The organism is Tardiphaga sp. 813_E8_N1_3 (assembly GCF_051811025.1).
Classification (GTDB): Bacteria; Pseudomonadota; Alphaproteobacteria; order Rhizobiales; family Xanthobacteraceae; genus Tardiphaga.
Genome location: NZ_JBPWQE010000001.1, coordinates 390001 through 445863 on the forward strand (window position 1 = coordinate 390001; position 55863 = coordinate 445863).

57 protein-coding genes and 1 tRNA gene (1 of these 58 only partly in view) are annotated in these 55863 nt (G+C 61.4%); 28 read left to right on the forward strand and 30 right to left on the reverse strand.

Features of this window, described 5'->3' with window-relative positions; all coding sequences use genetic code 11:
* Window positions 1–224 carry the 3' portion of a methylated-DNA--[protein]-cysteine S-methyltransferase gene (locus AB8A33_RS01835; protein WP_439091187.1) on the forward strand. Its footprint begins 319 nt before the window's first position, so 224 of the gene's 543 nt are visible here — the last part of the coding sequence; its start codon lies beyond the left edge, outside the window; the stop codon is at window positions 222–224.
* Between the two features lie 99 nt (window positions 225–323).
* On the opposite strand, the gene AB8A33_RS01840 is transcribed toward AB8A33_RS01835, so the two are convergent.
* The 5 genes from AB8A33_RS01840 to AB8A33_RS01860 all read right to left on the reverse strand — a co-directional run bounded on the left by AB8A33_RS01840 (window position 324) and on the right by AB8A33_RS01860 (window position 4319).
* Window positions 324–941: a glutathione S-transferase family protein gene (locus AB8A33_RS01840; RefSeq protein WP_439091188.1), complete on the reverse strand. Its 618-nt coding sequence runs from the start codon at window positions 939–941 to the stop codon at window positions 324–326.
* A 68-nt stretch (window positions 942–1009) separates the two neighbouring features.
* Window positions 1010–1852 (reverse strand): fumarylacetoacetate hydrolase family protein, encoded by an 843-nt coding sequence (locus AB8A33_RS01845; RefSeq protein WP_439091189.1) that lies wholly within the window; start codon window positions 1850–1852, stop codon window positions 1010–1012.
* Window positions 1853–1940: 88 nt separating this feature from the next.
* A complete protein-coding gene (locus AB8A33_RS01850; RefSeq protein ID WP_439091190.1) occupies window positions 1941–2792 on the reverse strand; it encodes an MBL fold metallo-hydrolase in 852 nt (283 codons plus the stop codon).
* Window positions 2793–2937: 145 nt separating this feature from the next.
* Window positions 2938–3720, reverse strand: coding sequence for an SDR family oxidoreductase (locus tag AB8A33_RS01855; RefSeq protein WP_439091191.1), 783 nt, complete (start codon window positions 3718–3720; stop codon window positions 2938–2940).
* A gap of 83 nt (window positions 3721–3803) precedes the next feature.
* Window positions 3804–4319, reverse strand: a complete 516-nt coding sequence (locus AB8A33_RS01860) for a CvpA family protein (RefSeq protein ID WP_439091192.1) — start codon at window positions 4317–4319, stop codon at window positions 3804–3806.
* Window positions 4320–4429: 110 nt separating this feature from the next.
* Between AB8A33_RS01860 and AB8A33_RS01865 the strand changes: the two genes are divergently transcribed.
* On the forward strand, window positions 4430–5206 hold the full coding sequence (locus tag AB8A33_RS01865; protein ID WP_439091193.1) for an SDR family NAD(P)-dependent oxidoreductase: 777 nt from the start codon (window positions 4430–4432) through the stop codon (window positions 5204–5206).
* Window positions 5207–5491: 285 nt separating this feature from the next.
* Window positions 5492–5568 (forward strand) — tRNA-Met (locus AB8A33_RS01870).
* Between the two features lie 209 nt (window positions 5569–5777).
* Here AB8A33_RS01870 and AB8A33_RS01875 read toward each other — a convergent pair.
* The 4 genes from AB8A33_RS01875 to AB8A33_RS01890 all read right to left on the reverse strand — a co-directional run bounded on the left by AB8A33_RS01875 (window position 5778) and on the right by AB8A33_RS01890 (window position 9965).
* Complete coding sequence (locus tag AB8A33_RS01875) at window positions 5778–6965, reverse strand: MFS transporter (RefSeq protein WP_439095829.1); 1188 nt, start codon at window positions 6963–6965, stop codon at window positions 5778–5780.
* 20 nt (window positions 6966–6985) lie between these two features.
* Window positions 6986–8161 carry an MFS transporter gene (locus tag AB8A33_RS01880; protein WP_439091194.1) on the reverse strand — a complete coding sequence of 392 codons (1176 nt, stop codon included), beginning with the start codon at window positions 8159–8161 and terminating at the stop codon, window positions 6986–6988.
* Window positions 8162–8249: 88 nt separating this feature from the next.
* On the reverse strand, window positions 8250–9596 hold the full coding sequence (locus AB8A33_RS01885) for an NAD(P)-binding domain-containing protein (protein ID WP_439091195.1): 1347 nt from the start codon (window positions 9594–9596) through the stop codon (window positions 8250–8252).
* A 48-nt stretch (window positions 9597–9644) separates the two neighbouring features.
* The gene (locus AB8A33_RS01890) at window positions 9645–9965 is read right to left on the reverse strand and encodes an ArsR/SmtB family transcription factor (protein ID WP_439091196.1); all 321 of its coding nucleotides are present in this window, start codon (window positions 9963–9965) and stop codon (window positions 9645–9647) included.
* Window positions 9966–10078: 113 nt separating this feature from the next.
* Between AB8A33_RS01890 and AB8A33_RS01895 the strand changes: the two genes are divergently transcribed.
* From AB8A33_RS01895 to arsH, 5 genes are read left to right on the forward strand one after another with little or no spacing between them, the layout of a single operon-like run.
* A complete protein-coding gene (locus AB8A33_RS01895) occupies window positions 10079–10459 on the forward strand; it encodes an ArsR/SmtB family transcription factor (protein ID WP_439091197.1) in 381 nt (126 codons plus the stop codon).
* An 11-nt stretch (window positions 10460–10470) separates the two neighbouring features.
* Window positions 10471–10998, forward strand: coding sequence for an arsenate reductase ArsC (locus tag AB8A33_RS01900; RefSeq protein ID WP_439091198.1), 528 nt, complete (start codon window positions 10471–10473; stop codon window positions 10996–10998).
* A gap of 1 nt (window position 10999) precedes the next feature.
* Complete coding sequence (arsB, locus tag AB8A33_RS01905; protein ID WP_439091199.1) at window positions 11000–12055, forward strand: ACR3 family arsenite efflux transporter; 1056 nt, start codon at window positions 11000–11002, stop codon at window positions 12053–12055.
* Window positions 12052–12465, forward strand: a complete 414-nt coding sequence (arsC, locus tag AB8A33_RS01910) for an arsenate reductase (glutaredoxin) (RefSeq protein WP_439091200.1) — start codon at window positions 12052–12054, stop codon at window positions 12463–12465. The genes arsB and arsC overlap by 4 nt, the downstream gene beginning before the upstream one ends.
* A gap of 16 nt (window positions 12466–12481) precedes the next feature.
* Entirely contained in the window at window positions 12482–13174 is a 693-nt protein-coding gene (gene arsH / locus AB8A33_RS01915) for an arsenical resistance protein ArsH (RefSeq protein WP_439095830.1), read from the forward strand.
* Window positions 13175–13300: 126 nt separating this feature from the next.
* Here arsH and mmsB read toward each other — a convergent pair whose 3' ends face one another.
* The 16 genes from mmsB to AB8A33_RS01995 all read right to left on the reverse strand — a co-directional run bounded on the left by mmsB (window position 13301) and on the right by AB8A33_RS01995 (window position 33767).
* A complete protein-coding gene (mmsB, locus tag AB8A33_RS01920; RefSeq protein WP_439091201.1) occupies window positions 13301–14491 on the reverse strand; it encodes a multiple monosaccharide ABC transporter permease in 1191 nt (396 codons plus the stop codon).
* A complete protein-coding gene (gene mmsA, locus AB8A33_RS01925) occupies window positions 14488–16023 on the reverse strand; it encodes a multiple monosaccharide ABC transporter ATP-binding protein (RefSeq protein ID WP_439091202.1) in 1536 nt (511 codons plus the stop codon). Before mmsA ends, mmsB begins: the two co-directional genes overlap by 4 nt.
* Before the next feature lie 71 nt (window positions 16024–16094).
* Window positions 16095–17159 (reverse strand): multiple monosaccharide ABC transporter substrate-binding protein, encoded by a 1065-nt coding sequence (chvE, locus tag AB8A33_RS01930; RefSeq protein WP_439091203.1) that lies wholly within the window; start codon window positions 17157–17159, stop codon window positions 16095–16097.
* 167 nt (window positions 17160–17326) lie between these two features.
* The gene (locus tag AB8A33_RS01935; RefSeq protein WP_439091204.1) at window positions 17327–18247 is read right to left on the reverse strand and encodes an SMP-30/gluconolactonase/LRE family protein; all 921 of its coding nucleotides are present in this window, start codon (window positions 18245–18247) and stop codon (window positions 17327–17329) included.
* 10 nt (window positions 18248–18257) lie between these two features.
* Complete coding sequence (locus AB8A33_RS01940; RefSeq protein ID WP_439091205.1) at window positions 18258–19328, reverse strand: aldose epimerase family protein; 1071 nt, start codon at window positions 19326–19328, stop codon at window positions 18258–18260.
* Window positions 19328–20254: a Gfo/Idh/MocA family protein gene (locus AB8A33_RS01945; protein ID WP_439095831.1), complete on the reverse strand. Its 927-nt coding sequence runs from the start codon at window positions 20252–20254 to the stop codon at window positions 19328–19330. Before AB8A33_RS01945 ends, AB8A33_RS01940 begins: the two co-directional genes overlap by 1 nt.
* Window positions 20255–20279: 25 nt before the next feature.
* The gene (locus tag AB8A33_RS01950; RefSeq protein WP_439091206.1) at window positions 20280–21002 is read right to left on the reverse strand and encodes a FadR/GntR family transcriptional regulator; all 723 of its coding nucleotides are present in this window, start codon (window positions 21000–21002) and stop codon (window positions 20280–20282) included.
* On the reverse strand, window positions 20999–21982 hold the full coding sequence (gene yjfF, locus AB8A33_RS01955; RefSeq protein ID WP_439091207.1) for a galactofuranose ABC transporter, permease protein YjfF: 984 nt from the start codon (window positions 21980–21982) through the stop codon (window positions 20999–21001). Before yjfF ends, AB8A33_RS01950 begins: the two co-directional genes overlap by 4 nt.
* Window positions 21979–22962 (reverse strand): ABC transporter permease, encoded by a 984-nt coding sequence (locus AB8A33_RS01960; protein ID WP_439091208.1) that lies wholly within the window; start codon window positions 22960–22962, stop codon window positions 21979–21981. Before AB8A33_RS01960 ends, yjfF begins: the two co-directional genes overlap by 4 nt.
* A gap of 14 nt (window positions 22963–22976) precedes the next feature.
* Window positions 22977–24509: a sugar ABC transporter ATP-binding protein gene (locus AB8A33_RS01965; protein WP_439091209.1), complete on the reverse strand. Its 1533-nt coding sequence runs from the start codon at window positions 24507–24509 to the stop codon at window positions 22977–22979.
* Between the two features lie 113 nt (window positions 24510–24622).
* Window positions 24623–25588, reverse strand: a complete 966-nt coding sequence (gene ytfQ, locus AB8A33_RS01970) for a galactofuranose ABC transporter, galactofuranose-binding protein YtfQ (protein WP_439091210.1) — start codon at window positions 25586–25588, stop codon at window positions 24623–24625.
* Window positions 25589–26287: 699 nt separating this feature from the next.
* A complete protein-coding gene (locus AB8A33_RS01975) occupies window positions 26288–28006 on the reverse strand; it encodes a protein kinase domain-containing protein (RefSeq protein WP_439091211.1) in 1719 nt (572 codons plus the stop codon).
* Between the two features lie 70 nt (window positions 28007–28076).
* Window positions 28077–28898 carry a formate/nitrite transporter family protein gene (locus AB8A33_RS01980; protein ID WP_439091212.1) on the reverse strand — a complete coding sequence of 274 codons (822 nt, stop codon included), beginning with the start codon at window positions 28896–28898 and terminating at the stop codon, window positions 28077–28079.
* 48 nt (window positions 28899–28946) lie between these two features.
* Entirely contained in the window at window positions 28947–29291 is a 345-nt protein-coding gene (nirD, locus tag AB8A33_RS01985) for a nitrite reductase small subunit NirD (RefSeq protein WP_439091213.1), read from the reverse strand.
* 2 nt (window positions 29292–29293) lie between these two features.
* Window positions 29294–31771, reverse strand: coding sequence for a nitrite reductase large subunit NirB (nirB, locus tag AB8A33_RS01990; RefSeq protein WP_439091214.1), 2478 nt, complete (start codon window positions 31769–31771; stop codon window positions 29294–29296).
* Window positions 31772–32210: 439 nt separating this feature from the next.
* Window positions 32211–33767 (reverse strand): methyltransferase domain-containing protein, encoded by a 1557-nt coding sequence (locus AB8A33_RS01995; protein WP_439095832.1) that lies wholly within the window; start codon window positions 33765–33767, stop codon window positions 32211–32213.
* A gap of 194 nt (window positions 33768–33961) precedes the next feature.
* Here AB8A33_RS01995 and AB8A33_RS02000 point away from each other — a divergent pair, with 194 nt between their 5' ends.
* From AB8A33_RS02000 to AB8A33_RS02010, 3 genes are all read left to right on the forward strand, one after another.
* Complete coding sequence (locus tag AB8A33_RS02000) at window positions 33962–34198, forward strand: ribbon-helix-helix domain-containing protein (protein ID WP_439091215.1); 237 nt, start codon at window positions 33962–33964, stop codon at window positions 34196–34198.
* Between the two features lie 94 nt (window positions 34199–34292).
* Window positions 34293–35549, forward strand: coding sequence for an aminopeptidase (locus AB8A33_RS02005; RefSeq protein ID WP_439091216.1), 1257 nt, complete (start codon window positions 34293–34295; stop codon window positions 35547–35549).
* 48 nt (window positions 35550–35597) lie between these two features.
* Complete coding sequence (locus AB8A33_RS02010; protein ID WP_439091217.1) at window positions 35598–36560, forward strand: GlxA family transcriptional regulator; 963 nt, start codon at window positions 35598–35600, stop codon at window positions 36558–36560.
* 3 nt (window positions 36561–36563) lie between these two features.
* Here the strand turns inward: AB8A33_RS02010 and AB8A33_RS02015 are convergent, their stop codons facing one another.
* Window positions 36564–37226: a helix-turn-helix domain-containing protein gene (locus tag AB8A33_RS02015; protein ID WP_439091218.1), complete on the reverse strand. Its 663-nt coding sequence runs from the start codon at window positions 37224–37226 to the stop codon at window positions 36564–36566.
* A 135-nt stretch (window positions 37227–37361) separates the two neighbouring features.
* Here AB8A33_RS02015 and AB8A33_RS02020 point away from each other — a divergent pair, with 135 nt between their 5' ends.
* The 5 genes from AB8A33_RS02020 to AB8A33_RS02040 all read left to right on the forward strand — a co-directional run bounded on the left by AB8A33_RS02020 (window position 37362) and on the right by AB8A33_RS02040 (window position 42859).
* A complete protein-coding gene (locus AB8A33_RS02020; protein ID WP_439091219.1) occupies window positions 37362–38255 on the forward strand; it encodes a class II glutamine amidotransferase in 894 nt (297 codons plus the stop codon).
* Window positions 38255–38941, forward strand: coding sequence for a protein glxC (locus tag AB8A33_RS02025; protein WP_439091220.1), 687 nt, complete (start codon window positions 38255–38257; stop codon window positions 38939–38941). The genes AB8A33_RS02020 and AB8A33_RS02025 overlap by 1 nt, the downstream gene beginning before the upstream one ends.
* Window positions 38941–40272, forward strand: coding sequence for an FMN-binding glutamate synthase family protein (locus AB8A33_RS02030; RefSeq protein WP_439091221.1), 1332 nt, complete (start codon window positions 38941–38943; stop codon window positions 40270–40272). The genes AB8A33_RS02025 and AB8A33_RS02030 overlap by 1 nt, the downstream gene beginning before the upstream one ends.
* Before the next feature lie 39 nt (window positions 40273–40311).
* On the forward strand, window positions 40312–41616 hold the full coding sequence (gene glnT / locus AB8A33_RS02035) for a type III glutamate--ammonia ligase (RefSeq protein ID WP_439091222.1): 1305 nt from the start codon (window positions 40312–40314) through the stop codon (window positions 41614–41616).
* A 91-nt stretch (window positions 41617–41707) separates the two neighbouring features.
* Window positions 41708–42859 carry a DUF3095 domain-containing protein gene (locus AB8A33_RS02040; RefSeq protein WP_439091223.1) on the forward strand — a complete coding sequence of 384 codons (1152 nt, stop codon included), beginning with the start codon at window positions 41708–41710 and terminating at the stop codon, window positions 42857–42859.
* 15 nt (window positions 42860–42874) lie between these two features.
* On the opposite strand, the gene AB8A33_RS02045 is transcribed toward AB8A33_RS02040, so the two are convergent.
* The gene (locus tag AB8A33_RS02045) at window positions 42875–43318 is read right to left on the reverse strand and encodes a DUF2147 domain-containing protein (protein WP_439091224.1); all 444 of its coding nucleotides are present in this window, start codon (window positions 43316–43318) and stop codon (window positions 42875–42877) included.
* Window positions 43319–43462: 144 nt separating this feature from the next.
* Entirely contained in the window at window positions 43463–43987 is a 525-nt protein-coding gene (locus AB8A33_RS02050) for a GNAT family N-acetyltransferase (RefSeq protein WP_439091225.1), read from the reverse strand.
* Between the two features lie 116 nt (window positions 43988–44103).
* Here AB8A33_RS02050 and AB8A33_RS02055 point away from each other — a divergent pair, with 116 nt between their 5' ends.
* The 12 genes from AB8A33_RS02055 (at window position 44104) to AB8A33_RS02110 (ending at window position 53639) form a co-directional block, all read left to right on the forward strand.
* Window positions 44104–45345, forward strand: a complete 1242-nt coding sequence (locus AB8A33_RS02055; RefSeq protein WP_439091226.1) for an MFS transporter — start codon at window positions 44104–44106, stop codon at window positions 45343–45345.
* A gap of 128 nt (window positions 45346–45473) precedes the next feature.
* Window positions 45474–46073 carry a superoxide dismutase gene (locus AB8A33_RS02060; RefSeq protein WP_093757222.1) on the forward strand — a complete coding sequence of 200 codons (600 nt, stop codon included), beginning with the start codon at window positions 45474–45476 and terminating at the stop codon, window positions 46071–46073.
* A 170-nt stretch (window positions 46074–46243) separates the two neighbouring features.
* Entirely contained in the window at window positions 46244–46618 is a 375-nt protein-coding gene (gene crcB / locus AB8A33_RS02065; protein ID WP_439091227.1) for a fluoride efflux transporter CrcB, read from the forward strand.
* A gap of 90 nt (window positions 46619–46708) precedes the next feature.
* A complete protein-coding gene (locus AB8A33_RS02070; protein WP_439091228.1) occupies window positions 46709–46921 on the forward strand; it encodes a hypothetical protein in 213 nt (70 codons plus the stop codon).
* A complete protein-coding gene (locus AB8A33_RS02075; RefSeq protein ID WP_439091229.1) occupies window positions 46918–47676 on the forward strand; it encodes a metal ABC transporter ATP-binding protein in 759 nt (252 codons plus the stop codon). Before AB8A33_RS02070 ends, AB8A33_RS02075 begins: the two co-directional genes overlap by 4 nt.
* Before the next feature lie 5 nt (window positions 47677–47681).
* Window positions 47682–48551 carry a metal ABC transporter permease gene (locus AB8A33_RS02080; RefSeq protein ID WP_439091230.1) on the forward strand — a complete coding sequence of 290 codons (870 nt, stop codon included), beginning with the start codon at window positions 47682–47684 and terminating at the stop codon, window positions 48549–48551.
* 11 nt (window positions 48552–48562) lie between these two features.
* Window positions 48563–49444 (forward strand): metal ABC transporter substrate-binding protein, encoded by an 882-nt coding sequence (locus tag AB8A33_RS02085; protein ID WP_439091231.1) that lies wholly within the window; start codon window positions 48563–48565, stop codon window positions 49442–49444.
* 55 nt (window positions 49445–49499) lie between these two features.
* Entirely contained in the window at window positions 49500–50540 is a 1041-nt protein-coding gene (locus AB8A33_RS02090) for a CobW family GTP-binding protein (protein ID WP_439091232.1), read from the forward strand.
* Window positions 50540–51559 (forward strand): WD40 repeat domain-containing protein, encoded by a 1020-nt coding sequence (locus AB8A33_RS02095; RefSeq protein WP_439091233.1) that lies wholly within the window; start codon window positions 50540–50542, stop codon window positions 51557–51559. Before AB8A33_RS02090 ends, AB8A33_RS02095 begins: the two co-directional genes overlap by 1 nt.
* A gap of 97 nt (window positions 51560–51656) precedes the next feature.
* Entirely contained in the window at window positions 51657–52373 is a 717-nt protein-coding gene (locus AB8A33_RS02100) for an MgtC/SapB family protein (protein ID WP_315843938.1), read from the forward strand.
* Between the two features lie 106 nt (window positions 52374–52479).
* Window positions 52480–52818 (forward strand): hypothetical protein, encoded by a 339-nt coding sequence (locus tag AB8A33_RS02105; protein WP_439091234.1) that lies wholly within the window; start codon window positions 52480–52482, stop codon window positions 52816–52818.
* A gap of 80 nt (window positions 52819–52898) precedes the next feature.
* A complete protein-coding gene (locus AB8A33_RS02110; protein WP_439091235.1) occupies window positions 52899–53639 on the forward strand; it encodes an acetoacetate decarboxylase in 741 nt (246 codons plus the stop codon).
* Between the two features lie 81 nt (window positions 53640–53720).
* On the opposite strand, the gene AB8A33_RS02115 is transcribed toward AB8A33_RS02110, so the two are convergent.
* Window positions 53721–55166, reverse strand: a complete 1446-nt coding sequence (locus AB8A33_RS02115) for a homospermidine synthase (RefSeq protein WP_439091236.1) — start codon at window positions 55164–55166, stop codon at window positions 53721–53723.
* A 128-nt stretch (window positions 55167–55294) separates the two neighbouring features.
* Complete coding sequence (rnk, locus tag AB8A33_RS02120; RefSeq protein WP_116663126.1) at window positions 55295–55699, reverse strand: nucleoside diphosphate kinase regulator; 405 nt, start codon at window positions 55697–55699, stop codon at window positions 55295–55297.
* Between the last annotated feature and the right edge of the window lie 164 nt (window positions 55700–55863).

The window sequence follows — 55863 nt, forward strand, 5'->3', positions numbered from 1 at the left end:
CTTATGGCGATATCGCCAAGAAGCTTGGCGGTGTCGAACTGTCACGCAATGTCGGGCAAGCGATGGGGCAGAATCCGTGTCCGGTGATCGTGCCGTGTCACCGGGTGCTGGCGGCCGGCGGCAAGCCGGGCGGATTTTCGGCCAATGGCGGCGTCGAGACCAAGCTCAAGATGCTCGCCATCGAGGGCGCGTATGTGAATCACACGCCCTCGCTGTTCGATTAGATCTGCCGCACGATTGCCGCAGCCGCTGCAGGATCGTTGCAAGTCTGCCGCAGGATTTTCGCAAGCTGACGACAGATTGCGTCAGGCAGCTTTTCGACCTTAACCCTTTGGTGGAACGGAGATCTTGACAGATTCTCGCTGCAGCATCTTGTTGTGGAAGGCGTCGAGTTTCGGAAACGCCTTGCGCCATCCGCAATCCGGGAAGCGGAAGTCGGCATAGCCGAGCACACAGACGAGCGCGATCTGCGCCGCATCCAGCGGGCGCGTCAGGATGTCCGGATGATTTTCGAAGCGCGTGAGGCCCTGCCATGCGCGATCCCACTGATCGTCATACCAGGCCTGCCACAGCAGCTCCTTCGGACGCACACCGACTTCGTAGCGGCACAGCAGCATCGCATCCGTCATGCCCTGCAGCATCGAATGCTCGCTCTTCACTTTCCAGCGCGCCGGACCTGAGGCCGGGATCAGCTTATTGCCGCCGGCGAGCTCGTCGAGATATTCGGTGATGACGTAGGAGTCGACGATGACATTGCCGTCGTCGAGGATCAGCGCGGGCAGCTTTCTGACCGGGCTGATGTCATGCGAATAGGCTTCGTTTTTCTGGGTCGGTGCGACAGAGGCGGGCGTGAGTTCGATCTTGTCGATCAGGCCGAGTTCGATCGCGGCAATGCGAACCTTGCGTGCGAAGGGCGACCCCGGAGAAAACGTCAGCTTCATGTTCGATGTCTTTCATGAATGGAAAAAGCGCGGACACGCCCGGCATGTCCGCGCAAAATGAAGGGCACTTAAGCCGCAACCACTTTCTGCTTCTGCTCGCCAAGCTTCTCGATGCCGAGCGTCATGACGTCGCCGACTTCGAGGAATTTCGGCGGCTTCATGCCGAGGCCGACGCCGGGCGGCGTGCCCGTGGTAATGATATCGCCAGGCAGCAGCGTCATCATGCCGGACAGATACGAGACGATCTGCGGCACATTGAAGATCATGGTCGCGGTCGAGCCGGTCTGGCAGCGCTTGCCGTTGACGTCGAGATACATGCTGAGCTTGTGCACGTCGCCGACTTCATCCGGAGTCACGAGCCACGGGCCGAGCGGGCCGAACGTGTCGTGCGACTTGCCCTTGGTCCACTGACCGCCGCGCTCGATCTGGAAGAAGCGCTCGGAAACGTCGTTGCAGACGCTGTAGCCGGCGACGTGCTTCAGCGCATCGGCTTCGGTCACATACTTGGCTTTGGTGCCGATGACGATGGCAAGTTCGACTTCCCAGTCGAGCTTGGTCGAGCCGCGGGGCTTCTCGACGTCGTCATTCGGGCCGCACAGGCTGTTCAGCGCCTTCATGAAGACGATAGGTTCCGACGGAATCGGCATGTTCGATTCAGCGGCGTGGTCGGCATAGTTCAGGCCGATGGCGATGAATTTCGGCTTGCCGCCAACGGGCGAGCCGATGCGCGGCGAGCCGCTTACGGCAGGCAGTGATGCTGGGTCGAGGGCTGCGAGCTTGGCAAGATTTGCGGGCGCGAATGCATCGTCGGCCAGATCCTTGATCTGTCCGGAGAGGTCGCGCAGCTTGCCGTCCTTGTCGATCAGTCCCGGCTTTTCGCTGCCGAACGCGCCGTATCTTACGAGCTTCATTGTCGTCTCCCTTGGGCTTGTCTGAAAGGTTGTGGAACAGGGCGCTGGGAAATTCAACCGCGATACGGAAAGGTCAGAGCCGCAAAAACTAGTGCTGCAGCGCGGCAAATTTGAAGGCGTCTCCCGCGCGTGAAATGCGGCCGGCGCCGAAGTGGCCGCCGATCACCAGCGTTGGCGTATCCGCAAAGCGCGAGAAAAGTGCACGCCGTGATACGGCAGATTGCAGCGGATCGGAATCCGCCGTCGATGACCAGCCCAGATGCGCCATCTGTACCGGGTGATGCGCGGCATCGCCGGTCAGCAGCGCTTCCTCGCCTGCGGATTTGATATGCACGCTCATGTGGCCGGGGCTGTGGCCCGGCGTCGGGATCAGCGTGATCTCGTCCGACAGTTGTGCGTCACTGGCAACGAGATCCATCAGCCCGGCATCGGCGACCGGCTTCACGGAATCGTTGAACACGGCGAGATGCGACGCCGTATCGCTATGGGCCTTCCAGTAATCATATTCGTCCCGGCCGAACACATAGCGTGCGTTCGGGAATGTCGGCACCCATTGGCCGGCGACCAGTTCTGTATTCCAGCCGACATGATCGACATGCAGATGCGTGCACAGCACCGTGTCGATACTGTCTGGCAGAAAGCCGGCTGCCGTCATGTTCTCGAGGAACGGCGTGTGCAGGTTATTCCAGGTCGGGACCGAACGACCCTGCTTGTCGTTGCCCAAACATGTATCGACGATGATCTTTTGCGTCGGGGTTTCCACCACCAGCGCATGGATCGACATTTTCAGCCGGCCTTCGGGGGACGCAAATTCCGGCATTAGCCATGGCAGCGCATGGACTTCGTCGGGGCCGACCTGCGGGAGAATGAAGCGTGTGCTGCCTATTGTCTCGCCTTCGATGATCTGCGTGATCCTGACCTTGCCGACCGTCCATTGCATCAGGCATTCACCCCATTGTTCTTTTTAGGGCTGGAAAGATGCGGGTTTCCGGCGCGGCGCGCAATGCCGGTCGGTAGATATGATCATAAGAAAAGGCGACCGGCGTGACTGCCGATCGCCTTTTCGTGTCTTGAGATATCGCCGCTTACATCGTACCGGGGAAGGCGCCGCCGTCGAGCACGATGTTCTGGCCGGTGATGAAGCCGGATTTCGAGCTGCACAGCCAGGCACATGCCTGACCGAATTCATCGGCTTCACCGAAGCGACCCGACGGATTTTCGGCCGCGCGCTTGGTCAGGATCTCGTCGACAGAGAGGCCAGTCGCCTTGACCTGGCCGGCGGCAACGCCCTTCAGGCGATCGGTGTTGAACGGGCCGGGCAGCAGGCCGTTGATGGTGACGTTGTTGCGCACGGTCTTGCGCGACAGGCCGGCGATGAAGCCGGTGAGGCCGCTGCGTGCGCCGTTCGACAGACCGAGCACATCGATCGGCGCCTTCACGGCGGCCGAGGTGATGTTGACGATACGGCCGAACTTGCGCTCCATCATGCCGTCCACCGTCGCCTTGATCAGCTCGATCGGCGTCAGCATGTTGGCGTCGATGGCCTTGATCCAGTCGTCGCGGGTCCAGTTGCGGAAATCGCCGGGCGGCGGGCCGCCGGCATTGTTGATGAGGATGTCGATCTGGCCGGCTGCCTTCAGCGCAGCTTCGCGGCCTTCGACCGTCGTGATATCGCCGACGACTTCGGTGACCTCGACGCCCGGATACGCCTTGCGGATATCGGCAGCGGCTGCCGCCAGCACGTCGCCGCCGCGTGCAGTCATCGTGACATGCACGCCTTCCGCCGCCAGCGCTTCGGCGCAGCCACGGCCGAGGCCCTTGCTGGATGCGCAGACAAGCGCGCGGCGGCCTTTGATTCCAAGATCCACGATGTCACTCCTGAAGTTGTCGAGGCGAAGAAAAGAGGCGGCCAGTCTAGCCGCTCACAAGCGGCCTGATAAGAGCGCCGATGTCAGAGCCGATGCGCGCGTTTCCATTGCTCGATCGTGGCCGTCACGTCCGGCGGCAGCGATTTGACGCCCTTCTGCCCGGCCAGCGACAACAGGGGTCGCAGATGTGAGCCGGTCATATAGGCCGGCTGCCTGTCGGCCGGTACCAGTTGGTCGAAGATCAGCACCAGCGTCACCGCGATCAGGCCGACGCGGATAGCCCCGAGCAAAGCGCCGCCGAACCGGTCACCGATGCCGATCTCGTGGCCGATCATGTCGTTGATCGCCATGCGCAGCAGTGAGCCCAGCACGATGCCTGACGCGAGAAAGATCGCGAAGAACAGCAGCGAATTTTGCGTGGTCGAAACGCCGGCGCTGCCGGACAGCTGCGGCGCGATCAGCCCGGTGATCCAGACGGCGATCGGCATCGCCAGCAGGTAGCCCAGGATGGTCACGGCGCTGCGCAGGAGGCCGGCGCGAAAGCCAATGGCCATGGCGACGATCAGGCCGACATAAACGACGACATCGAAACTGTTCATCGCGGCTTCGTCCCATGCGGCAATTCCGCGTCAAAGAAATCGGCGGAGCGCGGCGGTTTGCGATCACGGCAAGGCCGGGTATCACTAGGGCAAAACCAAAGGGAAATGCCATGTCTGCAAATGTGACGCCCGGGATATTCGACGTCAGTAAAGAAACCATCCTCATCACCGGGGCCTCGCAGGGCCTCGGCCAACAATTTGCGCGCGTGCTGTCCGCGCATGGCGCAGCTGTGGTGCTCGCAGCGCGGCAGATGGGCAAGCTGGAGAGCTTGCAGAAGGAGATCACGGACAAGGGGGGGCGCGCTGTCGCGGTGTCGATGGACGTCACCGACAATGCCTCGATCGCAAAGGCGTTCGATGCCGCTGAAGCTGCGCTCGGGCCGGTCAGCGTGCTGATCAACAACGCCGGCATCGCGGTCGAGAAGATGGCCATCGATCAGACTGAGGCGGATTGGGACGCGGTCATCGGGGCCAATCTCAAGGGTGCCTATTTCGCGGCGACCGAAGCCGCGCGCCGCATGATCGCGCATAAAGTGGAGGGCAATATCGTCAATATCGCTTCGGTCCTTGGATTCGGGCTGACCAAGGCGGTGTCGCCTTATGCGATCTCCAAGGCCGGCATCGTGCAGGCGACCAAGGCACTGGCGCTGGAACTCGCCGCGCACCGCATTCGCGTCAATGCGCTGGCGCCGGGCTATATCGATACCGACATCAACCACGCCGCGTGGGACACGCCCGTGGGCGAGAAGCTGGTCAAGCGCATCGCGCAGCGCCGGGTCGGTCATGAGAGCGATCTCGACGGTGCCATTCTGCTGTTGGCTTCGCAGGCCTCGCGTTACATGACCGGCAGTACCGTGACCGTGGATGGCGGCTTTTTGCTGAATTAGGCCGCCAAAGGGCGTCCAGTGGGCCTGAAAAGCGAGTTTCGGCGGTTGCAATTCGTGCCGCGCCGGGTTGTGCCGAAACAGGGCAGATCGGCGTTTTCCCGGACCGTCATAAAAGCGCAAAAAGATCGCCGCTGCCCCTTTCCAAAGCAGGCCGGCATTGGTACATACCCCTCGCACCGAGGGCTTTGCCCCGGTTGCCTTCTCAGGAAGCCTCCGGACTGGGATCGATCGACGCCTTGGCGTTGGCCGACTTCGTTTCGTTCTCTGGTTTTCCGAAAGGTTTGGCGCGGGGTGGAGCAGCCCGGTAGCTCGTCAGGCTCATAACCTGAAGGTCATAGGTTCAAATCCTATCCCCGCAACCAAACATCTATCTGACTTATCAAAACCAAACTGAAGCAACCGCCCCTCGGGGCGGTTTTTTCATTCATGGAATCGCCGCCGGCGACCAAAATGGTGAAGTTCGACCGCTGGCCAAAGCTGCCTCCGACCCGGCGCATGGAAGCACTTACTCGGATCTAGCAAGGTGAGGAAATTGAGTCTGTGGCGAGCTCATTCAACGTCGATGAGAGAACTATTGCGCGGCTGAGGAAATTGATTCCTTGAGGGCCGGGCTTGCCTGACGGTTGACGAAGCTGAGAGACACAAGCGCGAGGACGCTTAGTGCAGAAGATACCAGCAGTACCTGACCGCCGAGCCTGTCGATGAGCAGGCTGAACCCGACTGGCGCCAGCGCTTGCGAAATACGAGCAGGGGCGCCGAGTATCCCGAGGCGATAACCATAATTCTGTGGTCCGAATATCGCCAAGGGCAGGGTCCCGCGTGCGATGGTGAGAATGCCGTTGCCGGTGCCGTGGAAGATCGCAAAGACGCTGGCCGCGCCGCCGCCAAAGATTGCGATGATAATTGCGCCTAGCGGATGTGTAATGCAGGCAAGGCGAGTGGTGACCAAGGGGTGGAGGCGGCCGAGCACACTGGCCTCCATCACGCGCGCGAAAACCTGCGCGGGACCGATGAAAGCTCCTGCGGCAATTGCCTGCACGGTGGTTGCGCCGGTAGCTTCAAGGATGCGGGGAAGGTGCGCTGCCATGGCTCCGGTGACAGCCCAGGCCGCAGCAAAGGCGACTGCCAGCAACACCATGGTGCGATCAATCGGGATATGAGGCTTGATTGTCTCAGTGGTCGCGGCGACGGCGCGTTTTACTTGCGGAATGAACCACAGGTTTAACGGGAGGCCGATCATCAAATGAGAGGCCGCCCATGCATAGCATGTGTTGCGCCAGCCGATGGTCTCCAGTCCCCAAGCCGTCAGGGGCCAGCCGATGGTGCTGGCAAAGCCAGCGAGCAATGTAATTCCCGTAATCGCACGGCGCGCCTTGTCGCCATAGATTCGGCCGAGCGCGCCAAAGGCCGCATCGTAAAGACCGAGTCCCATACCGATGCCCAAAAGCAGCCAAGCTGCGACGAGCATCCATATTTCATGGGCCGAGCCAAGAAGAGCGAGGCCAAGGGCAAAAGTGACGTTTGAAACCGAGAGGACCTGACGGCCCCCGACGGCATCAATCTGTCTGCCGACGCGCGGGCCAAGCAGTCCGGATATGACCAGTGCCGCCGAGAACGCCGCGAAAAACCAGTTACTGGAAATGCCGAGATCGCGCGCGATAGGATCGGCGAGGATGGCGGGCAGATAATAGCTGGACGCCCATGCCAATGTTTGTGTGGTGCCGAGCGCCAGGATGACTGGGAGCTGTCGGTCGCGGATTGGGGATTCCATAAAACGTCCTAGGTAGGCTGGTTTGCAGCTCGTGTTCGAGACCACGCGAGGGCGAGAGGGCCGAGCAGAATGCCTGCAGCCAGGACGCAAAAGGCAAACAGCCACGCCGAAGCGACCTGCGGGCCACCGGCCAGATCGAGGGCTGATCCAACGCACCATGCCCCGAGTGCCGAAAAGCCGAATCCAACGGTTGAATGCACGGCCATCGTTGCCCCGCGATTATCGGGGTTGGCCGCCATGGTCATGCCAGCCGTCAACGCGCCGGAGTCAGCCGGGACGGTGATCGCGTAAATCAGGATGAGGGGGAGAAGGAGCCAGGGTGATTGGCCTGCCAGTGCGCCGATGAGAACCGCGACCGAGGCCGACATCACCATGATGATGGTGACAGCACGGTGCCGTCCGAGCCGGAGGGCGATCTCATTGCCAAGGATGCTGGACGGCATCGCCAGTATGGAGAAAGCGAAGCTGATGGCGATAGGCGTGAGATAAGAAGGACCGCCGTTATTGCTGGCGACAAAGGTCCAGAACGCCACCAGCCAGGTCCGGATACCGTAGAGCTCAAAACAGTGAGCGCCATATCCCAGGACGAAACCCATTGCAGGCTTGTTACGGAATACCGGACCGAAGTTGAGAAGGCGTCCGTTACTGGATTTAGGGCTGAGCGGCTTCAGAAGAAGGCAAGCCGCTATCATTAAGAGAGGCCCCAATGACGTGAGGTAGAATGCCGCGCGCCAGTCGATGTTCTCCGCGACCAGTTGGGAGATCAGAAAAGAAAGCCCGACGCCCAATGAAAAGCTCGACGTGTAGAAAGTTACAGCACGGGACGAGTCGCCGGGGTCTAGTCGGTCGGTCAAGGCCTTGAGGCCGGGCATATAGGCTCCGGCGAAACCAACCCCGGCTAGTGCCCACAAGGCCGCTCCCGACCATAGGCCTTGGGCAAAGAGGCCAAACAGCAGGGTCGCCAGAGCGCTCAAGGCGGAGCCTGCTATCAGAACGAAGCGTGCATCAATCCTGTCGGTAAGCGTTGCGAGGAAAGGGACAGCGACCATGTAGCCTGCGGCATAGCTGCCAGCCAGCAGACCTGCGTTAGCGCCAGTCAACTGCCATTCGGGTATCAGGAACTGAGCAAGGATCGAGGGGACCACCACATGCGGCAGCAGGCTTCCCAGCTGACCGATGCACATCGCAACGATTGCAGGGCGGCCTTGCCAAGTCCCAAAAGAAGTCACTGAACGCTATCCTGTCGTGTGACGTGTTGGCGATGATGGTCATTCATGCGCAAGCCGACTTTTGCGCCTGTTTTGCCGGGCCGCAACAGCTACTGTTGAGAGCCGGTTCGGGTCCGCCGCAGCAGCTCGTCGTCTCAACAGAGGTGCGTGAGCAGGCCCCCGTTTCAGGGAGAACGAGTTCAACGCGTTCGGCGGCCTCATGGTCGCCTGCGATGTCTGCTGCGATCGAGCGTACCTGTTCATAGCCCGTCAGCATCAGGAAGGTTGGTGCGCGTCCGTAGCTCTTCATGCCCGCAAAATAGAAACCGGGCTCATCTTGCGCCAATTCCCGAGCACCATGGGGGCGAACGGTCCCGCAGCTATGTTCGTTTGGATCGATCAAAGGGGCCAGGGCCACCGGGCATTCGACGGTGGAATCGAGTCTGATACGCAGTTCGCGCACGAAGTCGAAGTTCGGGCGGAAGCCGGTCGCGACAATGAGCTCATCGGCAATGATGTGGCGACCGCAGCATGTCGATCCGGAGGCGATATGGAGCCGTTCGTTTTCAAGGCTCAGGCGTGTTGTCCGGAATCCCGGCTCGACTTGAATAAGACCTGCCGCGACCAAGGATGCGAATGCTGAACCAAGTTCGCCCCGTGCGGCGAGCTTATCGTTGGCGCCGCCGCCAAATGCCTTGGCGGGATCTTCGCCGCGAAGAAGCCAAATGACGGTGGTCTCCGGAACTTCACGCTTGAGATGCGCAAGGCTGGTGAGGGTACCAATGGCGGAATGGCCTGCACCGAGTACGGCAACTGCTTTACCAGCATACTTGGCTCGATCCGCACCAAGGACGTCCGGCATGGCGTATGCGACCCTGTCGGCGACATCCTGTTCGCCAATGGCATAGAGGCCGTTTGCGCCAGCGGGGTTTGGCGTGGTCCACGTTCCTGAAGCATCGATTACGGCCTCGGCGCGGGCGACCTGTGTCGTGCCGCTTGAGGTTTCATAACGAACTTCAAATGGTGTCGAAGCGCGGCCCTTGCTCTTGAGCTTGTCAAAGCCTTGGCGGCTGATGTCTGTGACCCTGCTTGATGTGAGAATGTGTTGCTGCAGTTTCGTCCTGCTAGCTAAAGGCACCAGATACTGTTCGACCAGTTGAGAGCCTGTCGGATAGTCTCCGGGCGCTGGGGAATTCCATCCCGTGGGCTCAAGCAGACGCTTGGCGGCTGGGTCGACGTTGTACTCCCAAGGAGAGAACAACTGTACATGCCCCCATTGCCGGACTGCATGGCCGACTTCAGGGCCTGCCTCCAGCACAATCGGCGTCATGCCTCGTTCCAAAATATGGGCTGCAGCAGCAAGGCCGACTGGACCTGCTCCGATAATAGCAACTGTCTCGGCGCTGCCCATATCATTATCCCTTTCTGCTAGAATTATAGAAATAAACACCGGAAAAAATCATGCCGCGGAGCTCTTGGCCGGGGCGCATTCCTCTGCATCAGCGCAGCATTCGGCGACAAGGAAATCCACGAGTCCTTGCATGACGTCATAGTTCGCGTGGCAGACAAGCGTAGTGGATTCCCGGATCTGACTGATGAGCCCGGCCGTTACGAGCGTCTTGATGTGATGGGAGAGTGTGGACGGAGCCACCTTCAGCTTGTCCTGAAGGCGGCCGACCGGCATCCCGGCTTCACCGGCGCGAACAAGCGCACGATAGACCTTGAGGCGGGTCGGGTTGCCCAGAGCTTCCAGGCGAACGGCTGCATCATCTAGCTTCATAGCGGCATCAAGGTCTCAAAAATGGGGAGAGTCAACCATATTTCTAGATTGATGGAAATAATGGCTCGTCTCTCCTCTTGACGTGGGGCTTATAAATCCATAAATCTGGATGTATGGAAACAGAAAATGCAATACTGGCATTTGCCGCCCTCGCACAGAACACCCGGCTTGATACGTTCAAGTTGCTAGTAAAGAGCGAGCCGGAGGGCGTCCCGGCTGGAGAACTGGCTCGCTTGGCCGGTATTCCGCAGAACACCATGTCCGCCCACCTGGCGGTCTTGTCGCGCGCCGGGCTCGTGGTAGGCGAGCGCCAAAGCCGCTCCATCATCTATCGCGCCAACCTCAAGACGTTTCAGGCACTGACCTTGTTCATGGTCGAGGACTGTTGCGGTGGCGATGCCGCGCAATGTGAGCCGCTGATAGCCAGCCTGATCCCCTGTTGCCCCCCAAAGGCGGCGAGCAAGCGGAAGACTAAAGCTAGCATCAAAGCCTAATGGAGGCACTCATGACTGACCGCGTTTACAACGTGCTGTTCCTCTGCACCGGCAACTCCGCACGATCGGTGCTTGCCGAGGCCGTTCTGCGAAAAGATGGCGGCGGGCGCTTTCAGGCGTTCTCCGCAGGCAGTCAGCCAAAAGGCGATACCCATCCCATCGCTGTGAAGGTCCTCAAGAGCTTTGATTATCCGACCGAGGGTTTGCGATCCAAGAGCTGGCTGGAATACGCCGCCGTCGATGCGCCGAAGATGGATTTCGTCTTTACCGTTTGCGACAGCGCGGCTGGCGAGTCGTGTCCGGTCTGGCCGGGGCAGCCGATGACAGCACACTGGGGCATCGAAGATCCCGCCGCAGTGACTGGATCTGATTTTGAGAAGGAAGCCGCCTTCGTTGCTGCCTTCCGCTACATGAAAAGCCGCATCGCTTTGTTCTCGGCGCTGCCGTTGTCATCTATCGACCAGATGTCCTTGCGCGCGACACTGAAGGACATTGGTGTAGGCGAGGGGGCCAGCACCACCCGGCCGCAGGTCGCATAGCATGAGTGTCTTCGAACGATACCTGACACTATGGGTCGCCTTGTGCATCGCCGTCGGCGTGGCTTTGGGTCATCTGATGCCGGGCGTCTTTGGCGTTATCGCCAGCGCCGAGGTGGCGAAGGTGAACATACCCGTAGCGGTGCTCATCTGGCTGATGATCATACCGATGTTGCTGAAGATCGACTTCGGGGCGCTCGGCAAGGTCGCGGAGCATTGGCGCGGCGTGGGCGTGACCCTGTTCATCAACTGGGCGGTCAAACCCTTCTCCATGGCGCTGCTCGGCACCTTCTTCATTGGGCATCTCTTCGCGCCGATGCTTCCTGTAGGGCAGACTTCCTCCTACATCGCGGGCCTCATCCTGCTGGCCGCGGCGCCGTGTACGGCCATGGTTTTCGTCTGGTCCAATCTTGTCGAGGGTGAACCGCATTACACGCTGAGTCAGGTTGCACTCAATGACGTGCTGATGGTGTTCCTGTTTGCGCCGCTGGTGGGCTTGCTGCTTGGCGTCGCTTCGATCTCGGTGCCTTGGGACACCTTGCTGCTCTCGGTCCTGCTCTACATCGTGGTGCCGGTGGTGATTGCGCAGATATGGCGGCGAGTCCTGCTGCAGTCGGGGCAGGGGGCGTTCGATCGCACGGTCGGGCGTCTGGGTTCAGTGTCGTTGGTTGCCCTGCTTGCGACACTGGTTTTGCTGTTCGGTTTCCAGGGTGAGCAGATCATCGCCCAGCCTACGGTTATCGCCATTCTCGCGGTGCCGATCCTTATCCAGGTCTACTTCAATGCAGGGTTGGCGTACTGGCTCAGCCGTCAGTTCGGCGTTGCCTGGTGTGTCGCCGCTCCCGCCGCTCTCATTGGCGCGAGCAATTTCTTCGAGTTGGCGGTGGCCGCGGCCATCAGCCTGTTTGGACTGAACTCAGGGGCTGCGCTGGCCACCGTGGTTGGCGTGCTTGTCGAAGTGCCGGTGATGTTGTCGGTGGTCAAAATCGTCAAGGCAACCCGCGGCTGGTACGAGGATGGCGCCGGATCAAAAGCAAATAACGTGGAGGTGCGGCCGTGACCGTGACCATTTATCATAACCCGGCATGTGGCACGTCCCGCAACACCCTGGCGATGATCCGCCAGAGCGGAGTAGAGCCTGAGGTCGTAGAGTATCTGAAGACACCGCCTTCGCGTGATCGATTGGTTGAACTGCTTGCTGCCATGAATATGCCAGCCCGCGCGTTGCTCCGTGAGAAGGGGACTCCATATGCAGAGTTGGGGCTAAGCGATCCTAAGTGGAGCGAGGACGAGCTGCTCGATTTCATGATGGCGCATCCTATCCTTATCAACCGGCCCATCGTGGTCACGCCTCATGGGGTGAAACTATGCCGCCCGTCAGAGGCCGTGCTGGAAATCCTGCCAAACCCGCATATCGGCCGGTTTGTGAAGGAAGATGGAGATGTGATCGAGGTGGGTCGTGCCGACTGACCTCACTTTGCCCAATCTGAATCCTGCTTGCGTAAAACTTCCAGATCTCAAGAAGCTTGTAAGTGAGCAGCCAGCGCATAAGCCGCGCATCCTGTTGCTTTACGGGTCGCTACGCGAACGATCTTTCAGCCGGTTTGCCACCGAGGAAGCAGCGAGGCTCCTGGAAGCTTTTGGAGCTGAAGCCCGAATCTTCAATCCCACGGGTCTCCCATTGCCGGACGGAGCGCCAGCCAACCACTCCAAGGTGGCGGAGCTGCGGGAGTTGTCGGCATGGTCGGAAGGCCAAGTCTGGTGCAGTCCGGAGCGACACGGTGCAATGACCGGCATCATGAAGGCGCAGATCGACTGGATTCCGTTATCGATCGGTGCAGTTCGACCCACCCAAGGCAAGACGTTGGCGATCATGCAGGTGAGCGGCGGCTCGCAGTCGTTCAATGCGGTCAATCAGCTTCGTGTGCTTGGCCGATGGATGCGGATGGTGACCATTCCTAACCAGTCTTCCGTGGCGAAGGCTTATGAACAGTTTGATGAAGCTGGTCGTATGAAACCCTCACCGTACTACGACCGCATCGTGGACGTCATGGAAGAGCTCATGAAATTTACACTGCTGACGCGCGGCGTGTCCCGTTATCTGACCGACCGCTATAGCGAACGGCGCGAGGAAGCTATCAAGCTTTCTCAACGCATGGATCTCGATAAAGCGCTTTAGAACTGCAGCGTCGAGCTTGCAGCTGAGCCACAGGGGGGCGGTCGCGTGAGCTTCTTAATTGGAGCCGGACGGGAGCGTTTCGCGCAGTAGAGGCTGACACGGCCGGTGCTCTCGGCTTCGTTCGCGTCAGCGCTTCTGATTGTAAACGTCCAGGCAGACTGCGCCGAGCAGCACGAGTCCCTTGATCACCTGCTGATAGTCGATGCCGATGCCGAGGATGGACATGCCATTGTTCATCACGCCCATGATCAGTGCGCCGATCACCGCGCCGCCGACCCGGCCGACGCCGCCATAGGCTGAGGCGCCGCCGATGAAGCAGGCGGCGATCACGTCGAGTTCGAAGCCCAGCCCCGCCTTCGGAGTCGCCGTGTTCAGCCGCGCGGCGAACACCAGGCCAGCCAGCGCTGCCAGCACGCCCATATTGACGAAGGTCAGGAAGGTCAGCCGTTCGGTCTTGATGCCCGACAAGCTGGCAGCCTTGGCGTTGCCGCCGACGGCGTAGATCTGCCGTCCGATCGTGGTGCGCGAGGTGACGAAAGCGTAAATCGCAATCAACGCGATCATGATCACCAGAACATTGGGCAGGCCCCGATGCGACGCGATCAGATAGGTGAAATAGACGATCACGGCGAACAACACAGCATTCTTGAAGGCAAAAAAGCCCGTCGGTTCGGTCTCGACACCATGGCTTTGCAGGCGAGCACGGGTTTTCAGGTTCATCATCACCAGCGCGGCCGCCAGCGCCGTGCCAATCAGCAGCGAGGTCGGATAGAGCGCGCCGGCCCCCGGCACCAGTTCCGGGATGAAGCCGGAGGATAGTTTCTGGAAGGTCGTCGGGAACGGGCCGACCGACTGGCCCTGCAGGACAGCAAGGGCGAGCCCCTTGAACACCAGCATGCCCGCCAGCGTGACTATGAAGGACGGGATCTTGAAGTAGGCCACCCAGTAGCCCTGCGCCGCGCCGATCAACCCGCCGAGCGCGAGACAGATGATGGTCGCCGGGATGAAATGCACGCCGTAACGCACCATCAGTACGGCTGCGACCGCACCGATGAAACCTGCGACCGAACCAACCGACAGATCGATATGGCCAGTGACGATCACCAGCAGCATGCCCAGTGCCATGATCACGATATAGCTGTTCTGCAACACCAGGTTGGTGAGGTTGAGCGGACGCAGCAGCGTGCCTTCGGTGACCACCTGGAAGAACAGCATGATGGCAAGCAGTGACAGCAGCATGCCGTATTCGCGCAGATTGTTCTTGAGGAAGCCGGCATGCTTCGACGGCTCCGGCGCTGCCATGGTCTTGTCGCTCATGGACGATGGCCCCCGTTACGCATGATAGCTCGCATGATTTTCTCCTGCGTTGCTTCGTGGCCTGCGAATTCGCCGACGAAGGCGCCGTCATTCATGACGCAGATGCGGTCGCAGATTCCGAGCAGTTCGGGCATTTCCGACGAGATCACGACGACGCTTTTGCCTGCATCGGCGAGTTCATTGATGATGCAATAGATTTCGTATTTGGCGCCAACATCGATGCCGCGGGTCGGCTCGTCGAGGATCAGCACCTGCGGATCGGTGAACAGCCATTTCGACAGCATCACCTTCTGCTGGTTGCCGCCGGACAGCTTGCCGGCTTCCTGATAGACATCCTTGCAGCGGATCCGTATGCGGTTGCGGTAGTCGCTGGCGATGCGAAATTCCTGCACGTCGTCGATGACATTGTGTTTGGCGACGCCGTCGAGATTAGCCAGCGTCACATTCTTGCGGACGTCGGATTCCAGCAGCAGCCCGAAATGCTTGCGGTCTTCGGTTACATAGGCAAGTCCGGCGTCGATTGCCCTGCCGACAGTAGATACGTTGATTTCACGGCCATGCAGAGTGGCGCGGCCACTGATCTTGCGGCCCCATGATCCGCCAAAAATGCTCATCGCGAATTCGGTACGGCCGGCGCCCATCAACCCGGCGATGCCCACGATCTCGCCGCGCCGGACATGGAAATCGACATTCTTGATGACTTGCCGGTCGGCATGCTCGGGATGGTACACTGACCAGTCCTTCACGGCGAACACAGGTTCGCCGATGTTTGGTTCGCGCTGCGGATAGCGGTGCTCGAGATCGCGATCGACCATCTTGCGGATGATGAGATCTTCCTCAATCGGGCCAATGCGACAGTCCAGCGTATCGACGGTACGGCCATCGCGCAGCACAGTGATCCGGTCTGCGACACGCGCCACTTCGTTCAGTTTGTGCGAGATCAGGATTGCCGATATGCCCTGAGCGCGGAATTCGACCAGCAGGTCGAGCAGCGCGGTGCTGTCGGTCTCGTTGAGGCTGGCGGTCGGCTCGTCGAGAATGAGCAGCCGAACCTTCTTCGACAGTGCCTTGGCAATTTCCACCAGTTGTTGCTTGCCGATCCCGATGTTGGTGACCAACGTGTCTGGCGTCTCCTGCAGTCCTACCTTTGCCAGCAACTCTCGCGACCGCCGATCGACCGCATCCCTGTCGATCACGCCGAAGCGGGACGGGGGATTGGCGATGAAGATGTTTTCGGCGATCGACAGCAGCGGGATCAGCGCCAGTTCCTGATGGATGATGATGATGCCCAGCGCCTCGGAATCCGTGATGTCGCGAAAGCGGCGTTCCTCGCCGCCATAGATAATGGCGCCCTCGTAACTGCCGTTGGGATAGACGCCGCTCAGCACCTTCATCAGGGTCGATTTGCCTGCGCCGTTTTCGCCGACCAGCGCGTGGATCTCGCCCGGCTCAACCGTGAAACTGACGTCGCTCAACGCCTTCACCCCGGCGAAGGATTTGCTGATCCCGCGCATTTCCAGAATGGCGTTCATCACCGGATTCTCCCAGGCATCCGGCGCAGGCCATGCCAATTCTTGCTTGGCCTGCGCCGGTCACGGCCGCATCAGTTGAATTGCGACTTCTTGTAGTAGCCGCTGTCGAGCAGCAGGCTTTCCCAGTTGCTCTTGTCGACGGCCACCGGCTTCAGCAGGAACGACGGCACCACCTTGACGCCGTTGTTGTAGGTCTTGGTATCGTTGACCTGGACCTGTTTGCCGCTCAGCGCAGAGTCCACCATGTCGGCGGTGACTTTGGCGAGATCGCGGGTATCCTTGAAGATGGTGGAGTACTGCTCGCTGCGCAGCATCGATTTGATCGACGGCACTTCCGCGTCCTGCCCTGTGACGATCGGCATTGGCATGTCGCCACTGCCATAGCCGACTCCCTTGAGCGACGACAGGATTCCGATCGACAACCCGTCATAGGGCGACAGCACCGCGGACAGCTTCTTGTTTGTGTAGAAGGCGCTCAGCAGGTTATCCATTCGGGCTTGAGCGGTGGCACCGTCCCAGCGCAAGGTCGACACCTTGTTCATGCCGGTCTGGCCGCTGGCGACGACCAGCTTGCTGCTGTCGATATATGGCTTCAGCACCGACATCGCGCCATCGTAGAAGAAATAGGCGTTGTTGTCGTCGGGCGATCCGCCAAACAGTTCGATGTTGAACGGGCCTTTGGCGTCCTTGAGCTTCAACGCGCTCTCGATCGACTGCGCCTGCAGCACACCGACCTGGAAATTGTCGAAGGTCGCATAGTAATCGACATTCGGGGTGTCCCGGATCAGCCGGTCATAGGCGATGATGGTGATGCCCTTGGCCTTGGCCTGGTTGAGCACGTCAGACAATGTGGTGCCGTCGATCGAGGCGATCACCAATACCTTGGCGCCCTTGGTCACCATGTTCTCGATCTGCGATAGCTGGTTCGGAATATCGTCTTCGGCATATTGCAGATCGGTATTGTAGCCGCGTTCCTTGAGCACTTTCACGATATTGTCGCCGTCGGCGATCCAGCGTGCTGAGGCCTTGGTCGGCATCGCGACACCGACAGTGGGTTTGGTTTGCGCTAGCGCCGGCGCGGCGACGCCGATCGCTGCAAGGGCAATAACAGACAGTGTTGTTTTGATCCAATTCATGTTTCACTCCCACTCTGTTGGACGCTTCCTGAACGTCAGTCCGTGCCTGCCGCGATTGTTTTGCTGCGGCTTCGTCGTGCGCGTGTTTGCATTCCTGCATGATTGTCCGAAGCGTAGCGGATCATCCGCGGCATGTCGCTTGAGATGAATCCGGACATGCCCTTGCATTACATGGTTCCGATCCTGACGCGCGGTTCCGGGCGGCCGCGTGCCGCCACATCAAGCAGAAACGTCCGGCCGTGTTCCGGGTCGGTCGCTCGCGCCGCTGGATCCATTCCTTGGGAGGCGGACGTAACCAGCAGCCGATCGAATGTGGCGCCGACGAACACCGGGCAGCTTGGCTGACGTGCCGGCACATGCACGGTTCGGACCCGGCGGCCATCTGGCGCATAGGCATCGATACAGCCGCCGCCCCAGCGCGCGCACCAGATCAGCCCTTCGGCATCCACCACCGCGCCATCAAGATCACCCTCGCCGCGGTGCAGATGGAGCGCCGACGGCGTGCTGGTCGGCAGCCCGGTGACCGAGTCGAGTGCGACGCGGCAAAGCACGTTCTCGCGGGAGTCGGTGAAATAGCCGGTGGCGCCGTCCGGTGAAAAGCAGATCGCGTTGGGAATGCTGATGCCGGCAAATAGCCGCGATAGCTGTCCCTGATGCAGCGCGTAGATCGCGCCCGCGCCTTGTTCCGCCCGGCATCCCATGGTGCTGGTCCAGAACGTCCCGGATGGATGTGCCCGCGCATCGTTGGACCGGTTGCCAGGTTGATCAGCCTCGACCGCGATGAGAAGGCGCAAAGCCCCGCTGGCGATCTCACGGACGTAGAGTCCATCATCCGCCGCCAGCAGCTGCCGTCGATCGTCGATCATGGCGAGCGCGCTCGCCATCCAGGGCAGCGTATGGATCTGGATTGCTCCGCTGCCGAGATCGGCCTGGAATAGCCGGCGCTCCAGGATATCGAACCACCAGGCGGTATTGCTCGCGGCATCGTAGTTTGCGCCTTCACCAAGGTGACAGCGCGTCGTGCCGAGGATCGTGGTCGGCACCTTCTCGATGCGGGGCTCGGTTGTCGTCTCGCGAGGGGCGCGCATGATGCCGCTCTCAATTCGTCAAAAAGCGATAGAGCGTGTGGTTGCGATAGGTCTCGCCGGGATCAATACGGGCTGACGGGAAATCCGGGCGGTTCGGCGCATTCGGCCAGTTCTGCGGTTCGAGACACAAGGCAGCCGACTGGCGATACAGTCGGCCGTGTTTTCCTGCGACGGTGCCGTCGAGGTAATTGCCGGAGTAGAATTGCAGGCCGGGCTGATTGGTATGCAGCTCCAAGCGACGGCCGGATTGTGGTGACTCGATGTGTGCCGCGAGCCGAATATCGGCTGCCGGCCGCAGGCAGAAATTATGATCGTAGCCGCGGCCACGGCGTAATTGTTCGTCGGCCTCGCGGATACGCGCACCGATCGCCTGTGCGCTACGAAAATCGAATGGCGTATTTGTAACACTCCGTGGAGGCCCGGCCAGCGGAATGGTGTGCTCATCGACGGACAGAAACTCATCAGCAGCGATGTTCAGGCGATGGCCGAGAATATCGCGTCCCGTCGCTATGCCGTCGAGATTGAAGAAGCTGTGATTGGTGAGGCTGACCACGGTCGGCCGGTCGGTGTTCGCCAGGGCATCGATGGTCAGTTCGCCGGGTCCTGAAATGCGATAGGTGACGCGGACATCGAGCGTCCCCGGATAGCCTTCCTCGCCATGCGGGCTTCGACAGGCCAGCGTGACCGAGGGCGCCGGGCCGTCTTCAGTGCCGACGACGGTCCAAAGCTTGCGGCTGAAGCCCTCGACGCCGCCATGCAGCGCATTGACGCCGTCATTGGCGGCGAGCGTGAACCGCGTGCCGGCAAGTTCGAAGCTGGCTTGCGCGATGCGGTTAGCGTAGCGGCCGACAGTCATACCGAAATAGCGCCGCGGCACGGTATAGCCCGCGAGGTCGTCGAAGCCCAGCACGATGTCGTCGATGTTTCCATCACGGTCCGGCACCAGCAAGGCCTGCAGGGTCGCCCCATAAGTGAGGATGCGCGCTTCGAAGCCATCGGCCGTGCGCAGCGTGACGCGCTCGACATCTTGGCCATCGGCCAATCGTCCGAACATCTCGCGCGTGAGGGCTGCAGTCATCATCACTCCTCGAAAGCCCCAACGGTGAGACGCCGGCCCAGCATGAAAGCATCCGCAACGTGCACCAGCGGCGCCAGATCGACATCGCAGACGCCGCGATGGATCAGGTCGACAAAATGTTGGTAGAGCGCCGGATATTCGGCCTGCGTCTCATCGACCAATGCTACGCCGGCATAGCTCAGCCTCGCACCGCCGGCGGACAGCGTCAGCCAGCCGTCATCGGTTTCGACCCGGATCTCCCAGGTCTGCGGACCTGTCTGCAGGAAGTTGAATTCGGCGCGGATCGGCGTACCGCCGTGGTCGGTGAAGTCGAGATCGGCGGCGATCGGTGCAGCACAGTTCGACGGGAACGAGAGTTCGGCCTTCGTCAGGAAAAAAGGCTGCGGCAGAATCCGGGTGAGAATCGACAGCGCATTGATGCCGGGATCGAACACGCCGAGACCGCCGGCCTCGAAAATCCAGCGCTGGCCGGGATGCCAGATCCGGACGTCCTCTTTCCAAGTGATTGCCACCGAGCGGATGTGACGGTTGGCCAGGAAGGCGCGCGCCGGTTCGACGGCTGGGGCGAAGCGCGAATGCCAACTGGAGAACAGTGTCTTGCCGGAGTCCTGCGCCGCAGCCAGCAGCGGCGCAATCTCGCTCACCGTGGCGCCCGGCGGCTTTTCCAGCAGCACATGCTTGCCCGCCGCCAGCGCCGCGGCTGCCTGGGCGCGACGGACCTGTGGCGGCGTGCACAGCGCGATGGCGTCGATATCAGGTGCCCGCGCCAGCAGCTCGTCGAGCGAGGCGAAATGCGCGACGCCGTCCAGCGTGGCATTGCGGCTGGCGACCGCAGCCAGTTCGATGCCGGGCGTTGCGGCAATAGCCGGAACGTGCTGATCACGCGCGATCTTGCCGAGGCCGACAATGGCAATCCGGATCGGCATCATCGGCATGGTCCTTCGCCCTGCATGTTTAGCCAGCAGCGCCATGGCGGCGCAGCCCGTTCAGGATCACCTTGGTCATCAGTTGCGCCGCCTCGTCCGCGTTCCGCTGTTCGATGGCGTCGACGATCTGCTGGTGCGATGCCAGTACGATGTCGCGTTCCGACTCCTCGACCGGTGCGCTGAGCAGAAACGATGCGCGCAGTGCCGCCTCGATCACCCAGCCGATCGAACGCATGAACGGATTGCCCGAGGCATTTGCGATGGTGATGTGCAGGCTGAGGTCGGCATCGGCGAAGCTGGCCGAGTCGGACGGTGCGGCATGCATCAATGCCATGCTGCGGCGAAGTTCCGCGATGTCGGAATCGGAGCGTCGCTCGGCGGCGAGCCGCGCTGCGCTGGGTTCGACCGCCAGCCGGATGTCGGCGAGATCGCGCAAGAAGCGCTTGTTGATGCCGGCGTCGAGGTGCCAGGCCAGTACGTCAATGTCGAACATGTTCCAGGCGGCACGCTCGCGCACCACAGTGCCGACCCGCGCCTTGGTGCTGAGCAGGCCTTTCGCCACCAGCGTCTTGACGCTTTCGCGCAGCACCGGACGCGAGACACCGAATTGCAGGATCAGCTCAGTGTCACCCGGCAGCTTGGCACCTTCGGCATAGCGGCCGGAAATGATGTCGATGCCAATATTGCGCGCGATCTCCGCATGGTTGGAATGCGCCCGCCGCGTTGGGATGCTGACCAGTTGCGCGCTCACGATGCTGTCACTCCTGCCGGGCGTCGGCCGGATCGTTTGGCGAAACCGACCATGGCCTGCTGCAGCACGATGAAGGCGAACAGCAGGATGCCGGTCGCGATCTTGGTCCACCAGCTCGACAGCGTACCATCGAAATTAATGTAGCTCTGGATCAGCCCCTGGATCAGCACGCCGACAAAGGTGCCGAACACATAGCCATAGCCGCCGGTCAGCAGCGTGCCGCCGATCACCACCGCAGCAATGCTGTCGAGTTCGACGCCGACCGCGGACAGTGAATAGCCGGCGGAGGTGTAGAACGAGAACACGATGCCCGAGAGCCCAGCGAGCGCGCTGGACAGCATATAGATGTACACGGTCATCCTGCCGACGCGAATGCCCATCAGCGCCGTCGAGACGCGGCTGCCGCCGAGCGCGTAGACGTTGGCTCCGAACCGGGTGAAATGCAGCAGCACGATGCCAGCGACGAATACCGCCAACATGATCATCGCCACCACCGTGAGCTGGCCGTCACCGGGCAACTTGATCGCATAGTCGGACAGCCCAGTGTAAAGCGGCGCCGTGATAGGGATCGACTCCGTCGACATCAGAAAGCTGGTGCCGCGCGCCAGGAACATCCCGGCCAACGTGACAATGAACGGCGGCAGGTCGAACAACTGGATGATCGCGCCCATCGCAGCCCCGAACAACGCACAGATGACAAGGACGAGTGCGAAGGCGAGCCAGGGCGACAGGCCCATGCGCTCAATCGCAATGGCAAGAAAGACCGTGGTGAAGCCGATGACCGCACCGACCGACAGGTCAATTCCGCCAGAGATGATTACGAACGTCATCCCGGTGGCGACGATGCCGAGAAAGGCGTTGTCGGTGAGAAGATCGGCCACCACCCGGGTCGAGGCGAAATTCGGGAATTGCACCGAACAGACGATGAAGCCGGCAACGAATACGGCTGTCGTGACGAGGACGGGGAACAGCCGGTTCATTTCCATGCCTTCGAAAGCGCCGTGCCGAGACCGGCGAAGCGCGGTGACTGCAGTAGCAGCACGACCAGCACAACCACGGCCTTGACCACCAGGTTGAATTCCGGCCGGAAGCCCGACAGCAGGATGCCGGTGTTCATCGCCTGGATGATCAGCGCACCGAGTACGGCATAGACCAGGCTGAAGCGGCCGCCGAACAGCGAGGTTCCGCCGATCACGACGGCCAGAATGGCGTCGAGTTCGAGCCATAGCCCGGCATTATTGGCATCGGCGCCGAGGATGTCGGCGGCGGCGATGATGCCGGCAAGCGAGGCGCACAGGCTACACCAGACATAGACCGCCATGGTCATGGCACGGGTGCCGACGCCGGCCAACGCGCTGGCGCGGGCATTGCCGCCGGTCGCCTCGATCATCAGGCCGAGCGCGGTGCCGCGCACCAGTGCGAGGGTCAGCAGCAACATGCCAAGCGTGATCGCGATCGGTGCGGGAATGCCGAGCACCGAGCCGCCGCCGAACCAGACCAGATCCGGTGAGGTGAAGGTCACGATCCGGCCCTCGGTGATCAACTGCGCGATGCCACGGCCGGCGACCATCAGGATTAGGGTCGCGACGATTGGCTGGATGCCGAGCACGGCGACGAGAAACCCGTTCCACAAGCCGCACAGCAGTCCGGTGCCAAGTGCTGCGGCCAGAACCACGGGCAGTGGCTGGCTGTCGGCGAGGCTGGCCGCGATCGCGCCGGAGATTGCAATCACGGCTCCGACCGACAGGTCGATGCCGCGGGTCGCGATCACCAGCACCATACCGAGCGACAACAGCGCCACCGGCGCGCCGCGATTGAAGACGTCGATCAGGCTGCCGAACAGCCTGCCATCCTGCAGTCTGATATCAAAGAACTGCGGCGACACCGTCCAGTTAATCGCCAAGATCGCGAAAAATGCGATGATTTGTGGCAGACCGGATCGCGGCAGACGAAGCGCCATGTGGGATACACCCTTCATGCTGCGCGCGGTTCGTCGGCGGCAATGGCCGCGAGAATCGACGACACGTTGATCGCATCGTGGGCAAGCGCTTCGACATGGACGCGCTCGCGCAGCACGATCACCCGATCGGCATAGGTAACGATTTCCTCCAGTTCGGACGAGATGACGAGCAGGGCCAGTCCCTCGCTGCACAGCCGGCGGATCAGCCGGATTATTTCGGCATGGGCGCCGACATCGATGCCGCGGGTCGGCTCGTCAAGGATTAGCAGCCGAGGTTCAATCGCCAGCCATCGGGCGAGCAGCGCCTTCTGCTGGTTGCCGCCGGACAGCAGTCCGATCGGGCGCTCTGGATCAGCCGGCCGGATGTCGAGCAGCTTGATGAAGTGCCAGGCGATCGCGTCCTGCTCGCGGCGCGACAGCGGCTTCAGCAGACCGCGGCGGGCCTGCAGCGCCAATATGATGTTCTCGCGCACGGTCAGCTCGGCGACGATGCCCTCGGTCTTGCGCTCCTCTGGACAATAGCCGAAGCCAAAGCTGACGGCATCCTGCGGCGAATGCAGACGCACGGCACGTCCGTCGATGCTCACCGAACCCGCGTCGGCACGCTCGACGCCGAACACCAGACGCGCTGTCTCGGTACGTCCGGAGCCGAGCAGACCGGCTAGGCCGACCACTTCTCCACTCCGAAGCTCGAGATCGAATGGTGCGAGATAACCTGCCTTGCCGAACTGCTTGAAGCGGGCATAGGGCGCTCCTCCCGAGCCGACGCCGTCGCGGGTGGGTTCGGCGGTGGCGTCGCTCAGTTCGCGGCCGAGCATCATGTGCACGAGGTCCATGCGCAGCAGCGCGGTGGTCTCGCGCTCGCCGACGAGCCGGCCGTTGCGTAGCACGGTAATGCGATCGCAGATCTCATAGACCTGATCAAGGAAATGGGTGACGAACACAACGCCGATGCCGCGGGCAGCGAGTTTTCGCATCACGTCGAAAAGGATCTCTACCTCATGCCGATCGAGGCTGGCGGTCGGTTCGTCGAGGATCAGAACCCGCGCCGACATGTCGACCGCGCGGGCGATCGCGGTGATCTGCTGGACCGCGACGGAATAGTCGCCGAGCGGCGCGCCGACATCGATCGACAGGCCGAATTCCTTCAGCAGCAGTGCGGCGCGGCGGCGCATCTCGCCGTCGCGCACCAGTCCGAAACGAGTCGGCTGGCGGCCAAGAAACAGGTTCTGCGCCACCGACAGATTGGGCAGCAGATTGACCTCCTGATAGACGGTGGCAATGCCGGCGCGCTGCGCGTCGTCTGCCGAGCGCGGCGCGATCTCCACCCCATCGAGTCGTACGCTTCCGGCGTCCCGCGACACCACGCCGGTCACCAGCTTGATCAGCGTCGATTTTCCGGCGCCGTTTTCGCCGAGCAGGGCGTGGATCTCGCCGCCGCGCAGCGTGAAATCGACGCAGTCGAGCACGCAGACACCGGCATAGCTCTTGGTGAGTCCGCGGACTTCGAGCAGAGAGGAGGGAGGCACGGCATCAGCAATCGGCATGAATCTGGCACTCTCGCAGGCTTGGCCTCACGCCAGGCCTGCGACCCATCGACGTGGGACGAAATGGCGGCCGGGGCGCTGTCGCCGCCGGCACCGTGTTTCAGCGGTCGGCCTCAGTAGCCGAGGCCTTTCTTGCTGTCGTAAATCTTCTGCGGGTTGTCGGCCGCGGTGTAGAGCTTCGACTCGGTCTGGATCCATTTAGGCGGCGTGGTGCCCTTGTCCTTGAACGCTATGATCGCGTCGAAGGCGGGTCCCGCCATGTCCGGGGTTAATTCAACCGTGGCATTGGCTTCACCGGCAGCCATCGCCTTGAAGATATCCGGCACCGCATCGATCGAGACGGTGAGGATATCCTTGCCCGGCTTCAACCCGGCTTCCTTCATTGCCTGGATTGCACCGACCATCATGTCGTCGTTATGCGCATAGACTGCGCATATGGTCTTGCCACCACCCTCAGCCTTGATGAAGCTCTCCATCACTTCCTTGCCCTTGGCGCGGGTGAAGTCGCCGGTCTGGCTGCGGACCACCTTGAGGTTGGCATGTTTGGCGACGGCGGTATCGAAACCCTTCTTGCGGTTGGCGGCGACGCTGGCGCCGACGGTGCCCTGCAGCTCGACGATGTTGCAGGCCTTGTTGCCGACGGTTTTGGCCAGCCAGTCGCCGGCGACCTTGCCCTCATGCACGCTGTCCGAGGTGACGGCGGTGAGATACAGCTCCTTGCCCGACGGATCGATGTCGCGATCGAGCAGCACCACCGGGATCTTGGCGTCCTTGGCTTCCTTCAACACCGAATCCCAGCCGGTCGATACCACCGGTGCCAGGAAGATTGCATCGACCTTCTGCGCGATGAATGAGCGGATCGCCTTGATCTGGTTTTCCTGCTTCTGCTGGGCGTCGGCGATCTTGAAATTGACGTTCCGTTTCTTGGCTTCGGACTTCGAAACGGTGGTCTCAGCGGCCCGCCACCCGGACTCCGAGCCGATCTGCGAGAAGCCGATGGTCAGTTGGGCAGCTGAGGCGTGGAAAGCAAAGCCTGCCATGGCAGTAGCGGCAAGCAAGGTCGTGATCGACTTGCGCATGAGCGGTCTCTCCCGTTGTTATCGCCGTAGCGCTTCTGCGAGCCCTTGGCGGTATCGAAACATGGCATGCCGCGTCACGGACGACTAGTCATATTATTTGACTAATTTAACGGTCGACAAAACCTCATGCAGGTCGCGGCTATCGCTTGAAATTCATCTGCGTAGTCTCTGTTAAGCCAGCAGTATCAATAGTTTGACGAAGGTACTCTGCATTCGGGACGCGAGGATTATTCCCCGTCAGATCGCGATGTGATCGGAATGTCGGTGTCGGTGGTTGCGCTCCCCGCAACTAAACTTGGTAAGTGTGTCGGTATCTCCGGAATGCGGGCTCGCGCGTATCAGTTCGGCGGCTGCCTGAAAATCCGCTCATCGGGCAAGGGCACGGTGGTCTTCGTGCCCATTCCGTTGTCCTCGGCAACCGCAGTCCTTCCCGCTGCTTAATGATGCGGTCGGCGTTTGGGGGGCGGCCTCATTTTTAGGGTTTGCACGAATACGGGGAACACCTGGATCTCGTTAATCTCCCGTACCTCGCGGCCTTAATCGGAGGTCGGCTTGCTCAACGGCCTGCCAGCGGTTCGCATTCTGATCGCCGACGACCACGACGTCGTCCGATCCGGTCTGCGTTCGATCCTGGAGCTCTGCGCCGGATGGGAAGTGGTCGGCGAGGCGGGCGATAGAAGGACGGCGCTCGCGATGCCATTAGCGCCTCGCCAGCAACACAACGACAGCTATGGCGAGCAGCAACGACAGGCCCTTCCACACCATGTTCGGATTGCGCTCCAGCAGCGGCATAGTCGGCGGATTGAGAAACTCCGCCTTCGGGTTGCGCAGGTCGTAAACATATTCGGAGAGTTCGTCGTAGCGCTTCGCCGGGTCGGGGTGCACGGCCTTGCGCAACACGCCGTCGATCCATTCCGGGATATCGCTGGCATCGTTGAGCAGAGATCGATAGCGCAGCTTGCGGTGCTGTGCGGGCGTCGTCGCCTTCGCGACCTCCGCTCCGTAAGGCAGCTTTCCGGACAGCATCTGATAGGTCAGGATTCCAAGCGCATAGAGGTCGGAACTCGACGTGGCGCGCTTGCCGAGAAACAGCTCGGGTGCGGTGTATTGCGGCGTGCCGAGAATGTCGCTGTGTTTGCCGGGTGAATCAGCTTCTACAACGCCGTTGACACGGGTAGAGCCGAAATCGATGATCTTCACCGTACCCGTCTTGTCGATCATGATGTTGTCTGGCCGGATGTCCTGATGGATCATCTCCATCCGATGAAACGCCTGCAAGCCGCGCGCGACCTGTTCGGTGATGCCACGCACGGTTTCCAGATCCGGTTTCGGATTGTCGAGCATCCACTGCTTCAGCGTCTGACCTTCGATGAATTCGGCGACGATGTAGAGGTAGTTGCGCTTGCGCGACTGCCGGCATGGCTTCAGCACATGCGCGCTGTCGATGCGCCGCGCCACCCATTCCTCGATCATGAACCGCTTGAGATAGACGGGGTCGTCGCGCAGATCGATCGACGGAATCTTGATGGCAACCTGTTCGTCGCTTTCGACGTCGACCGCGAGATAGATATGGCTACGGCTGCTGCCGTGCAGTTCGCGTATGATCCTGTAGCCGTCGAACGCCATGCGGGCTTCAAGCAGCGGCGGTAGCGGCAATTGCGACATCAGAATGTCGCTGGCCTCGCCATCCGGCACCGCATCGATTCGCACGATCTGCACGGTGAGGTTGTCCGGGCTGTTCTGCGCATAGGCCTCATCGACGATCAACTTTGCGGCGGCGTCGAGATCGTCGGAGTGATCGGCGATCGCTGAAGTGATGAAGCGCGCCCCGACGAAATCATAGACGCCATCGGTGGCGAGGATGAAGACGTCGCCATTGTCGATTTGCAGCGCCTGATAGTCGATCTCGATTTGCGGGTTCACGCCAAGCGCGCGGGCGAGGTAACTCTGCTCGGATGAGGTTATGACGCGATGGTCGGTGGTGAGTTGCTCGAGTGCGCGGTCCGATACGCGATAGATGCGGGAATCGCCGATATGAAAGATGTGCGCTGCGCGTGCGCGTATCACCATTGCACTCAGGGTGCAGACATAGCCGCGATCCTTGTCGTAATGGTAGCGGCCACGCTGGGTCTGGGATTGTAGCCACGAATTGGTCGCCGCGATGACGCGTTGCGCTGATGTCTTCACCGACCAGGATTCGGATGTGCAGTAATAGTCGGTGAGAAACGATTTGACCGCAGATTCGCTGGCTTCGCCGCTGACCGCGCTGCTGCTGATGCCGTCGGCGATGACGACGGCAATGCCCTTGATACTCAGTAGCGGTTCGATCGGAATCAGGGCGCCGTGGAAATCCTGATTGGTGTCCTTGCGGCCCTTGTCCGAATATTGGCCGACCGAGATTGTCAGTTCACGCGGCATGGGTCACGCACCAAGAGGACGCCCCAGCTGGAGAAGCCGAGGCGTCGTGTTGCGAGGATTGCGGATCAGCTTAGCGGGCGAGACTAGCAGTGCGTTTCGGGCCTGTCTTGATGTGTGTGGCATACAGCGTCAGGCCGGTAAAGGTCAGGCCGCCGATGAGGTTGCCAAGCACGGTCGGAATCTCGTTCCAGATGATGTAATCCATGATCGTGAACTTGCCGCCGAGCATCAGGCCGGCGGGGAACAGGAACATGTTGACGATCGAATGCTCGAACGTCATCGCGAAGAACACCATGACCGGCATCCACATCGCGATGACCTTGCCGCTGACGGTCGTTGAGATCATCGCGCCGACCACGCCGGTTGAGACCATCCAGTTGCAGAGCATGCCGCGGATGAACAGCGTCAGCATGCCGGCTGCGCCATACTGCGCATAGCCAAGCGTGCGGCCTTCGCCGATATGGCCGATCACCTGACCCACTTTGTCCGGCGGTGTCGAGAAGCCGAAGGTAAACACGATTGACATCATGATGGCGACGATGATCGCGCCCATGAAATTGCCGATGAAGACGAGCCCCCAATTGCGCAGCACGCCGCCGACGGTGACGCCAGGGCGCTTGTCAAGCAACGCCAGAGGCGTCAGCACGAAGACGCCGGTGAGCAGGTCGAAGCCGAGCAGATAGAGCATGCAGAAGCCGACCGGGAAGAGGATTGCGCCGATAATCGGATAGCCTGTTTGCACCGTGACGGTGACGGCGAACACCGCGGCGAGTGCCAGGATAGCGCCGGCCATGAAGGCACGGATGATGGTGTCGCGTGTGGACATGAAGATCTTGGATTCGCCGGCATCCACCATCTTGGTCACGAATTCTGAAGGGACGAGATAGGCCATTGTCTGAAAACTTCCTTTGGGAATGAGATGATGTGACGCGCCGCGCGTTTATGGGGCGGCGGCGATGCTCATATTGAGATAGATGCGGCCGTTCTCGAGCTTGACCGGGAAGCTGCGCGCGCAGCCTTTGTCAGCGCCCGAGGCTTCGCCATCATCGAGGTTGATGATCCAGTTGTGCAGCGGGCAGGCGACCTTGCGACCGTGCACGATGCCTTCGCTAAGCGGACCACCCTTGTGCGGGCAGCGATTTTCCAGCGCGAACACCTCGTCGCTGGCGGTGCGGAATACCGCGATCTCGCGCCGTGGAGTCTTCACCGTGCGCGCGCCGCGTTGCGGAATCGCGCGCAGTGGGCCGACGTCGAACCAGAAGTCGTTGGATGGGACCATTGTCATGTTCATTCTGCCGGGACGGCTATAATCGAATTGAGTGTTGTGAGCGGCGTAAATTCATGCTGTTCGCGGCCGGCGGCGCGTTCGGCCCAGGGATCCTTGCGGACCGCGCGCTGTGATTTCTCGAAGCGCGCCAGCAGCGCGCGACGGTTGTCGGCATCATCCATGATCGCCGCGCGTACCTTGTCGAGGCCGGCATTTTCGACCCACTTCCAGACGCGTTCGAGATAGCCCGCTTCCTCGCGGTACATCTGCATGAAGGCGGCGATGTATTCGATCGCCTCGTCCTCCGTATCGACATGGCCAAGCAGATCGGTCTGGCGGACATGCAGGCCTGCCGCACCGGCGATGTGGATGTCGTAGCCGGATTCGACGCAGATCACGCCGATGTCCTTCACCGTGGATTCCGCGCAGTTGCGCGGGCAGCCGGAAACGCCAAGCTTCACCTTCGCAGGCGCCCATGAGCCGCACATAAAGCGCTCGAGCTTGACGCCGAGGCCGGTCGAATCCTGCGTGCCGAAGCGGCACCATTCGGAGCCGACGCAGGTCTTCACCGTGCGCAGGCCCTTGGCGTAGGCCGCGCCGGAGACGAGGCCGGCACTGTTGAGCTGCGCCCACACCGCGGGCAGGTCTTCCTTGCGCACGCCCAGCAGATCGATGCGTTGGCCGCCGGTGACTTTCACCGTCGGAATCTTGAAGCGATCGGCGACGTCGGCGATGGCGCGCAATTCGTCAGGGGTGGTCAGGCCGCCCCACATGCGCGGCACAACGGAGAAGGTGCCGTCCTTCTGGATGTTGGCGTGGACGCGCTCGTTGATGTAGCGCGACTGTGCATCGTCGGCATATTCGCCGGGCCATGCGCAGAGCAGGTAATAGTTCAGCGCCGGGCGGCAGGATGGACAGCCGCACGAGGTTTTCCATGCCAGTTCCTGCATTACGGCGGGTACGGACTTCAACTCCTTCGAGAGAATGAAGCCGCGGACTTCGCTATGGGTGAGGTCTGTGCATTTGCACATCGGCTTGCGGCCGGCGGCGGAGTAGTTGTCGCCGAGTGTGGCTGCGAGCAGCGATTCCACCTTCGCCGTGCACTGGCCGCAGGAGGCCGATGCCTTGGTGCGGGCGCGCACGTCGTCGAGGGTAGTGAGGCCGTTGGCGGTGATCGCCTGCGTGATCGCGCCCTTGCAGACGCCGTTGCAGCCGCAGATTTCGGCATCGTCGGACAGCGCTGCGACAGCAGCGACCGGATCGAGTGCAACGCCACCCTGATAGGCCTGGCCGAGGATCAGCGCGTTGCGCATGGCGCCGATATCGACGTTCTTTTTGAGGAGGTCGAAATACCACGAGCCGTCGGCCGTATCGCCATAGAGTACCGCGCCGATGATGCGGTCGTCGCGCAAGACGACACGCTTGTAGATGCCGCGGGCAGGATCGCGAAGCACGATCTCATCCTTGACGTCGCCTTCGGCGAAATCGCCGGCCGAGAACAGATCTACGCCGGTGACTTTCAGCTTGGTCGAGGTGGTCGAACCGACATAGCCGTCCACGGTCTCGCCGGCGAGCGTCGCCGCGAGTGTCTTCGCCATGTCATACAGGGGCGCGACAAGGCCGTAGCACTGGCCGCGATGCTCGACGCACTCGCCGACCGCATAGATGTTGTCGTCGCTGGTCCGTAGGTGATCGTCCACGACGATGCCGCGCTTGATGGCGAGGTCGGCGAGCTTGGCGAGCACGGTGTTAGGGCGAATGCCGACCGCCATCACGACGAGATCGGCCGGCAGGGTCCGACCATCGTCGAGCCGGACTGAATCGACGCATGTGTCACCGAGGATGGCTGCTGTGTTGGCTCCGGTCAGCACCTCGATGCCGCGCGCCTCGATCGCCTTTTGCAACAGATAAGCGGCGTTGGGATCGAGTTGGCGCTCCATCAGTGTTGGCATCAGATGGACGATGGTCGTTGTCATGCCGCGCATGGCGAGGCCGGCTGCGGCCTCGAGGCCGAGCAAGCCGCCGCCGATGACGACAGCGTGGCCGCCTTTGCCGGCTGCATCGAGCATCAAGTTAACGTCGTCGAGATCGCGATAGGTGACGACGCCGGGCAATTCCGCGCCGGGTACCGGAATGAGGATCGGCTTGGAGCCGGTTGCGATAATCAGCGTGTCATAAGCTTCGACCGCGCCGGACTGCGTGGTGACGGTTTTCGCAATGCGATCGATCGCGACGACGAGTTCGCCGCGCCTGAGATCAACCTTGTTGGTCGCGTACCACTCATCGGTGTGGATCAGAATGTCGTCGTATGCCTTCTCGCCGGAGAGCACCGGCGACAGCATGATGCGGTCATAATTAACGCGCGGCTCCGCGCCAAACACCACAACGTCGTAGCGGTTTGGAGCGCGCGCGAAGAGTTCGTCCATGACGCGGCCGGCGGCCATGCCGTTGCCGAGGATGACGAGCTTCTGCTTCTTTGCGTTCGGTTGATCGAGCATGTGCAAACCTGTTTGGACCGCTGACGATCGGAAACAGGGACTCGCTCACCAAACCCGGTAGGGATGGAGTCACGATGACCGCTCCGCACCTGACAATCAGGAAGCGAGCTGTGTCCCTGCGCTTGAAACCAACAGCGGTTTCAGCATCCGGCGGACGGCGGTCATCATTGACGCAAATATTATTAGCAAGCGGCGTGCCAATATGTCTGACGTCTAACATTCTGATTTTTCGACTATTTCTAAATGAGCTCCGCTGTCGCAGATCAATCATGCCGTTAAAACGAGCGGCATTACTGATTTCATAGGCAGATGATTAAATCTTGTGCGGCGCGCTTCAGGTTCGAGATGGCTCCCGATCTGTGCAGACCACAGGTTCGACGGCCGACGCGCGCTTGGCGAATATCTCGTCAATTTATTGGTGGATTGTTGCGGTGGTGAGCTAGCCGTTCTCATTGCTCAGCCGGCGACGGCGACGCAGCACGTAAAGCGTACCGAGGGCAGGGCGCCCGGCTTCGAGGCGCAGCTCGGAATTTTCCTTGTGCACGACCTCGAAGTCCCTCCCGGCGCAGGCCTCGAAATATGTCTCGCTATGGGCGAACCGGCCAGACGAGAGCAACGTGAAGTCGCCGTGATCCGCGCGCTCGATGCTCGCTGCGAAGAGGCCGCCTGCAGGGAGCGTGCGTGCAATCAGGCCGATGAGTTCGTCGAGCCGGCCGAGATAGATCAGAAGATCGGCAGCGAAGACGAGATCGAAGCTGCGCGGGCTGTCCGCGAGATAGCTCATGACATCGGCTTTGACGAGGTCGTCGTAGGCGTTCCGCCGGGCTGCGACGGCGATCATTTTTTCCGACAGGTCGATGCCGGTCAGCCGTGCGCCGAATCGGCCGAGCGGCTCTGCAGCCAGTCCCGTTCCGCAGCCGAGATCGAGGATGGTCGCAAGTGTCGGTCGGCAGGATGCAACCATGTCGGCGAGTTGCTGCGGCACCTTGTAGCCGAGAACGTCCACAAGCTTGCCATCGAATCCTTCGGCGAATTCATCGAAGTGCGCCTCGACATAGGCTGCCGGTGCGCGGTCATGCGTCTGTCCACCGACGGCATCCAGCAAGTAGCGCTGCACAGGATCGTCCGGCTGGCCTTCCAGTCGCAGACGTCCGACCGTGGCAGCGGCTTCGTGCATGCCATAGGCGCTGAACAGCGCGAATGCGGTGCGCAAGACCTCGTCCAGTGGTTCGATCTCTTGTCCCGCAAGCGTCGGGTAGCGGGCGATGGCGCCGTGAACATCGCCGTCCAGCATCGAGGCAAAGGTACGCGCGCGGGCGTAGAGACGCAGTGTCACGCCTTCCAGCGGCACAAAGCCGTTTGCGATTGCCAAGGCATCGGCGCTCTTGCCGAAGCGGCCGGCCATATAGAAGGCCTGTCCGAGGCAAAGATGCGTGACCGCATCGATGCCGCCCCAGGATAGTGCGTGTTGCAGATGCATAATCGCCTGCTCGGGACGGCGGGAGCTGAGATACAGCACGCCCAGGCCGAGATGAGCGTCGCCAAGCGAAGCATCGCGGGACAGAGCGCGCAGATAGGCCGCTTCGGCATCATCGATACGCTGCAGCCGGTAGGCGAGGCTTGCATATTGCAGCCATGTCGTCGCGTGGTCCGGATCGATGGCGAGCGCCTGTCGCGCACATGCCATAGCCAGTTCGTCGCGCCCGCTCAACTGGTAGTCCGACGCAAGCGCGCGCCACGCAGCAACATCCGTCGGCGTCAGTGCTAGTGCAGCACGAAGCGCATCGATAGCCGTATCGTTCTGACCATGATTGCGGCTGATCGATGCAAACTGCCGCAGCGCCGCGCTTGTATCGTCAGCCTGTTCGATGAGCAGTGCAAAAGCGGCGTGCTCGCGCGTCCAGCGATCGATCTGATCGGCGACGTGTCGGGCGTCCGGAAGTGCGAGCGTCGTGGAATCCGTCGAGTCAGTCAGGAAATTCGAATCCGAAGTTATGCGCTACGTTGCTTCTGCTCAATGCGCGCCGCGAAGGCAAGGTATCGATCGTTCCGTAGAGGTTGTGTCGTGATCATGCGGTTGTGCGCGAGTACTCGTCTAAGGTCGGATGATCTGATCTGTTGCCGCAGTTTCCAATCCGTATAAGCTGGCTGAAAAGAAACCGATCACTGGGTGGAAATGGAGAAGGCGCGGTGAAATCACCCGTCGTAAAGCGATCGATCGTCGTCGCCGGTCACAAGACGAGCGTCAGCCTCGAAGAGGCATTCTGGACGGCGCTGAAAGAGATCGCCGGCATGCGCCGGATCACGATGTCGCAGCTCGTCGGCGAGATCGACAAGAACCGACAGCAAAACAACCTGTCCTCAGCGATCAGGCTTTACGCACTGGCCCATTACCGGGCTCTCGTCCCGCAGCCCGAGCCGGCCTAAGCGTCCGGCAGGCCTGCAGCGGATCGTCTGGCGGCAAGGCGCATCTGCGCCTACATTCGGGTCCAGCCACTTCCACATCAGTCAGGGCCTCTGCATGACCGTTCACCAGCGCAATTTGTCCACCCCTATCGATCCCGTGAAGCTCGACCGTCTGGCCGAAGTCGCCGTGAAAGTCGGGCTGCAACTGGCGCCGGGGCAGGATCTGTTGCTGACCGGCCCCGCCGCGGCGCTGCCGCTGGTGCGCAAGATCGCTGAACATGCCTACAAGGCCGGCGCAGGCCTGGTGACGCCGTTCTTCTCCGATGAAGAGATGACGCTGGCGCGCTATCGCTACGGCCACGATGTGTCGTTCGATCGCGCCGCCGGCTGGCTCTATGAGGGCATGGCCAAGGCGCTCGGCAACAACACCGCGCGCCTCGCCATCGTCGGCGACAATCCGATGCTGTTGTCCAACGAAGATCCGGCCAAGGTCTCGCGCGCCAGCAAGGCGAACTCCATCGCCTATCAGCCAGCGCTGCAGAAGATCGCCGGCTTCGACATCAACTGGAATATCATCGCTTATCCGACGCTCTCATGGGCCAAGCAGGTGTTTCCCGGCGACGAGGACGACGTTGCCGTGCAAAAGCTTGCGGATGCGATCTTCGCGGCGTCGCGCGTCGACAATGCCGATCCCATCGCCGCCTGGGCCAAGCACAATGCCGCGCTGCGCAGCCGCACCGAATGGCTGAACGGCCAGCGTTTTCGTGCGCTGCATTTCACCGGGCCAGGTACCGATCTCGTGGTGGGCCTCGCCGATGGCCATGAATGGGAAGGCGGCGCATCGACGGCCAAGAACGGCATCGTCTGCAACGCCAATATCCCGACCGAGGAAGTCTTCACCACGCCGCATGCCGCGCGTGTCAACGGCCATGTCCGATCAACCAAGCCGCTATCCTATCAAGGCACGCTGATCGACGACATTGCGGTACGCTTCGAGGACGGCAAGATCGTCGAGGCCAAGGCCTCGCGCGGCGAGGAAGTGCTGAACAAGGTGCTCGACACAGACGAGGGCTCGCGCCGTCTCGGCGAAGTGGCGCTGGTGCCGCATTCGTCGCCGATCTCGGCGAGTGGACTGTTGTTCTACAACACGCTGTTCGACGAGAACGCCGCCTGCCATATCGCGCTCGGCCAGTGCTATTCGAAGTGCTTCGTCAATGGCGGCGATCTCACGCCCGAGCAGATCGCGGCGCAAGGCGGCAACAAGAGCTTCATCCATATCGACTGGATGATCGGCTCCGGCGAGATCGACATCGACGGCGTCCACACCGACGGCCGTCGTGTGCCGGTGTTCCGCAAGGGCGAGTGGGCGTAACGCTGCAGCAATGATCTGAACGGGCGCGGAAACTGAGTCTTCAAATCTATGGCCCAGCCTCACCGCGTCGGCTTTCTCCTGATCGACGGCTTCGCGCTGATGTCCTTCGCGTCGGCGATCGAACCGTTGCGCGCCGCCAATGTGCTGGCCGGCAAGAAACTGTATCAGTGGCTGCAGATCTCGACCGGCGCCGACGCGATCCTGGCGTCGAACGGATTGTCGGTGGCGTCCGATCATACCATTGCCGACAGCGTGCGCTACGATACGGTGCTGGTTTGCGCCGGTGGCAATCCCGCTGGTTTCGATGATGCCAAGACGCTGGCGTGGCTGCGTCGCCTCGCGCGCTCTGGCTGCGCCATCGGCGGCGTGTCCGGTGGACCCTTCATTCTCGCCAGAGCGGGTATTCTCGATGGCGTCCGCTGCACGATCCATTGGGAACATCTCGATGCGTTCATCGAGGCCTTTCCCGAGATCGAGCCGACGCGTACTTTGTTCGAAATCGACGGCAAAAGGCTGACCTGCGCAGGCGGCGTTGCCGCACTCGACATGATGCATGCGATCATCCGCCGCGACCACGGCCAGGCGCTGGCGGCGAAAGTTAGCGACTGGTTTCTGCAGACAGCGGTGCGGCTCGGCGATGACAGCCAGCGCATTTCATTGCGTGAGCGCCTAGGCACCAGTAATCGCGCCGTGCTCTCGGCGATCACGGTGATGGAGCGTCGGCTCGCGAGCCCTGCGCCTCGCGATGAATTGGCGAAGGCGGCCGGCGTGTCCGTGCGACAGCTTGAGCGGCTGTTCACTGCGCATCTGGGCGTGACCATCGAACAGCATTATCTGACGCTGCGTCTTGGCAAGGCGCGGGCGCTGTTGCAGCAGACCAGCATGCCGGTGGTGGAGATATCAGCCGAGTGTGGTTTCGCCAGCGCCAGCCATTTCGCGCGTCTCTATCGCGGCGCCTTCGAGGTGTCGCCGTCGCAAGACCGGATGCCGGGCAAGAGTAAGGCGAAGTAAGACCTAGCTCCGCCGCGGATAAATAATCACAGACAGATACGTCATAGGCGCCTTCACCAGTTCTTCCGGGCCGTGCCGCGCGGCTGCGTCGAAGAACAGCGTGTCGCCGGGCTCCATCAGATAGGTCTGATCGGCGTGGCGATAACGCACCTTGCCTGTCAGCATGTAGATCATCTCGACGCCGGCGTGACGAAAGTTACTATAGGCCTCGGCGTCCTCGTTCAGTGTGATCAGATAGGGCTCGACGCCGAGCTCGCCATGGATCGACTGACCGAGCAATTGATAGTGATGGCCGGACTTGGTGCCGCGTCGTTCGATCTTGACGCCTGTGCCGGCCTTCACGAAAGAGCAATCGCGCTCTTCCTCGGTCTCGCGAAAGAATCTGGAGATCGGCACGTTCAGCGCTTTCGATAGTGCATTCAGCGTCCCCAGCGACGCCGAAATGCTGCCGGTCTCGATCTTTGACAGCATGCCGGTCGAGATACCCGCCGATGTGCTGAGCTCGGCCACTGTCAGCTCCAGCTCCTTGCGGAGCTGCCGCACTTCGTTGCCGATCTTGGATTCGAGCGAGCCACCGACTTCCAGCGGCGCATTCGAACCGGTGCGCAACTCCTCCGGCTTTGATCGCGCGGGCGATGATTTCGTTGTCTTCGGTTTCGCTTTCACGGGGGCATTTCCTGCATGGGTCGATTTCTCGACAATAGCGATATTTCCTGTCAGGAAAACAATTTTCTCTGTGGTTGACATGGCGGTTTTGTTTCGGGCAAGGTCCACGCGCATTCAACGAGTGAGACGCGGGTCATGTGCGGCATTGCGGGTCTGTTTCTGAAAGATCAAAGACTGGCACCCGAGCTCGGCAGGCTGCTGTCCGGCATGCTGGAAGCGTTGAGCGATCGCGGTCCCGACTCCGCGGGCTTTGCGGTCTATGGCGATGGCGATAACGGCCAGATCAAGCTGACGCTCCGCGCTGCGCCCTCCTACGATTTCGCGGCATTGATGGCGTCGCTCGGCAAGGTCGCCGGTGCGCCGATTGCGTATCAGGTGCATGACACTCACGCCGTCGTCAGCATCCCCACCGATCGCGAGGCTGCTATCGCATCTGCGCTCCTCGGCATGAAAGACGTCGACATGGTTGCGCGCGGCAAGCGCATGGCCGTGTTCAAGGAAGTCGGTCTGCCCGCCGATGTGGCGAAGCGTTTCGGCCTGAACGCGATGACCGGCAGCCATGCCGTCGGTCATACGCGCATGGCAACTGAGTCCGCCGTGACAACTAATGGCGCGCATCCCTTCACCACCGGTACCGACCAGTGCCTCGTCCATAACGGCTCGCTGTCAAACCACAACGACGTCCGCCGCGAGCTGATCCGCCAGGGCGTGACCTTCCGCACCGAAAACGATTCCGAAGTCGCCGCAGGCTATATCAGTTCGCAGATGGCGGCAGGCGCATCGCTACAGGATGCGATGACCTCGTCACTCGCCGCGCTGGATGGCTTCTATACATTCGTTATCGGCACGGAGACCGGCTTCGGCGTGCTGCGCGATCCCATTGCTTGCAAGCCCGCCGTGATGGCCGAGACCGATCGCTGGGTCGCCTTCGGCACCGAGTATCGTGCGCTGGTCGATCTGCCGGGCATCGACGTCGCCAAGGTCTGGGAGCCCGAACCCGCCAAAGTCTATTTGTGGGAGCGTCACTGATGCCCACGGTCGATCTCGCTTCGTCGCCGCTGCGTGAGCTCAACAGCGCGCTGCATCAGCTGACACCCAGCACCAACGAGACGCACTGGACCGTCACGAATCCGCGCGGCCAACACAATATCGCGGTAGGCCTCGATTTTCCAGTCGAGATCGAGATTGATGGACACGTCGGCTATTACTGCGCTGGCATGAACAAGCAGGCGCGCGTCACCGTGCGCGGCAATGCCGGACAGGGTGTGGCCGAGAATATGATGTCTGGCCGCGTCCATGTCACCGGCGATGCGTCGCAGGCAGCGGGTGCCAGCGGCAATGGTGGCCTATTGGTGATCGACGGCAATGCCTCGGCACGCTGCGGCATTTCCATGAAGGGTATCGATATCGTCGTGAAGGGCTCGGTCGGCCATCTCTCCGCCTTCATGGCGCAGGCCGGAAAGCTCGTGGTGCTCGGCGATGCCGGCGAAGCGCTCGGCGATTCCATTTATGAAGCGCAGCTCTTCGTGCGCGGCACTGTCACGAGCCTCGGCGCCGATTGCGTCGAGAAGCCGCTCAAGGACGAACACAAGGTTGAGCTGAAGAAGCTGCTGGATGACGCGGGCGTCGAAGGCGTCAGTCCCGACGAGTTCAAGCGCTATGGCTCGGCGCGCAAGCTCTATCACTTCCACATCGATAACGTCGGATCATACTGATGAGCGCGCAAGACCGCTGGATCCACACGCCGCCGCGCAAGTCCGCGACCTTCGATGATGCAGCCATTGCGGAAATTCGCCGTGCGGCCGCGACCGGCATCTATGACATCCGCGGCGCCGGGGCCAAGCGCAAACTGCCGCATTTCGATGATCTGCTGTTTCTCGGCGCCTCGATCAGCCGGTATCCGCTGGAGGGCTACCGTGAGAAATGCGCCACCGATGTCGTGATCGGCGCGCGCTTTGCGAAGAAGCCGATCCATCTGAAGATTCCGATCACCATCGCCGGCATGAGCTTCGGCGCGCTGTCGGGTCCGGCGAAGGAAGCGCTCGGTCGTGGTGCATCGGCCGTCGGCACATCGACCACGACAGGCGATGGCGGCATGACGCCGGAAGAACGCGGCCATTCCGATCTGCTGGTCTATCAAGTACTACCTTCGCGTTACGGCATGAACCCCGACGACCTGCGCAAGGCTGATGCCATTGAGGTCGTGGTCGGGCAGGGCGCCAAGCCCGGCGGCGGCGGCATGCTGCTGGGCCAGAAGATTACCGAGCGTGTCGCCGGTATGCGCCGTTTGCCTGTCGGCATCGATCAGCGCTCGGCCTGCCGGCACCCGGACTGGACCGGGCCTGACGATCTCGAAATCAAGATACAGGAACTGCGTGAGATCACCGACTGGAACACGCCCATTTATGTGAAGGTCGGCGCGTCGCGCCCCTATTACGACATTGCGCTTGCGGTGAAGTCCGGCGCCGATGCCATCGTGCTTGACGGCATGCAGGGCGGCACCGCGGCGACGCAGGATGTGTTCATCGAGAATGTTGGGCTGCCCACCATGTGCGCGATCCCGCCGGCGGTGAAGGCGCTGCAGGATCTCGGCATGCATCGCAAGGTGCAGCTCATCGTCTCCGGCGGCATTCGCAACGGCGCTGACGTCGCCAAATGTCTCGCGCTCGGCGCGGATGCGGTAGCAATAGGCACGGCTGCATTGATCGCGCTCGGCGATAACGATCCGGCGCTGGAAGCCGAGTACCAGAAGCTCGGCACCACGGCTGGCGCCTATGACGACTGGCACGAAGGTCGCGATCCCGCCGGCATCACGACGCAGGATCCTTTGTTGGCCGCGCGCCTCGATCCCGTGATCGCCGGGCGCAAGCTTGCGAACTATCTGTCGGTGATGACGCTTGAGGCGCAGACCATCGCGCGCGCCTGCGGCAAGAGCCATGTCCACAATCTTGAACCGGAAGATCTGGTGGCGCTGACAATGGAGTCGGCGGCGATGGCGAGAGTCCCTCTCGCCGGAACGAACTGGATTCCTGGCAGCAATATCTAACGAGCCGTTATGGCTGGATGATCTTCGGAGCGCGTGTCAATGACGACCTGGACCGAACTAGCCAAGCAACACGACCTCAAATATTTCCTCATTGCCTTTGTTGATCTGTTCGGCGGCATGCGCGCCAAGTTGGTGCCGGCGACCGCGATGGACAGCGTCGCGAAATCCGGCGCGGGCTTTGCCGGTTTCGCCGCCTGGTTCGACATGACGCCCGCCGATCCAGACGTCCTCGTGGTGCCGGACATGGAGACGCTGACGCTGCTGCCGTGGAAACCGGGCGTCGCCTGGGTCACCGGGGATCTCTATATGGGCGGGAAGCCCGTGGCGCAGAATCCGCGTCAGGTGCTGAAAGGCCTGATCGCAAAGGCCGCAGAGCAGGGCGTCGAACTCAAGACCGGCGTCGAGTGCGAATATTTTCTGATTTCGCCGGATGGTACTGCGATCTCCGATCCCGCCGATCAGCAGGCCAAGCCGTGTTACGACCAGCAGGCGCTGATGCGGCGCTACGAGATCGTCGCCGAAATCTGCGATGCGATGATTACGCTCGGCTGGAAGCCCTATCAAAACGATCATGAAGACGCCAACGGCCAGTTCGAGATGAACTGGGAATTCGACACCGCGCTGAAGACGGCCGATCGCCACGCCTTCTTCAAGTTCATGGTCAAGTCGATTGCCGAGAAGCACGGTTACAAGGCGACCTTCATGCCGAAGCCCTTCGCCAATCTCACCGGCAATGGCTGCCACGTCCATGCGTCGCTGTGGTCAACCAGGGACGGATCGAACGTATTTGAAGATGAGGCCGGTGAACTCGGTCTGTCGAAGACCGCCTATCACTTCATCGGCGGTCTCGTGCATTCGGCCGACGCGGTTTGCGCGATTACCAATCCGACGGTGAATTCCTACAAGCGCATCAACGCGCCACGCACGCTGTCCGGCGCGAGTTGGTCGCCGAACACGGTGACCCATGGTGGCAATAACCGCACCCACATGATCCGCATTCCCGATGCGGGCCGTTTCGAATTCCGTTTGCCCGACGGTGCGGTGAATCCGTATCTGCTGCCCGCGGCGTTGTTGGCCGCTGGCCTCGACGGCATGGCCAATGGCCGCGATCCCGGTCCGCGGCTCGACATCAACATGTATACCGAGCGCGACGCGACCACGAAGGTGAAGCAATTGCCGCTCAACCTGCTAGACGCCCTGCGCGCGCTTGAAGCATCCGAAGTGTTGAAGGCGCAGCTCGGAGAGGTCGTGGTCGGGTCGTACCTCAAGCTCAAACACAGCGACTGGAATGAGCACTGTCGTCAGCTCACCGAATGGGAGCGGCAGACGACTTTAGACTGCTGATACCGCACGTCCGTCGAAATTGCGTGCTATGAGTCCTGACTCAGGAGCGTCATTGGGTTGACGCAACGTTGCCGCAGGATCATTTCGCACCATGACGACCGGCGTCAGCGCGTTTTACGACGGCATTTCAATATTTTACGGTTTCAACCGGGTGATGGACCCGGCATTGTACAAGCCGCTGCCGGATGACTGGATCATCGGCGTCGCCGATATCGTGGAATCCACCAAGGCCATCGCCGAACAGCGCTACAAGGCCGTCAACATGGCCGGCGCTGCCGTCATCGCGGCCGTGACCAATGCGCTGGACGGCCGCGAATTCCCGTTCGTGTTCGGCGGCGATGGCGCAAGCTTCGCGGTCTCGCCGGATGATCTGGATCGCGCCCGCGGGGCATTGGCGGCGACGGCGACCTGGGTGAAGCACGATCTCGATCTCGTGATGCGCGTGGCCCTGGTGCCGATTAAAGACATCCGTGCGCAGGGGCTCGATGTGCGCGTGGCGCGCTTCGGTCCGTCGAAGAACGTGTCTTATGCGATGTTTTCCGGTGGCGGATTGGGTTGGGCAGAGGCCGCGATGAAGCGCGGCGAATTCGCGGTGACGCCGGCACCTGTCGGGACCTATCCCGATCTCTCCGGGCTCTCATGTCGTTTCGAGGAAATTCCATCGGCACATGGTTTGATTCTGTCGGTGCTGGTGACGGCTGCAGCGGGAGCCGATACATCCGCATTTCGTTGCGTCATCGAGGACATTATCGCGCTGGTCGAACGCAGTCCAAATGCGGGCCGTCCCGTGCCTGCCGGCGGTCCAGTGTTGAGGTGGCCGCCTGCAGGGCTGGGCTATGAGATTCTGGCCGGCCGAGGAGCTAACTCGCTGGCGCGCTTTCGCATACGGGTGCTCATGCGAACCCTGTTCGTCTATGTCGTGATGCGCTTCGGCATCAGCGTCGGCGGCTTCGTGCCGAAGACCTATGTGCAGCAACTGGTCGAGAATTCGGATTTCCGCAAATATGATGACAGCCTGCGCATGATTCTGGATTGCACGCCCGATCTCGAACGCGCACTGGAGCAGCGTCTTGTTGCGGCGGCCTCGGAAGGAACGGTACGCTATGGCCTGCATCGGCAGGATGCGGCGATGATGACGTGTTTCACGCCGTCAGCCATCCGCAGCGATCACGTCCATTTCATCGATGGAGCGCGCGGCGGCTATGCCTCGGCGGCCACCGCATTGAAGGCCATGTCAGTCTGAGAGAAGCGAACTGAGTTATCGGCCGACGCGGGTCCAGTTCTCGCCACCGCAGAATGCGCCGACACAGCCTTCGACCTTGAGCGTGTTCGGACCGGTCAGCGCGACGTTGCTTGTATAGATCTTCCCGTCATCGGCATTGTAGATCCGGCCCGACCACGTATTCGCGCCGGTAGAGCGCATGTCGTAGAACAGGTGAACGCCTATCATCGAGCGCTTGGCCAACGAGGGATCGGGATTCTTGTCGTCGATCGGCGGCTTGCCGGTCTGCGGATCGATCTTGTCGCGCAGCGAGACGATGGTGCCGCACAGGATGGTACCGCATTTGCTGACCCGCACTTGCGCATCGCCGGCCTGGGTCTGCCAGACGCCCGTCGCCTCGCCGCCCGATTGGGCTTGCGCAGCGGAGCCTGCGAACACCGCACCCAGCAATGCGATCATAACGGTGAATCTGGCGGCCATGCGTGTCTCCTCGGATCAGGCGGTCTGCATAACAAGAAATGGGATTTGTGCAATGCCGCGGCGCTGCGTTTGAGGCTACTCAGCGTCTCAAATGATCATGATAGATTCAATTTGACGCAGTTCGCTCAAGCAGACCGGCACGGGTCACCATGGCAATCCGCAGAGGTCCATCTCGCCTTCATGCGGTGCGCGCTTCAGGTAGGAGACCAGTGGCGTCATGATATCGAAACGCACGCGTTCGCCGCTCTGTTCGGCATAGACCTCGCCGATGAACGGCTTCCAGTTGCGGCGGGTGTAAAAATCCACATTGTGCGGTTCGCTGAACAGCAGCGCAAAATCGGTGGCGCGTTCGTCTTTCAGCGTATGGAGCGCGGCGGTGAGCGCCAGGCTCGCCAGCCCGCGACGACGATAGTCGGGATGCGTCACAACGCCGCCAATGCCGCCAATCCGCGTCTTGCGATCCTTCCATATGCCTTCGCGCCGATACAGGCCGACATGGCAGACCGGCTGTCCGTCGTCCTCCACGATGACCCGCAATTCGGGATAGGCGAAGACCACGTGTCCCCAGGGCAGTTTCTCGACGGCCTCGCGCGGCCAAACCAGGTCGAACAGCGGTTTGACGCTCGGCCATGAGGCATCGCCGGTCACAATCTCGATTTCGATGCTCATTTCGGTCGCCACCTCTGCGCTTTGTGCAGCCCTTATAGGTCGGTCCGAGGGTAGTAAACCTGTCGAATCCGGTGCTTATCTGAGAATAATATTCTAGGGATCAAGGAAACGTTGGAATGACCGAGGCGGAGCTCTCCAAATACCAGCGCTGGGCGATTTTGGCCGGCGCGGCGACGCTGTTGAGCCTGGCCATGGGCATGCGCCAGAGCTTCGGCCTGTTTCAACCCTCGATTCTGCGCGACACCGCCATCACCACGGCCGATTTTTCGCTGGCCACCGCTTTGCAGAACGTGATCTGGGGCATCTCGCAGCCTTTCATCGGTGCCATCGCCGATCGTTTCGGCACCCGTCACGTGATGATTATCGGCGTTTTGATTTATGCGGCCGGCCTCGTCTTCATGATGGTCGCGACCACGCCGCTGGTTTTCACCCTCGGCGCCGGCCTGTGTGTCGGCCTCGCGCTGTCCTGCACGGCATCGAGCATGACCATGACGGTGGCCTCGCGCAGTGTGTCGGCAGCCAAGCGCAGCGTCACCATGGGCGCGGTGTCGGCCGCTGGTTCGCTCGGCCTCGTCATTGCCTCGCCGCTGGCGCAGACGCTGATCTCGACCGCCGGTTGGCAGGTCGCGCTGATCGGCTTCCTTGGTCTGGCTGCCGTGATGGTCCCGGCCGCATTGTTTGCCGGCCAGTCCGACAAGATCGAGCACGCGGCGATCGATGAGGCACCGCAATCGATGAGCGAAGTGGTGCAGTCCGCACTCGGCCATTCCGGTTATATCGTGCTGGCGCTGTCATTCTTTGTTTGCGGCCTGCAGCTTGTCTTCATCACGACGCATCTGCCGAACTATCTGGCGATCTGCGGCCTCGATGCATCGCTCGGTGCGACGGCGCTGGCGCTGGTTGGCCTGTTCAACGTATTCGGCTCCTACGCCTTTGGCTGGCTTGGCGGCCGTTATCCGAAGCAGATTTTGCTCGGCGGAATTTACATCGCCCGCTCACTGGCGCTCGCCACCTACTTCTATTTCCCGGCAACGCCGACCACGACCATGATTTTCGCGGCCGTGCTGGGATCGCTGTGGCTCGGCGTGGTGCCGCTGGTAAACGGCCTCGTTGCGCAGCTGTTCGGGTTGCGCTTCATGGCGACACTCACCGGCATCGCCTTTCTCAGCCATCAGGCAGGATCTTTCCTCGGCGCCTGGGGTGGTGGAATGATCTTCTCGCATCTCGGCAATTACGACCGTGCGTGGCAATTCGCCGTCGTGATCGGGCTGGTCGCCGGATGCTTCCAGATGCTGATGAATGTGAAGCCACCGGTGCGACGCGATGCGGTCCCCGCTGCGATGCCGAGTGCCGCCTGATCGCGGAGGGGGAAGCGATCGGGATCGCAGGCGATCGAGATCGCGAAGATGGGAGTGTCGGAGCCGGCCGGAACCTTCTATAAGGGTTCCCGTTAAGCCAACTCTCCCATTATTGCGGATCTGGACCCATGACCTTCACGCTTCCCAACCTGCCTTACGCCTATGACGCGCTCGCGCCGCATATGTCGAAGGAAACGCTGGAATTCCATCACGATAAGCACCATCAGGCTTACGTGACCAACGGCAATAACCTGCTGAAGGGCACCGAATTCGAAGGTAAATCGCTTGAAGAGATCGTGAAGGGCTCGTTCGGCAAGAATGCCGCGCTCTTCAACAATGCCGGTCAGCACTACAACCATCTCCACTTCTGGAACTGGATGAAGCCGAACGGCGGTGGCGACAAGCTGCCCGGCCGTCTGGAGAAGAAGATCACCGAGGATCTCGGCGGTCTCGAAAAGTTCAAGACCGACTTCGCCGCTGCGGGCGTCGGCCAGTTCGGCTCCGGCTGGGCCTGGCTCTCGGTCAAGAACGGCAAGCTGGAAATCTCCAAGACCGCCAACGGCGAAAGCCCGCTGGTTCATGGCGCGACCCCGATCCTCGGCGTCGACGTCTGGGAACACTCCTACTACATCGACTACCGCAACCGTCGTCCCGACTATTTGAAGGCGTTCGTCGATCACCTCGTGAACTGGGAATATGTCGACGAGCAGTTCGGCAAGGCCGTCTGATCGCATTCGATTTACGTTTAATGACGTGTGGGAAGGGCGGTGGCGCAAGCTGCCGCCCTTTTTCGTTGTCTTGACGTTTTTGCGTCTTGGTCGGCTTGCCGCGGCTTGCCGTCGCAGACACGCTGCGGCAGAACGGAATGACGTGAGCCACCAAGCGCAGCGGGTGTTCGATGAATTATGTTTTGGTTTTTGTTGGCGGCGGCCTTGGCGCCACCTTGCGTCATGTCATCAACATGACCTGCGCCCGCTGCATGGGGACAGCGTTCCCGTGGGGCACCTTCATCATCAACATCACCGGCTCCACGGTGATGGGCCTGATCGCCGGCTATCTCGCTTACAAGGGCGAGGCCTCGCAGCCATGGCGGTTGTTCCTGATGACCGGCATTCTCGGCGGCTACACGACCTTTTCGGCCTTCTCACTGGATACGGCAGTGCTCTATGAGCGCGGCGAACTGGGTCTCGCTCTGGCCTATGTGCTGGGGTCGGTAGTGCTGTCGATTGCCGGGCTTTTTGCCGGTCTGGCGCTGGTCCGCCATTTCGCCTGAACTCTCCCGGGCTTGCGGTATGTTATAATATAACATAAATGAGTGTCAGGCGCTTCTGGCGCCCGATGTTCATTGGCCAGGCCCGAATTCATGGCGCAGTCCCATTCCCACGGTCATGACCATTCCCATGGTCACGCGCACGGCCAAGGTCATACCCACAGCCATGGCCCGGCAAGCCCGCATCCGGCCCAGCCAGCGCCTTGGTCGATTCTGCGCATGACATTACCGGCCAGGCTCGGTGCCGCTCTGGCGGTCTCCGTAGCACTCTGGGCGGTGGTTCTGCTGGCGATGAGGCCGTCATGACGGCACAGCTCGCTTTCCAGAACGTCACACTGGGCTATGACCGTCATCCCGCCGTGCATCACCTCAATGGGGAGATCGCGGCCGGTAGCCTGTTGGCGGTGGTCGGTCCCAATGGCGCCGGCAAGTCCACGCTGTTTCGCGGCATCGTAGGCATCCTGAAGCCGCTGACGGGCGCGATCACACTTGGCGACCTGAAGGCGCGCGACATCGCTTACCTGCCGCAGAGCGTCGATATCGACCGCACGTTCCCTATCTCGGTGTTCGATTTCGTCGGCACTGGCCTATGGCGCGCGACAGGCATATTCGGCGGCCTTGGCAAGACCGCGCGTGCGCAAATAGGACAGGCGCTCGCCTCTGTCGGCCTCAATGGATTCGAGAACCGCAATATCGGCACGCTGTCGGGCGGCCAGATGCAGCGCATGCTGTTTGCGCGGGTGTTGTTGCAGGACGCACGCGTCATCGTGCTCGATGAGCCGTTCAATGCGATCGACACCAAGACTTCGGCGGATCTGATTGCGCTGGTGCGTCACTGGCACGCAGAAAAGCGTACAGTGCTGGCGGCGCTGCACGATATGGAGATGGTGCGCGCGCATTTCCCGGAGACGCTGCTGCTGGCGCGCGGCTCCGTGGCCTGGGGACCGACCCAGCAGGTGCTGACGGCGGATAACCTGCTGGAGGCACGGCGCATGTGTGAGGCCTTCGACGATGGCGCGGGTACCTGCGTCGTCGATCCCGCACATTCGCGCGCGGCCTGATCGACATGCTTTACGATGCGCTGATCGCGCCTTTCCTCGAATTCGAATTCATGCGCCGCGCGCTGGCCGGTGTGGTTGCGCTGGCGCTTGGCGGCGCGCCAATCGGCGTATTCCTGATGCTGCGGCGGATGAGCCTTGTGGGCGATGCGATGGCGCATGCCATCCTGCCGGGGGCGGCCATCGGTTTCCTGTTCTCCGGGCTCAATTTATTCGCGATGACGTTCGGCGGCCTCATTGCAGGCTTTTCCGTCGCCTTGCTGGCGGGTCTCGTCTCGCGCGTGACGGTGATCAAAGAGGATGCGTCGCTTGCAGCCTTCTATCTCGTCTCGCTCGCGGTCGGCGTCACCATCGTCTCGATGCGCGGCACCAATATCGATTTGCTGCATGTGCTGTTTGGCAACATTCTCGCGCTGGACGACCAGACGCTGCTGGTGATCGCCTTCAACGCAACGATCACGCTGGTGGTGATGGCGGTGATCTATCGTCCGCTGGTGATCGAATGCGTTGATCCGGTTTTTCTGCGCACGGTCTCGCGCGCCGGTGCACCCGCGCATCTGGCGTTCCTTGCGCTGGTCGTCGTCAATCTCGTCAACGGCTTTCACGCGCTCGGCACGCTGCTCGCGGTGGGGCTGATGATCCTGCCGGCGGGCATCGCGCGGTTCTGGTCGCGCGATATCACGGGGATGATGATGATCTCCGTCGCGAGCGCGATGATCTCGGGTTACTTCGGTCTGGTGCTGTCGTTCCAGACCAAGGTGCCGTCCGGTCCTGCGATCATTCTGGTCGCCGCGGTGCTCTACGTATTTTCGATTTTGTTCGGCAATGTCAGTGGCTTGGTGAGGCAGTTGTTCCCCGGCCGGCATCTTGAGGCATAGGTGTGTCAGTCATGCGGAAATCCAGCGTATTCGTCCTTTGTGCCGCCCTATCGCTGCTCAATGCGATCCTTCCCGCACGTGCGCAGGACAAGATCAACATCGTCGCCAGTTTCTCCATCCTGGGTGACTTCGTGCGCAATGTCGGCGGCGAGCGGATAGCTGTGACGACGCTGGTTGGCCCGAATGGCGATGCGCATGTCTACACACCCACGCCGCAGGACGCGAAAAAGATCGCCGATGCGAAGCTCGTTGTCGTCAACGGTCTCGGCTTCGAAGGCTGGTTGCCGCGGCTGGTGAAATCATCCGGCGGCAAGGCGACGGTTGTCACCGCAACCCAGGGCATCGCACCGCGTAAGCTCGACTCCCATGAAGATCCCCATGCCTGGCAGTCGGTGGGCAATGCCAAGGTCTATGTCGCAAACATTCGCGATGCGCTGGCCAAGGCCGATCCGGCCGGTGCGGACACCTACAAGGCAAACGCCGAGGCCTATCTCGCGAAGCTGGCCGTCCTCGATAATGACGTGAAGGCCGCTGTCGCCGGCATTCCCGCGGCACATCGCAAGGTGATCTCGACCCACGACGCCTTCGGCTATTTCGCGGCGGCCTATGGCATCGAATTTATTGCGCCGCAGGGCGTTTCGACGGATTCCGAGCCCAGCGCCAAGGATATCGCGGTCATCATCACCCAGCTCAAGATCTCGAAAATTCCGGCTGTTTTTCTGGAAAACATCGCCGATCCCCGGCTGATGCGCCGGATCGCCGCCGAGACCGGGGCAAAAATCGGCGGAACGCTGTTTTCGGACAGTCTGACGGCCGAAAACGGCGATGCACCCACTTACATTGATATGGTCAGGCACAATATAAAGGCGCTGACGAGCGCGCTGACCAGTTAGCGCAGGGGCACCCCTGCTGCCGGCGCTGCCCTGAAAAGACCCCGCCGGAGTGATCATGTCTGAAGCGACTGCCAACAAAATTCCCGTGACCGTGCTGACCGGCTATCTCGGCGCCGGCAAGACTACGCTGTTGAACCGCATCCTGTCGGAAAATCACGGCAAGAAATACGCTGTGATCGTCAACGAATTCGGCGAGATCGGCATCGACAACGACCTCATCATCGGCGCGGACGAAGAAGTGTTCGAGATGAACAACGGCTGCGTCTGCTGCACCGTGCGCGGCGACCTCGTGCGCATCCTCGACGGCCTCATGAAGCGCAAGGGCAAGTTCGACGCCATCATCGTCGAGACAACTGGCCTCGCCGATCCTGCCCCGGTGGCGCAGACCTTCTTTGTCGACGAGGACGTGCAGGCCCATGCACGGCTCGATGCCGTCGTGACCGTGGCCGATGCCAAATGGCTGAGCGACCGCCTCAAGGATGCGCCGGAAGCCAAGAACCAGATCGCTTTCGCCGACGTCATCGTGCTGAACAAGATCGATCTCGTGTCGAAGCCCGAGCTCGCCGAAGTCGAAGCGCGCATCCGCGCCATCAACCCCTATGCCAAGCTGCACAAGACCGAACGCGCGCAGGTGAAGCTGTCCGACGTGCTGGAGCGTGGTGCTTTCGATCTCGATCGCATTCTAGAAATCGAGCCGGAATTCCTCAACGCGGACGACGGTCACGATCATCATGACCACGATCACGGCCATCATCACCATGATCATGGCCACGGTGGTTTGAAGCACTATCACGACGAGGACATGCACTCGATGTCGCTGCGCACCGACAAGGCGCTCGATGCCTCGACATTCATGCCGTGGCTGCAGGATCTGATGGCCAAGGAGGGCGGCAAGATCCTGCGCTCCAAGGGCATCCTGTCGTTCTCCGGCGATGATGACCGCTACGTGTTTCAGGGCGTGCATATGATGCTGGAAGGCGATCATCAGCGGCCGTGGAAGGACGGCGAGAAGCGCGAAAGCCGCCTCGTCTTCATCGGTCGCGATCTGCCCGAGCAGCTGATCCGCGACGGCTTCGAACGCTGCATCCCGTCCTGATGTCCGATTTCAATCCGCTGCAGGAGCAAGAATCCATCGTCTCGGTCACCGACCGCGTGTTGCCGGTGGCCATTGGCGCGTCGGTCACGGCCGTGCATTTTCTCGGTGACAAGGCTGCCTTCGTTGGCGCCGAGGAGAAAGTCACACTGGTCGATCCGGCGGGTGCCATGTTGCCCGTCGAGGTCGCATTCGGCGGCATCCTGTGCTCGACCTCCGACGGCAAGCGCATCGTCATGGGCTGTGACGACGGCAAGGTCGTCGTGCTCGACCGCGACGGCGCAGTTTCGACCTTTGCGACCGACGCCAAGCGGCGCTGGATCGACAGTGTAGCTTTGCATCCCGATGGCGCTGTTGCGTGGTCGGCGGGCAAAACGGCCTTCGTGCAGGCGCCGAAGGGCGAGGTGAAATTCTTCGAGGTGCCATCGACCGTTGGCGGCCTTGCATTCGCGCCCAAAGGGCTGCGGCTCGCGATAGCCCACTACAACGGCGTGACGCTGTGGTTTCCCAACATGGCCGGCAATGCCGAAGTACTGGAATGGGCCGGGTCGCATCTCGGCGTGACATTCAGCCCGGACAACAAGTTTCTGGTTACCGCGATGCATGAGCCGGCCCTGCATGGCTGGCGTCTCGTCGACGGCAAGCACATGCGCATGACCGGCTATCCCGCACGCGTGCGCTCGATTTCCTGGAGCGCCGGCGGCAAGGGTCTGGCGACATCGGGCGCCGATACGGTCATCATCTGGCCGTTCGCCAGCAAGGACGGCCCGATGGGCAAGGAGCCGGCGATGCTGGCGCCGCTGAAGGCCAAGGTCACCATGGTGGCCTGTCATCCCAAGCAGGACATCCTGGCCGCCGGTTACAGTGACGGCACCATCCTGATGGTCCGCATGACCGATGGCGCGGAAATTCTGGTACGTGCCAACAAGGGGCAGCCCGTCAGCGCACTCGCCTGGAATGCCAAGGGCACACTACTCGCCTTCGCCGATCAGGACGGCGACGCGGGATTGCTGGAGCTGTAGCTCTTTCACCTCCCCTGTGGGGAGAGGGGAGTTCACGACGGTTGGTGCGAGGCGGCATTGTCATCCGCCCGTCACTTCCTGTACGCATGCAGGCATCATGCGATTTTTGGCGACATTCCAGACTTACGACTTCCTCGACACGCTGCTCAGCCTGGCCACGGCCTTTGTGCTGGGTACGCTGATCGGTGCGGAGCGACAATATCGCCAGCGCACCGCGGGCCTGCGCACCAATGTGTTGGTGGCGCTCGGGGCGGCCGCTTTCGTCGATCTCGCGATGCAGCTGCACGGTGCCGATGGCGCGGTGCGCGTGATCGCCTATGTCGTCTCCGGCATCGGCTTTCTCGGTGCGGGCGTCATCATGAAGGAAGGCACCAATGTGCGCGGCCTCAATACGGCGGCGACGCTGTGGAGTTCCGCGGCGGTCGGCTCCTGCGCCGGCGCGGACATGATCGCACAGGCTATCGCGCTTACGTTTTTCGTGCTGGCCGGCAATACGCTGCTGCGGCCGCTGGTGAATGCGATCAACCGGGCGCCGCTGGACGCGAAGTCGTCGGAAGTGACCTACTACGTGCGGCTCACGGTCTCGCCCGAGGTAGTACCCGAGATGCGCGAGCGCCTGCAGGAGACGCTGGAAGCCGCAAAATATCCGGTCGGCGATGTCGATGTGATCGAGCAGAGCGACACCCAGCAGGAGATCGTCGCCACGCTGGTCTCGACGGCCGTCGATCCCAAGGAGCTGGATGCCGTGGCCGCCCGGCTCGAGGCGTATGCGGGTGTGCGCAACGCCACATGGGACGTCAGCACCAAGGACTAGTCGTCCAAAAGAAGTCCAAGGCGCCATCGGCGATCTGCGACTTTCCGGCTCGGGAACTTTGGCGGCGGGCTCCCGTTGTCACCGCACATTAACTGCGGTGGATGCCATGATCTCGACGACCCAGATGCGCGTGTTCCGGACTTATTTCGCGATCGCGATCTTGGCGACGGCTGCAGGATTGGGCGCATCGACCTCGGCCACGGCGAGACTCACTTTGACCCCGCCGTCGGCGCGACTGGCGCAGGCGACGCCACCCTTGCAGTCGACACCGGGTGCTGAAAGCAAGCCAGCAGCACCGTCTGAGCCGGCGACAACTGGCCAGCGTCCGCAGGAAATCCCACCGCAGCCGGCCCGCCCGGACGCAGAAGCGCGTGATGCCGGCGCCAAACCGGCGCTGCCGCCCGCACCGGCTGAGAAGGTCGCGCCGCCGATCACGGCGAAGTAAGGTGCTGCCCGCAATCTAGTCTCGCTCATTTCACATGCCGCCCCCATACTCCCCGGCAACGAGATCACAAGGGGCTGCAAATGAAGATCGATGACGTCCGACGCAACGCCTATTCGATGCCGCTGACCAATCCGTCGTTTCCGCCCGGGCCCTACAAATTCTACGACCGCGAATATTTCATCATCAGCTATCGCACCGACATGGAAGCGCTGCAGGCCGTGGTGCCGGAGCCGCTCGAAATCGTCGACAATATCGTGAAATACGAATTCATCCGCATGCCGGATTCCACCGGCTTCGGCGATTACACCGAAACCGGGCAGGCGATCCCGGTGCGCCTTAATGGCGTCGAGGGCGTCTATATCCACTCGATGTATCTCGACGACGATGCGCCGATCGCCGGCGGGCGCGAGCTGTGGGGCTTTCCGAAGAAGCGCGCGACGCCGAAGATCGCGGTCGAGAGCGACGTGCTGGTCGGCACGCTGCATTACGGCTCGGTGCTGTGTGCGTCAGGCACCATGGGCTACAAGCACCGACCGGTGGATCATAACACGGTGATGCATGCGCTGACGGTGCCGAACTTTATTCTCAAGATCATCCCGCATGTCGACGGCACACCGCGCATCTGCGAGCTGGTGCGCTATCACCTGGAAGAGATCAATCTCAAGGAAGCCTGGACCGGACCTGCGGCACTCGGCCTGTTTCCCCATGCGCTCGCGGATGTGGCGCGTCTGCCGGTCAAAGAAGTCGTGTCAGCGCTGCACTTCAAGTGCGACCTGACGCTCGGATTGGGCGAGGTGGCGTTTGATTATCTGGCGAAGTGACGAGTGTCGGTTCGAACAAAAAAGGCGGCAGTGTCTGACACTGCCGCCTTCGTCGTTACTCATTCAGGCTGAGCACTCAGTTCAACGCACCAGCACATTCTTGAACTGCCACGGATCGCTCGTGTCGATATCTTCCGGGAACAGGCCCGGGCGACCTTCGAGCGGCGTCCAGTCGGTGTAATAGCCCTTCACCGGGCCGAGATAGGGCGTCTGGATCTCCAGCAGACGCTCGAAGTCGATCTCGTCGGCCTCGACGATGCCTTCGTTCGGGTGCTCCAGCGCCCAGACCATGCCGCCGAGCACGGCCGAGGTCACCTGCAGGCCGGTGGCGTTCTGATAGGGCGCGAGTTCACGCGTCTCCTCGATGGAGAGCTGCGAGCCGAACCAGTAGGCATTGTTGTCGTGGCCGTAGAGCAGCACGCCGAGTTCGTCGATGCCGTCGACGATATCGTTCTCGTCGAGGATGTGATGCTTCACCTGCATCTTGCCGGAGCCGAACATCTCGTGCAGCGACAGCACCGCGTCATCCGCCGGATGATAGGCATAGTGGCAGGTCGGCCGGAACACCGCGGTGCCCGAGGCGTCGCGCACCGTGAAATAATCGGAGATCGAGATCGACTCATTGTGGGTGACGAGGAAACCGTATTGCGCGCCGCGCGTCGGGCACCAGGTGCGCACGCGCGTATTGGCGCCGGGCTGCATCAGGTAGATCGCAGCGCCGCAGCCAGCCTCGTGGGTGTGCGCATTTTCCGGCATCCACTTTTCATGGGTGCCCCAGCCGAGTTCGGACGGCTGCACGCCTTCCGAGAGGAAGCCTTCGACCGACCAGGTGTTGACGAAGACCTCCGGCGGCTTCGGCGACTTGGAGCGTTGGGTATCGCGCTCGGCGATATGGACGCCCTTGATGCCGGCCTGCCGCATCAGGTCCGCCCATTCGGCCTTGGTCTTCGGCTGCGGGGCATTGAGCTTCAGGTCGGAAGCGACATTGAGCAGCGCCTGCTTGACGAAAAAGGAGACCATGCCGGGATTGGCGCCGCAGCAGGAGACGGCCGTGGTTGAGCCGGGCTTGCGCGCCTTCTTGGCGGCCAGCGTCGTTTCGCGCAATGCGTAGTTGGAGCGTGCTTCGGCGCCCTTCGACGCGTCGAAATAGAAGCCGAGCCAAGGCTCGTTGACCGTGTCGATGTAAAGCGCGCCAAGCTCGTTGCAGAGCTCCATGATATCGACCGAGCCGGTATCGACCGAGAGGTTCACGCAGAAGCCTTGGCCGCCGCCTTCGGTGAGCAGCGGCGTTAGCAGTTCGCGATAATTCTCCCGGGTCAGGCCCTGCTGGATGAAGCGCAGGCCGTGCTTGTCGCACAGCGCCTTGCGGCCTTCGTCCTTGGGGTCGAGCACGGTGATGCGCGACTTGTCGTAGTCGAGATGCCGCTCAATCATTGGCACCATGCCTTTGCCGATCGAGCCGAAGCCGACGATCACGATGGGGCCAGTGATCTTCGCGTAGATCGGCGAGACGGGGGGTGAGGACATCAGCTTCTAACTCCAGACAGGATCAAGATGAACGCGCTGCGTCGTGCGCGGTTGGGAAAGGACAGTGACGATGTGACATCAGAATGAAATTTCGGGAATGAAATCTCGATGCCGGTATTAAATGCAGCTCACCGCCGTATGCCGACCGAGAGAACGGTCAGCGAACGCGGTTCCCCCGAGGGCGTCTCGAATGTAATGGACTGCCCCGCAGAAAGGCCGATAAGCGCGGCTCCGATCGGGGTCAATACCGAAATTCGCCCGGCGTCCACGTCGGCGGAGGTCGGATAGACCAGTGTGACGTGCTTTTCCTGCCCGCTGATATCGTCACGGAACGTCACATCGGACTCCATGCCGACGATCCCGGGCAATGGATGAGTGTCAGGCACGATCGTCGCGCGCTCAACTTCGCCGGCCAGAAAGTCGGCGGTCACGGGGGACTTCTCTGCAGCGGCCTCGGCCAGTACGCCGAGACGCTCACGGTCGCTGCGGCGGAGTGTGATGGGCGGCAGCTCAGTGCGAAGGGAATGGATCATGGGTTTCACAGCCAAATGACGCCCGGCACGCAACGCGCCCGAGCATGCCAGAAATGATGAGGATGCTGAAATCGAACAAGCCCGGACGGCACGCGCGCGTGCGCCCGGGTCACATTCCTGCTTGAAGGTGACCGGCGCGGAGCAGTAAGCGGTTGCGGGGCAGG

What these genes read in the sequence shown, in the direction of transcription:
- AB8A33_RS02010 (WP_439091217.1), top strand. Translation starts at nt 35,598, where the DNA reads ATGGCCCAGCCTCACCGCGTCGGCTTTCTCCTGATCGACGGCTTCGCG.
- AB8A33_RS01850 (WP_439091190.1), bottom strand. Translation starts at nt 2,792, where the DNA reads ATGCAATGGACGGTCGGCAAGGTCAGGATCACGCAGATCATCGAAGGC.
- nirB (WP_439091214.1), bottom strand. Translation starts at nt 31,771, where the DNA reads ATGCTCGATCAACCGAACGCAAAGAAGCAGAAGCTCGTCATCCTCGGC.
- AB8A33_RS02115 (WP_439091236.1), bottom strand. Translation starts at nt 55,166, where the DNA reads ATGTCCTCACCCCCCGTCTCGCCGATCTACGCGAAGATCACTGGCCCC.
- AB8A33_RS02070 (WP_439091228.1), top strand. Translation starts at nt 46,709, where the DNA reads ATGGCGCAGTCCCATTCCCACGGTCATGACCATTCCCATGGTCACGCG.
- AB8A33_RS01980 (WP_439091212.1), bottom strand. Translation starts at nt 28,898, where the DNA reads ATGGCCTATCTCGTCCCTTCAGAATTCGTGACCAAGATGGTGGATGCC.
- AB8A33_RS01940 (WP_439091205.1), bottom strand. Translation starts at nt 19,328, where the DNA reads ATGATGACTGCAGCCCTCACGCGCGAGATGTTCGGACGATTGGCCGAT.
- crcB (WP_439091227.1), top strand. Translation starts at nt 46,244, where the DNA reads ATGAATTATGTTTTGGTTTTTGTTGGCGGCGGCCTTGGCGCCACCTTG.
- AB8A33_RS01885 (WP_439091195.1), bottom strand. Translation starts at nt 9,596, where the DNA reads ATGGGCAGCGCCGAGACAGTTGCTATTATCGGAGCAGGTCCAGTCGGC.
- AB8A33_RS02110 (WP_439091235.1), top strand. Translation starts at nt 52,899, where the DNA reads ATGAAGATCGATGACGTCCGACGCAACGCCTATTCGATGCCGCTGACC.
- yjfF (WP_439091207.1), bottom strand. Translation starts at nt 21,982, where the DNA reads ATGAACCGGCTGTTCCCCGTCCTCGTCACGACAGCCGTATTCGTTGCC.
- AB8A33_RS01865 (WP_439091193.1), top strand. Translation starts at nt 4,430, where the DNA reads ATGTCTGCAAATGTGACGCCCGGGATATTCGACGTCAGTAAAGAAACC.
- AB8A33_RS02030 (WP_439091221.1), top strand. Translation starts at nt 38,941, where the DNA reads ATGAGCGCGCAAGACCGCTGGATCCACACGCCGCCGCGCAAGTCCGCG.
- AB8A33_RS02075 (WP_439091229.1), top strand. Translation starts at nt 46,918, where the DNA reads ATGACGGCACAGCTCGCTTTCCAGAACGTCACACTGGGCTATGACCGT.
- AB8A33_RS01895 (WP_439091197.1), top strand. Translation starts at nt 10,079, where the DNA reads ATGGAAACAGAAAATGCAATACTGGCATTTGCCGCCCTCGCACAGAAC.
- AB8A33_RS02105 (WP_439091234.1), top strand. Translation starts at nt 52,480, where the DNA reads ATGATCTCGACGACCCAGATGCGCGTGTTCCGGACTTATTTCGCGATC.
- AB8A33_RS01890 (WP_439091196.1), bottom strand. Translation starts at nt 9,965, where the DNA reads ATGAAGCTAGATGATGCAGCCGTTCGCCTGGAAGCTCTGGGCAACCCG.
- AB8A33_RS01840 (WP_439091188.1), bottom strand. Translation starts at nt 941, where the DNA reads ATGAAGCTGACGTTTTCTCCGGGGTCGCCCTTCGCACGCAAGGTTCGC.
- AB8A33_RS02100 (WP_315843938.1), top strand. Translation starts at nt 51,657, where the DNA reads ATGCGATTTTTGGCGACATTCCAGACTTACGACTTCCTCGACACGCTG.
- AB8A33_RS01845 (WP_439091189.1), bottom strand. Translation starts at nt 1,852, where the DNA reads ATGAAGCTCGTAAGATACGGCGCGTTCGGCAGCGAAAAGCCGGGACTG.
- AB8A33_RS01880 (WP_439091194.1), bottom strand. Translation starts at nt 8,161, where the DNA reads ATGTGCATCGGTCAGCTGGGAAGCCTGCTGCCGCATGTGGTGGTCCCC.
- AB8A33_RS02080 (WP_439091230.1), top strand. Translation starts at nt 47,682, where the DNA reads ATGCTTTACGATGCGCTGATCGCGCCTTTCCTCGAATTCGAATTCATG.
- AB8A33_RS02085 (WP_439091231.1), top strand. Translation starts at nt 48,563, where the DNA reads ATGCGGAAATCCAGCGTATTCGTCCTTTGTGCCGCCCTATCGCTGCTC.
- AB8A33_RS01945 (WP_439095831.1), bottom strand. Translation starts at nt 20,254, where the DNA reads ATGATGCCGATCCGGATTGCCATTGTCGGCCTCGGCAAGATCGCGCGT.
- arsB (WP_439091199.1), top strand. Translation starts at nt 11,000, where the DNA reads ATGAGTGTCTTCGAACGATACCTGACACTATGGGTCGCCTTGTGCATC.
- AB8A33_RS01965 (WP_439091209.1), bottom strand. Translation starts at nt 24,509, where the DNA reads ATGCCGATTGCTGATGCCGTGCCTCCCTCCTCTCTGCTCGAAGTCCGC.
- AB8A33_RS01975 (WP_439091211.1), bottom strand. Translation starts at nt 28,006, where the DNA reads ATGCCGCGTGAACTGACAATCTCGGTCGGCCAATATTCGGACAAGGGC.
- chvE (WP_439091203.1), bottom strand. Translation starts at nt 17,159, where the DNA reads ATGAATTGGATCAAAACAACACTGTCTGTTATTGCCCTTGCAGCGATC.
- AB8A33_RS01860 (WP_439091192.1), bottom strand. Translation starts at nt 4,319, where the DNA reads ATGAACAGTTTCGATGTCGTCGTTTATGTCGGCCTGATCGTCGCCATG.
- rnk (WP_116663126.1), bottom strand. Translation starts at nt 55,699, where the DNA reads ATGATCCATTCCCTTCGCACTGAGCTGCCGCCCATCACACTCCGCCGC.
- AB8A33_RS02020 (WP_439091219.1), top strand. Translation starts at nt 37,362, where the DNA reads ATGTGCGGCATTGCGGGTCTGTTTCTGAAAGATCAAAGACTGGCACCC.
- mmsA (WP_439091202.1), bottom strand. Translation starts at nt 16,023, where the DNA reads ATGAACGCCATTCTGGAAATGCGCGGGATCAGCAAATCCTTCGCCGGG.
- AB8A33_RS02040 (WP_439091223.1), top strand. Translation starts at nt 41,708, where the DNA reads ATGACGACCGGCGTCAGCGCGTTTTACGACGGCATTTCAATATTTTAC.
- AB8A33_RS02055 (WP_439091226.1), top strand. Translation starts at nt 44,104, where the DNA reads ATGACCGAGGCGGAGCTCTCCAAATACCAGCGCTGGGCGATTTTGGCC.
- AB8A33_RS02095 (WP_439091233.1), top strand. Translation starts at nt 50,540, where the DNA reads ATGTCCGATTTCAATCCGCTGCAGGAGCAAGAATCCATCGTCTCGGTC.
- AB8A33_RS02045 (WP_439091224.1), bottom strand. Translation starts at nt 43,318, where the DNA reads ATGGCCGCCAGATTCACCGTTATGATCGCATTGCTGGGTGCGGTGTTC.
- AB8A33_RS02050 (WP_439091225.1), bottom strand. Translation starts at nt 43,987, where the DNA reads ATGAGCATCGAAATCGAGATTGTGACCGGCGATGCCTCATGGCCGAGC.
- AB8A33_RS01960 (WP_439091208.1), bottom strand. Translation starts at nt 22,962, where the DNA reads ATGGCGCTTCGTCTGCCGCGATCCGGTCTGCCACAAATCATCGCATTT.
- nirD (WP_439091213.1), bottom strand. Translation starts at nt 29,291, where the DNA reads ATGACAATGGTCCCATCCAACGACTTCTGGTTCGACGTCGGCCCACTG.
- AB8A33_RS02090 (WP_439091232.1), top strand. Translation starts at nt 49,500, where the DNA reads ATGTCTGAAGCGACTGCCAACAAAATTCCCGTGACCGTGCTGACCGGC.
- AB8A33_RS01935 (WP_439091204.1), bottom strand. Translation starts at nt 18,247, where the DNA reads ATGCGCGCCCCTCGCGAGACGACAACCGAGCCCCGCATCGAGAAGGTG.
- ytfQ (WP_439091210.1), bottom strand. Translation starts at nt 25,588, where the DNA reads ATGCGCAAGTCGATCACGACCTTGCTTGCCGCTACTGCCATGGCAGGC.
- mmsB (WP_439091201.1), bottom strand. Translation starts at nt 14,491, where the DNA reads ATGAGCGACAAGACCATGGCAGCGCCGGAGCCGTCGAAGCATGCCGGC.
- AB8A33_RS02025 (WP_439091220.1), top strand. Translation starts at nt 38,255, where the DNA reads ATGCCCACGGTCGATCTCGCTTCGTCGCCGCTGCGTGAGCTCAACAGC.
- glnT (WP_439091222.1), top strand. Translation starts at nt 40,312, where the DNA reads ATGACGACCTGGACCGAACTAGCCAAGCAACACGACCTCAAATATTTC.
- AB8A33_RS02060 (WP_093757222.1), top strand. Translation starts at nt 45,474, where the DNA reads ATGACCTTCACGCTTCCCAACCTGCCTTACGCCTATGACGCGCTCGCG.
- AB8A33_RS02005 (WP_439091216.1), top strand. Translation starts at nt 34,293, where the DNA reads ATGACCGTTCACCAGCGCAATTTGTCCACCCCTATCGATCCCGTGAAG.
- AB8A33_RS01900 (WP_439091198.1), top strand. Translation starts at nt 10,471, where the DNA reads ATGACTGACCGCGTTTACAACGTGCTGTTCCTCTGCACCGGCAACTCC.